General features: G+C 64.7%; 50 protein-coding genes and 1 pseudogene (1 of these 51 running past the window's edge). 28 read left to right on the forward strand and 23 right to left on the reverse strand.

The annotated features are described in order from the left end of the window. The first annotated feature begins 419 nt into the window (after positions 1-419). Entirely contained in the window at positions 420-563 is a 144-nt protein-coding gene (locus ACLJRL_RS29485) for a hypothetical protein (protein ID WP_410659575.1), read from the forward strand. 468 nt (positions 564-1,031) lie between these two features. On the opposite strand, the gene ACLJRL_RS29490 is transcribed toward ACLJRL_RS29485, so the two are convergent. Then, positions 1,032-2,267 carry an LGFP repeat-containing protein gene (locus ACLJRL_RS29490; protein WP_410659576.1) on the reverse strand — a complete coding sequence of 412 codons (1,236 nt, stop codon included), beginning with the start codon at positions 2,265-2,267 and terminating at the stop codon, positions 1,032-1,034. Positions 2,268-2,816: 549 nt separating this feature from the next. On the opposite strand from ACLJRL_RS29490, the gene ACLJRL_RS29495 reads away from it, so the two are divergent. The 4 genes from ACLJRL_RS29495 (at position 2,817) to ACLJRL_RS29510 (ending at position 8,279) form a co-directional block, all read left to right on the forward strand. Next, entirely contained in the window at positions 2,817-6,287 is a 3,471-nt protein-coding gene (locus ACLJRL_RS29495) for a colicin E3/pyocin S6 family cytotoxin (RefSeq protein ID WP_410659633.1), read from the forward strand. Continuing rightward, positions 6,284-6,562, forward strand: coding sequence for a hypothetical protein (locus tag ACLJRL_RS29500; protein ID WP_410659577.1), 279 nt, complete (start codon positions 6,284-6,286; stop codon positions 6,560-6,562). Before ACLJRL_RS29495 ends, ACLJRL_RS29500 begins: the two co-directional genes overlap by 4 nt. A 380-nt stretch (positions 6,563-6,942) precedes the next feature. Next, positions 6,943-8,022 carry an integrase core domain-containing protein gene (locus tag ACLJRL_RS29505; RefSeq protein WP_410659578.1) on the forward strand — a complete coding sequence of 360 codons (1,080 nt, stop codon included), beginning with the start codon at positions 6,943-6,945 and terminating at the stop codon, positions 8,020-8,022. Positions 8,023-8,051: 29 nt separating this feature from the next. Beyond that, a complete protein-coding gene (locus tag ACLJRL_RS29510) occupies positions 8,052-8,279 on the forward strand; it encodes a hypothetical protein (protein ID WP_410659579.1) in 228 nt (75 codons plus the stop codon). Between the two features lie 325 nt (positions 8,280-8,604). Here ACLJRL_RS29510 and ACLJRL_RS29515 read toward each other — a convergent pair whose 3' ends face one another. Continuing rightward, the gene (locus ACLJRL_RS29515; RefSeq protein WP_410659580.1) at positions 8,605-8,757 is read right to left on the reverse strand and encodes a hypothetical protein; all 153 of its coding nucleotides are present in this window, start codon (positions 8,755-8,757) and stop codon (positions 8,605-8,607) included. A 137-nt stretch (positions 8,758-8,894) separates the two neighbouring features. Further along, the gene (locus ACLJRL_RS29520; RefSeq protein WP_410659581.1) at positions 8,895-9,662 is read right to left on the reverse strand and encodes an alpha/beta fold hydrolase; all 768 of its coding nucleotides are present in this window, start codon (positions 9,660-9,662) and stop codon (positions 8,895-8,897) included. A 419-nt stretch (positions 9,663-10,081) separates the two neighbouring features. Between ACLJRL_RS29520 and ACLJRL_RS29525 the strand changes: the two genes are divergently transcribed. After that, on the forward strand, positions 10,082-10,300 hold the full coding sequence (locus ACLJRL_RS29525) for a hypothetical protein (protein WP_410659582.1): 219 nt from the start codon (positions 10,082-10,084) through the stop codon (positions 10,298-10,300). Positions 10,301-10,525: 225 nt separating this feature from the next. Here the strand turns inward: ACLJRL_RS29525 and ACLJRL_RS29530 are convergent, their stop codons facing one another. The 4 genes from ACLJRL_RS29530 to ACLJRL_RS29545 all read right to left on the reverse strand — a co-directional run bounded on the left by ACLJRL_RS29530 (position 10,526) and on the right by ACLJRL_RS29545 (position 13,559). Next, on the reverse strand, positions 10,526-10,999 hold the full coding sequence (locus ACLJRL_RS29530) for a hypothetical protein (RefSeq protein ID WP_410659583.1): 474 nt from the start codon (positions 10,997-10,999) through the stop codon (positions 10,526-10,528). A gap of 437 nt (positions 11,000-11,436) precedes the next feature. Beyond that, the gene (locus ACLJRL_RS29535) at positions 11,437-12,102 is read right to left on the reverse strand and encodes an RNA polymerase sigma factor (RefSeq protein ID WP_410659584.1); all 666 of its coding nucleotides are present in this window, start codon (positions 12,100-12,102) and stop codon (positions 11,437-11,439) included. A gap of 118 nt (positions 12,103-12,220) precedes the next feature. Further along, a complete protein-coding gene (locus ACLJRL_RS29540) occupies positions 12,221-12,430 on the reverse strand; it encodes a hypothetical protein (protein WP_410659585.1) in 210 nt (69 codons plus the stop codon). Positions 12,431-12,548: 118 nt separating this feature from the next. Next, positions 12,549-13,559 (reverse strand): ArsR/SmtB family transcription factor, encoded by a 1,011-nt coding sequence (locus ACLJRL_RS29545; protein ID WP_410659586.1) that lies wholly within the window; start codon positions 13,557-13,559, stop codon positions 12,549-12,551. 350 nt (positions 13,560-13,909) lie between these two features. On the opposite strand from ACLJRL_RS29545, the gene ACLJRL_RS29550 reads away from it, so the two are divergent. Both ACLJRL_RS29550 and ACLJRL_RS29555 read left to right on the forward strand, forming a co-directional pair. After that, entirely contained in the window at positions 13,910-14,884 is a 975-nt protein-coding gene (locus ACLJRL_RS29550; RefSeq protein ID WP_410659587.1) for a hypothetical protein, read from the forward strand. Continuing rightward, the gene (locus ACLJRL_RS29555) at positions 14,881-16,104 is read left to right on the forward strand and encodes a hypothetical protein (protein WP_410659588.1); all 1,224 of its coding nucleotides are present in this window, start codon (positions 14,881-14,883) and stop codon (positions 16,102-16,104) included. The genes ACLJRL_RS29550 and ACLJRL_RS29555 overlap by 4 nt, the downstream gene beginning before the upstream one ends. Before the next feature lie 192 nt (positions 16,105-16,296). Here the strand turns inward: ACLJRL_RS29555 and ACLJRL_RS29560 are convergent, their stop codons facing one another. The 4 genes from ACLJRL_RS29560 to ACLJRL_RS29575 all read right to left on the reverse strand — a co-directional run bounded on the left by ACLJRL_RS29560 (position 16,297) and on the right by ACLJRL_RS29575 (position 19,765). Next, a complete protein-coding gene (locus ACLJRL_RS29560; protein WP_410659589.1) occupies positions 16,297-17,118 on the reverse strand; it encodes an RNA polymerase sigma factor in 822 nt (273 codons plus the stop codon). After that, positions 17,115-17,327: a hypothetical protein gene (locus ACLJRL_RS29565; protein WP_410659590.1), complete on the reverse strand. Its 213-nt coding sequence runs from the start codon at positions 17,325-17,327 to the stop codon at positions 17,115-17,117. The genes ACLJRL_RS29560 and ACLJRL_RS29565 overlap by 4 nt, the downstream gene beginning before the upstream one ends. Before the next feature lie 345 nt (positions 17,328-17,672). After that, on the reverse strand, positions 17,673-19,202 hold the full coding sequence (locus tag ACLJRL_RS29570; RefSeq protein ID WP_410659591.1) for an EAL domain-containing protein: 1,530 nt from the start codon (positions 19,200-19,202) through the stop codon (positions 17,673-17,675). Beyond that, positions 19,202-19,765, reverse strand: coding sequence for an RNA polymerase sigma factor (locus ACLJRL_RS29575; RefSeq protein WP_410659592.1), 564 nt, complete (start codon positions 19,763-19,765; stop codon positions 19,202-19,204). Before ACLJRL_RS29575 ends, ACLJRL_RS29570 begins: the two co-directional genes overlap by 1 nt. A gap of 476 nt (positions 19,766-20,241) precedes the next feature. Between ACLJRL_RS29575 and ACLJRL_RS29580 the strand changes: the two genes are divergently transcribed. The 3 genes from ACLJRL_RS29580 to ACLJRL_RS29590 all read left to right on the forward strand — a co-directional run bounded on the left by ACLJRL_RS29580 (position 20,242) and on the right by ACLJRL_RS29590 (position 21,669). Beyond that, positions 20,242-20,436, forward strand: coding sequence for a hypothetical protein (locus tag ACLJRL_RS29580; RefSeq protein ID WP_410659593.1), 195 nt, complete (start codon positions 20,242-20,244; stop codon positions 20,434-20,436). Positions 20,437-20,511: 75 nt separating this feature from the next. After that, positions 20,512-21,144, forward strand: coding sequence for a hypothetical protein (locus tag ACLJRL_RS29585; protein WP_410659594.1), 633 nt, complete (start codon positions 20,512-20,514; stop codon positions 21,142-21,144). 168 nt (positions 21,145-21,312) lie between these two features. Continuing rightward, the gene (locus ACLJRL_RS29590) at positions 21,313-21,669 is read left to right on the forward strand and encodes an SDR family oxidoreductase (RefSeq protein ID WP_410659595.1); all 357 of its coding nucleotides are present in this window, start codon (positions 21,313-21,315) and stop codon (positions 21,667-21,669) included. Positions 21,670-22,039: 370 nt separating this feature from the next. On the opposite strand, the gene ACLJRL_RS29595 is transcribed toward ACLJRL_RS29590, so the two are convergent. Together ACLJRL_RS29595 and ACLJRL_RS29600 are read right to left on the reverse strand one after the other, a co-directional pair. Further along, on the reverse strand, positions 22,040-22,300 hold the full coding sequence (locus ACLJRL_RS29595; RefSeq protein ID WP_410659596.1) for a CsbD family protein: 261 nt from the start codon (positions 22,298-22,300) through the stop codon (positions 22,040-22,042). Between the two features lie 705 nt (positions 22,301-23,005). Beyond that, on the reverse strand, positions 23,006-23,299 hold the full coding sequence (locus ACLJRL_RS29600; protein WP_410659597.1) for a hypothetical protein: 294 nt from the start codon (positions 23,297-23,299) through the stop codon (positions 23,006-23,008). A 94-nt stretch (positions 23,300-23,393) separates the two neighbouring features. On the opposite strand from ACLJRL_RS29600, the pseudogene ACLJRL_RS29605 reads away from it, so the two are divergent. Next, a pseudogene (locus ACLJRL_RS29605) lies at positions 23,394-23,750 on the forward strand (TNT domain-containing protein); the annotation flags it as partial. Positions 23,751-23,774: 24 nt separating this feature from the next. Here ACLJRL_RS29605 and ACLJRL_RS29610 read toward each other — a convergent pair. Beyond that, positions 23,775-24,335 (reverse strand): hypothetical protein, encoded by a 561-nt coding sequence (locus tag ACLJRL_RS29610; RefSeq protein WP_410659598.1) that lies wholly within the window; start codon positions 24,333-24,335, stop codon positions 23,775-23,777. 90 nt (positions 24,336-24,425) lie between these two features. Then, positions 24,426-26,225 carry a hypothetical protein gene (locus tag ACLJRL_RS29615; RefSeq protein ID WP_410659599.1) on the reverse strand — a complete coding sequence of 600 codons (1,800 nt, stop codon included), beginning with the start codon at positions 26,223-26,225 and terminating at the stop codon, positions 24,426-24,428. A gap of 234 nt (positions 26,226-26,459) precedes the next feature. Between ACLJRL_RS29615 and ACLJRL_RS29620 the strand changes: the two genes are divergently transcribed. The 5 genes from ACLJRL_RS29620 to ACLJRL_RS29640 all read left to right on the forward strand — a co-directional run bounded on the left by ACLJRL_RS29620 (position 26,460) and on the right by ACLJRL_RS29640 (position 30,847). Then, a complete protein-coding gene (locus ACLJRL_RS29620; protein WP_410659600.1) occupies positions 26,460-27,500 on the forward strand; it encodes a tyrosine-type recombinase/integrase in 1,041 nt (346 codons plus the stop codon). Positions 27,501-27,541: 41 nt separating this feature from the next. After that, positions 27,542-28,102 (forward strand): hypothetical protein, encoded by a 561-nt coding sequence (locus ACLJRL_RS29625; protein WP_410659601.1) that lies wholly within the window; start codon positions 27,542-27,544, stop codon positions 28,100-28,102. A gap of 637 nt (positions 28,103-28,739) precedes the next feature. Continuing rightward, positions 28,740-29,000, forward strand: a complete 261-nt coding sequence (locus tag ACLJRL_RS29630) for a hypothetical protein (RefSeq protein ID WP_410659602.1) — start codon at positions 28,740-28,742, stop codon at positions 28,998-29,000. Continuing rightward, a complete protein-coding gene (locus ACLJRL_RS29635; RefSeq protein ID WP_410659603.1) occupies positions 28,993-29,961 on the forward strand; it encodes a hypothetical protein in 969 nt (322 codons plus the stop codon). Before ACLJRL_RS29630 ends, ACLJRL_RS29635 begins: the two co-directional genes overlap by 8 nt. A 250-nt stretch (positions 29,962-30,211) precedes the next feature. Then, a complete protein-coding gene (locus ACLJRL_RS29640) occupies positions 30,212-30,847 on the forward strand; it encodes a hypothetical protein (protein WP_410659604.1) in 636 nt (211 codons plus the stop codon). 239 nt (positions 30,848-31,086) lie between these two features. Here the strand turns inward: ACLJRL_RS29640 and ACLJRL_RS29645 are convergent, their stop codons facing one another. After that, on the reverse strand, positions 31,087-31,578 hold the full coding sequence (locus tag ACLJRL_RS29645) for a hypothetical protein (RefSeq protein ID WP_410659605.1): 492 nt from the start codon (positions 31,576-31,578) through the stop codon (positions 31,087-31,089). A gap of 333 nt (positions 31,579-31,911) precedes the next feature. On the opposite strand from ACLJRL_RS29645, the gene ACLJRL_RS29650 reads away from it, so the two are divergent. Next, on the forward strand, positions 31,912-32,442 hold the full coding sequence (locus tag ACLJRL_RS29650; RefSeq protein WP_410659634.1) for an RICIN domain-containing protein: 531 nt from the start codon (positions 31,912-31,914) through the stop codon (positions 32,440-32,442). Between the two features lie 415 nt (positions 32,443-32,857). Next, positions 32,858-33,100 carry a hypothetical protein gene (locus tag ACLJRL_RS29655; protein WP_410659606.1) on the forward strand — a complete coding sequence of 81 codons (243 nt, stop codon included), beginning with the start codon at positions 32,858-32,860 and terminating at the stop codon, positions 33,098-33,100. Positions 33,101-33,181: 81 nt separating this feature from the next. On the opposite strand, the gene ACLJRL_RS29660 is transcribed toward ACLJRL_RS29655, so the two are convergent. After that, a complete protein-coding gene (locus tag ACLJRL_RS29660; protein ID WP_410659607.1) occupies positions 33,182-34,672 on the reverse strand; it encodes a recombinase family protein in 1,491 nt (496 codons plus the stop codon). 1,137 nt (positions 34,673-35,809) lie between these two features. On the opposite strand from ACLJRL_RS29660, the gene ACLJRL_RS29665 reads away from it, so the two are divergent. Both ACLJRL_RS29665 and ACLJRL_RS29670 read left to right on the forward strand, forming a co-directional pair. Next, positions 35,810-37,570, forward strand: coding sequence for a DNA/RNA helicase domain-containing protein (locus tag ACLJRL_RS29665; RefSeq protein ID WP_410659608.1), 1,761 nt, complete (start codon positions 35,810-35,812; stop codon positions 37,568-37,570). After that, positions 37,552-38,781 carry a protein NO VEIN domain-containing protein gene (locus tag ACLJRL_RS29670; protein WP_410659609.1) on the forward strand — a complete coding sequence of 410 codons (1,230 nt, stop codon included), beginning with the start codon at positions 37,552-37,554 and terminating at the stop codon, positions 38,779-38,781. Before ACLJRL_RS29665 ends, ACLJRL_RS29670 begins: the two co-directional genes overlap by 19 nt. Before the next feature lie 352 nt (positions 38,782-39,133). On the opposite strand, the gene ACLJRL_RS29675 is transcribed toward ACLJRL_RS29670, so the two are convergent. Then, entirely contained in the window at positions 39,134-40,543 is a 1,410-nt protein-coding gene (locus tag ACLJRL_RS29675) for a hypothetical protein (RefSeq protein ID WP_410659610.1), read from the reverse strand. 2,053 nt (positions 40,544-42,596) lie between these two features. Between ACLJRL_RS29675 and sepF the strand changes: the two genes are divergently transcribed. The 3 genes from sepF (at position 42,597) to ACLJRL_RS29690 (ending at position 44,480) form a co-directional block, all read left to right on the forward strand. Further along, the gene (gene sepF / locus ACLJRL_RS29680; protein ID WP_410659611.1) at positions 42,597-43,052 is read left to right on the forward strand and encodes a cell division protein SepF; all 456 of its coding nucleotides are present in this window, start codon (positions 42,597-42,599) and stop codon (positions 43,050-43,052) included. Positions 43,053-43,110: 58 nt separating this feature from the next. Continuing rightward, positions 43,111-44,043, forward strand: a complete 933-nt coding sequence (locus ACLJRL_RS29685; RefSeq protein WP_410659612.1) for a DUF4231 domain-containing protein — start codon at positions 43,111-43,113, stop codon at positions 44,041-44,043. Positions 44,044-44,207: 164 nt separating this feature from the next. Further along, positions 44,208-44,480: a DUF2399 domain-containing protein gene (locus ACLJRL_RS29690; protein WP_410659613.1), complete on the forward strand. Its 273-nt coding sequence runs from the start codon at positions 44,208-44,210 to the stop codon at positions 44,478-44,480. Positions 44,481-44,649: 169 nt separating this feature from the next. Here the strand turns inward: ACLJRL_RS29690 and ACLJRL_RS29695 are convergent, their stop codons facing one another. From ACLJRL_RS29695 to ACLJRL_RS29705, 3 genes are all read right to left on the reverse strand, one after another. Further along, complete coding sequence (locus tag ACLJRL_RS29695) at positions 44,650-45,063, reverse strand: thioesterase II family protein (RefSeq protein ID WP_410659635.1); 414 nt, start codon at positions 45,061-45,063, stop codon at positions 44,650-44,652. Continuing rightward, positions 45,060-45,203, reverse strand: a complete 144-nt coding sequence (locus tag ACLJRL_RS29700; RefSeq protein WP_410659639.1) for a hypothetical protein — start codon at positions 45,201-45,203, stop codon at positions 45,060-45,062. Before ACLJRL_RS29700 ends, ACLJRL_RS29695 begins: the two co-directional genes overlap by 4 nt. Before the next feature lie 398 nt (positions 45,204-45,601). Beyond that, on the reverse strand, positions 45,602-46,843 hold the full coding sequence (locus ACLJRL_RS29705; RefSeq protein ID WP_410659614.1) for a recombinase family protein: 1,242 nt from the start codon (positions 46,841-46,843) through the stop codon (positions 45,602-45,604). Positions 46,844-47,326: 483 nt separating this feature from the next. Between ACLJRL_RS29705 and ACLJRL_RS29710 the strand changes: the two genes are divergently transcribed. Then, on the forward strand, positions 47,327-47,950 hold the full coding sequence (locus ACLJRL_RS29710; protein WP_410659615.1) for a hypothetical protein: 624 nt from the start codon (positions 47,327-47,329) through the stop codon (positions 47,948-47,950). Positions 47,951-48,051: 101 nt separating this feature from the next. Here ACLJRL_RS29710 and ACLJRL_RS29715 read toward each other — a convergent pair whose 3' ends face one another. Beyond that, positions 48,052-48,717, reverse strand: coding sequence for a hypothetical protein (locus ACLJRL_RS29715; RefSeq protein ID WP_410659616.1), 666 nt, complete (start codon positions 48,715-48,717; stop codon positions 48,052-48,054). 517 nt (positions 48,718-49,234) lie between these two features. Between ACLJRL_RS29715 and ACLJRL_RS29720 the strand changes: the two genes are divergently transcribed. After that, positions 49,235-54,244, forward strand: a complete 5,010-nt coding sequence (locus ACLJRL_RS29720) for a hypothetical protein (RefSeq protein ID WP_410659617.1) — start codon at positions 49,235-49,237, stop codon at positions 54,242-54,244. Between the two features lie 131 nt (positions 54,245-54,375). Here ACLJRL_RS29720 and ACLJRL_RS29725 read toward each other — a convergent pair whose 3' ends face one another. Further along, on the reverse strand, positions 54,376-56,382 hold the full coding sequence (locus tag ACLJRL_RS29725) for a hypothetical protein (RefSeq protein ID WP_410659618.1): 2,007 nt from the start codon (positions 56,380-56,382) through the stop codon (positions 54,376-54,378). Between the two features lie 312 nt (positions 56,383-56,694). Here ACLJRL_RS29725 and ACLJRL_RS29730 point away from each other — a divergent pair, with 312 nt between their 5' ends. Both ACLJRL_RS29730 and ACLJRL_RS29735 read left to right on the forward strand, forming a co-directional pair. Further along, the gene (locus tag ACLJRL_RS29730) at positions 56,695-57,399 is read left to right on the forward strand and encodes a DUF6218 family protein (protein ID WP_410659619.1); all 705 of its coding nucleotides are present in this window, start codon (positions 56,695-56,697) and stop codon (positions 57,397-57,399) included. Then, positions 57,396-57,671: the 5' portion of an exonuclease domain-containing protein gene (locus ACLJRL_RS29735; RefSeq protein ID WP_410659620.1), read on the forward strand. Its footprint extends 972 nt past the window's final position; 276 of the gene's 1,248 nt are visible here — the first part of the coding sequence; the start codon lies at positions 57,396-57,398; the stop codon falls past the right edge of the window. Before ACLJRL_RS29730 ends, ACLJRL_RS29735 begins: the two co-directional genes overlap by 4 nt.

A 57,671-nucleotide genomic window follows, 5' to 3' on the forward strand; every position in this document is an offset into this window, starting at 1 on the left:
GGGGCATGCCTAAGAATGCGTCACCGTGCACCATCCACAGTGGAGACGCTAGGTGGCAGTGAAATACTGGGCCGCGACCCGGACTGCCCCGAATGGGCTATCTGTAGTTGAAATGTTTACTGCCGTGCAATCGGACAAACATTTCCCGATACGCAGTCCGCGTCGAGCTCGTGACCAGTGGTTTCGTGCGTGCCCGTATGGGCATCGTTGCGGAGGCGCAAGCGTCCGTGACGCCTCAAGGAGTGTAAGAGCGGCAGATTCCGCCGGTCGCGGCGGTCGCTAGGGTTGCCCGGCTCTCCGTGCTGACCGGTGGTGGCCACTGCCCTGGTGAAGTCAGGGCTCGGTGGGCCTGCGATGTCGCCGTCGGAGGCAATCACGCAGACCTAGTGGGCAAAGTGGGGATGCTCCCGCGTAGCCAAGTGGCAGTAGCCGCACGACGTCGTGGCCTCACCCTGTCCGTGCTCCCCGGCGCGGAACAGGCCAAGAACACGGCGGCGCTCGCGCAGCTCCGGGGCGGTGTTCGTTGCCTGTTCCGCCATGCCGAGCGGGTGCGCTCGGCATGAACCGAATTGACGTCGGTCCCGATGCGATGAGCCTGATCGCGTTCGTCGGCCCGCACCCACCACCACCACCACTGGTGGGCTCCGAACCGGCGTTGTGGAGAGGGCACGACCTGGCCACACGGAATCGAGCGCACGACCGCGTCGAGCGCGAGCGGCCGGTCGACATCGGCCAGATGCCGCGATCGACTGGTGCCCTGGTGCACCGAGTGGTCACGAGCGCCCTTTCGGCCGGCGCCACGTGGTGCCGTGGTCGCCGACCGCGATCCAACCGCACTCGATGCCGTCGCGGCGGTAGCGCCGGGTGCGGTCGGCGGTCTTATCCAGGGTTTGCGGCTGAGCTGGATTCCAGTGGGGTTCGTGTAGCGCTGCGCCCTGGTGTGCAGAACTGGCGGATCTTTCGGATGGCCAGTTCTTTCCCAAGCCGGACAGTGGCTCTCGTACTCGAGGGTGCCGACCCGGCGTCCGGGTCTATGAGGTGGTGAGGATGGGGGCGGTGGCTCCGCGGTTCCAGGTGATGGTGCCGTGTTGGAACGCCTGGGTCCATCCGGTGGGGGTGGGTTGTTCGTCGGTGGTGGGGAAGCCGAAGCGTCCTTGTTCCCAGCCGTTCTGGCGCCAGGTTTGCCGGATGGAGCCTTGCACGGCGTGGGCCTCCTTGGTCTGGTCGCTGTAGTAGATGGAGGTGTTGGCCGGGCCGTTGGGGTCGAGGTGGTTGGCTTCGGTGGGCGGGCCGAAGTGTACGTAGGCGCCGGCGCCGTTGGGGCCCGTGGCGTTGGGGGTGGGGCTGAGGTCGGTGAGGGGTTGGCTCTGCCAGGTGGTACGGCCGAGCGCGACCCATTTTTCCCGGATGGGCCCGTAAAGCGCGTTTGCGCGGAAGTAGGAGAAGCCGAACGGGTAGCTTTCGGGGTTCCAGTAGATGGATCCGCCGTTGCCGCCGCCGGCGGCGGGGTTGCCGGTGAAGTCGGCGTACCAGCCGCCGCCGGGGGCGGTCGCCTGGCTGGTGGTGGGGTAGCCCAGCGGCCCAGAGGCGCCGCCGGTTTTGAAGTAGCGCTCGAGAACGCCGCCGTAGATCGCGCGGGCGCCGGTGGCGGCGGTGTAGTAGATCGCGCCGTATTGGTAGTACTGCTCCCATCCAACGTTCTCGGAGGCTTCAGCAGCGGACGGGTTGGCGCGGTGTATGCGTCCGGTGGGCTCGCCGAGGAAGAAGTCGGCTGCCTCGTCGGCGGCAAGCCGTTGCCGTTCGGCGGTGACCGCGGCGTAGCCCCGTGCGGTGGCGGCGCTGATCAGCCGAAGAGCGGACGCGGCCGTCTGTTCTTTGCCAGCCCCGACCGCGGTCCAGCCGCCGAGGTCGATGTCGACGGCACCGGCGGCACCGGAGCCGTCAACGAGGGTGACGGTGATGGGGTGGGCGTTGTCCCCGGCGAGGAGGTAGGCGCCGGGGACGTCGATCTCGTATTCGCCGAAGTCGTCTGGGATCTTGAAACACACCGGCCGGCCATCCCCTGTCGAGGACTTCACCCGCACCACGTCGGTGCGCCCGGCGCAGCTCACCGGCTCCAGCGGTGTCGGGTCCGCGACGGCCACGGCCGGCATGCTCAGCCCCATCAGGACACACACGGCGATCACACCTATCCGAGACGCGCGCAACACCATTTCCCCCTCAAGTAATGCAGTTAACCGGGCCAGCGTCACGGAAATCGCGTACAACAGCCCACGAAAACCTGGCCATACCCGCGCGCCATCTTACGGCGCCATCGATCCATCGAAAGCAGGTGGATATCTGTTACATCCGTCCCTCGAGAGGCGGCGTTACTGTCCTTCGGGAGCTAATGGAGGTCGACAACAGGTCGGCTACTGCATCTTCCTGCCTGAGCGACTAACCCTTGGCGGGCAGCTGTTTGGGCGCCTGAGCGTGAGGTTGATTACAGACCTGGACCGTTGATCATCGCGACGCGTACGCTCCGTCCGCCGGGACTGGGTAACCGGAAATTCTTTCGACAATGGTGTGCTCTTAAATCTGCGCGCGGTGTGCATTCTTCCGCGTGCTGAAAACTGTGTGTCTGTTTCTGAGGGGTTGATGGGGAAATGCGGACATTATGGACGGCTTGCGCCGGACGCGGCCGCGCGGCCGGGCGTGTGCTGGCGGGCGCGCTGGCACTGGCGGTCACGGCGGGCTTGTTGGGCGCCGCGCCGGCGTCCGCGGATCCTGCTCCTCCGGCCGGGTCCGGCGCATCGGATCGGGAGCGTGTGCTCGCGGTGTGGAAGGACGGTGGGCCTGCGGTACAGATCGCTGCGGGTGCTGCGTTGACCGGCACCGACGCGCAGTTGAAGGCGTTCCTGGACACCGGTCAGGCCGCCGCTGAGCAAGAGGACGTGCGGGGTCAGGTGGGGCAGTTGGCCGCCGGTGGCGGCCCCGTGGTCCGTGAGCGCGCGACGACGGCGTTGGCGGGGACGCCCCAGGATGTCCAGACGTATCTGGTGTCCGGCTGGCTCGATGCGCATCTGCAGGATCTGCGCAGGCAGGTGGAACAGGTCCGTGCGGCGGCCGCGGCGGGGTCAGAGGTCCGGGCGCGCGCCCAGCGGGCCCTCGACGCGGGCACCGTGGAGGCGCTGCGGAAGTTCGTGGACAGCGGGCGGGCCGGCGCCGAGATCGTGGACATGGAGATCAAGATCGCTCGGCTGCTGGATGTCGCGCCGAAGGGATCCGCTGTCTACCAGGCCATCCAGGTCGCATTGGACGGCACTCCGGAGGAGGAGCGGGAGTTCCTGGACTTCGGGTACTCGCTGGCCGTCGCACGCGACAACGAGCTGCTCTCGGTACAGACCTTGGCTGAGCAGGCTGAGCAAGCCCGGCAGCGGGCCGCCGAGGAAACGCAGACCGCCAAGGACGCCTCGGCCCGCGCGATCAGTCTTGCCGACTCCGCCGCGTGGCACGCGGATCAGGCCGGAGACTCCGCCGGGGCGACAGAAGAGATGGCCGGGTTGGCCGGCGGCCGGGCCGCCCGCGCCGCTGATTTGGCAGGCCGGGCCGCGCAGGCCAGCCAGCAGGCCGTGGCGTCCTCCCGCGCCGCCGCAGCAGCGGCGCGCACCGCGATGTCGGCGGCCTCGAAGGCCGCGGCGGCGGCAGCGGTCGCTTCCCGCGCGGCAGGCAAGGCCGCCCGCGCCGCGTCGGCGGCCTCGGGGGACGCACGCAAGGCAGCAGACGCCAGGATCGCGGCCCAGGCCGCCCGCGACGCCGCATCCGGCGCCCGTGTCGCCGCGGACGCCGGTCGGGCCGCGGGGGCAGCGGCGGTACAGGCAGGCCTCGCCGCGTCCGCCGCGGCCGGAGCCGGTGAGAAAGCCGCCGCGGCCGCGGGATTGGCGGCGAAGGCGGCGCGCGCGGCCGGCACCGCCAGCGCGCACTACCGTCAGGCAGCACGCGCCGCCGCGCGGGCGCAAGCTGAGGCGGCCCACTCCCGGTCCGCGGCGAACACCGCGACAACCTTCGCCGCGCAGGCCAACCACGTCGCCCAAGAGGCCGCGAACAGCGCTGTCTACGCCGCCAACAACGCCGAGGTAGCCGCGAGCTTGGCGGAGACCGCAGCCGACATGGCAGGACGCTCCGCAACCGCGGCCCAGGACACCGTCACAGCTGCGAAGGCCGCTACCACCACAGCCGATGCCGCACGCGCCGCGGCGGACAAGGCCCAGGCAATCACCGACAACGCCCGGCAGGCCGAGACCGAGCTGCTGGCCGCCGAGCACGAGCACAAACTCGCCCTTGCCCGGGCTGCAGCAGACCTGCCGGACCCTGATCACCCCGACGAGCCCGCGAACGATCAGCCCATCACAGGACCTGAAACCAGCCGTTGGGACTCGATCACCCAGGAGCGGCTCGCGGCAGCGCGCGATCCGCGCACCACGCCGGTGGCGCGGGCCGGGCTGGCACGCCAGGTGGCGCTGCGGCTGGCCGGAAACCCCACCACCGGGCCGTGGACCCAAGCGGTCGCCGAAGCGGCGCTGGGCGGTGACGGCGCCGAAGCCGAAGGATTCGTGCGCGCTGGGCTCGAGGCAGCGGCTGAGGCGGACGACCGGGACCGGGTCGCCGTCCTGGCTGCCCCGGCCACTGCCGTGCCCGACTCAGGGGATCCCGCGAAGCTCCGGGCAGCGGCCACGACCGTGACAGCTGGCACGATCGAGCAGGTCCGTGGTTTCCTCGCCGACCCCACCTATCCCGGCCGTGACGCCGACGACCAAGCCGCGGCGCGGGCGGTCCTGGACATCGCCCGTACCTCCGGACAACAGACCCTTGCCGACGCCGCGAGCACAGCGCTGGCCGGGACCCCGGCCGACGTGCGGGCACTGCTGGCCCGCACCCAGGCCTACCGTCAGCAGCGCGACGACGTCCTGGCAGTCGCCCGCGTCCAGACCGAGGCCCGCACGAACAAACAGCAGAACCTGGCCAACGCCGCGGAGGAAGCCCTTGCCGGGTCCGCCGCCGGGATCCGGGACTTCCTCGACCGCGGCCAGTACCTCGCCCTCGCCAAAGACCAGGTCACCGCCGCCCACGTCGCGAGCGTCGAGCACTCCCTCACCCTCGCCCGCGAAGCCGCCGCGCTCGCCGCCCGCGAAGCCGCCGACGCCTGGAACGCCGTCGCCCCAGCGCTGGCCGCCGCGAACAAGGCCGCGGAACAGGCCGCACGGGCCCGGGGCTACGCCGACCAAGCCGCCGGCTACACCGCCCAGGCCCGCGCGGCGGCCCAGCGCGCAGCCGACTCCGCCACCCAGGCCGCGGCCTCATCACGGAAAGCCCGCGCCGCCGCCGATCAAGCCAGCCATTCACGAAGCGTCGCCACGTCCGCGGCCTGGCGCGCCTACCGGTGGGCGGTCACCGCACGCACATCAGCGCAGCGGGCCGCGAGCTCAGCATCCCGCGCGGCCGCCGCTGCCCGCGACGCCGCCAGCGACGCGGCGGCTGCCCGCGACGCCGCCGATACCGCCTACCGCACTTATCTCGCCAAGCTCGCCGCCGAAACCCGTCTCAACCGGGCCAATCCTGAAGAACACAACAGCACTGACAGCGGCGCCAGTACCGCCGACGATCTCAACCAGCCTGCCCTTGGCCGCGACCTGTCCGACGAACGCTACGAAGCGCTCCGCGGACTGGGCTACACCGGGTCTCGGCACTTCACCTGGCAAGAAGCGCTCGAGTTCGCCGCTCGCGGCGCTTGGCCCCAAGCCGAGGTCTGCTTCGCCCTCGGCGGCACCGCTGACCAATGCCGCCCCGGCGGCCCCCTCGGAGGCTTCGCCGGCTTCATCTACGATGTCTTCCTCTCCGACATCAAGGCCTGCGCGCTCCTCGAAGCCAAAGCCTGCACCGCCATGGCCGCCGGAGCCGCCGGACGCGGCGCCAAAATCCTCCGCGAAGCAGCCAAAGTCGCTGAAGATGCAGGAAAAGCGGGGAAAGTGCCAGGCCGCATGGTGCCTGGCTACACACCGGCTCCCAAGGACCCACCGCCCGGACTGACAGGGGCATCGTTGGCAAAGCGGAAGACGCAGGTTCAAGGGGGTGGCGGACTCCGTAAGAGGTGGACGGACGACAAGGGAAACATCTACGAGTGGGACTCGCGACACGGCGAGTGGGAGATGTACAACAAGCGTGGTAAGCATCAAGGTGTTCTCGACCCCAACACGGGGCAGCCGATCCCTGGGAAAGGCCCCGATCCCACTCGGAGCGTTGAACCATGAATGATCCTGTTGTCGGATGGCAGATCGAGGCTTTTCGCGAGTCGGACGAGCGCTGGGCCTGGTCCGCAGATCTACCTTTCGGGACCAGCCATCACACCCTGGAGACCTTGCTCGGCATGGACGACTTGTCCATGCCTGAGGGGTACCCCGTTACCCTGGAACAAGTTCGTGCCGTTCTGGACAACTTCGATGTGCCGGCAGATACCGTCGGCCCGCTCGACGACGTCAGATACACGTACTTTCTCAGTGCTTTCGCCGATACGCGCACTGGTTAGCCCGCCTCAACACCAGTAGCCGCGTTCTGGTGATTCGAAACCCATGACGAACGCTGCATCGTGCGCGATGTGGGATTCTCGGCCACGAGGCCGGGCATGCGCCTGCGGCTTGTCGCGACGGCCAGCCGCGAGGAGTGCCAGTGATGATCGTCTCGACCGGAGGCGGCCCGTCGGCGTTGTCCAGATGTAGCAGCACATTCCGCTTCCGCGCGATCCGGCTGTACAATGACGTGCGTATCGCGGTGGGTCTCGGGATGTATCGCCAGCCGATGGCCATTGCGAAAAGTGCGGCCCCGACATCCCTGGTTCTGACCTGTGGGGTTCCAGAAGTCGGTTCATGCATCAGACCTGCGGCGACAGGCGCGTTCGACGGGTAGGGCATGATCGCCGGCCATGTCGTTGCGTTTGCTCTATCTGATCTTCTTTCGGCTGGCGGGTTTGGTGGTGTTGCTCGGCCGCTCGTCGGGTCCAAGAATGTCGAGTTGCTGGTACTGCGCCATGAGGTCGCCGTGCTGCGCAGAGGCAACCCGAAACCTCGCCTCGACTGGGCTGACCGGGCTGTGTTCGCCGCGCTGGTTCGACTGCTGCCCAAGGGGCTTTGGCTGCACCGGTTGGTCACCCCGGGCACGATCCTACGCTGGCACCGGCGCCTGGTAGCCGCGAAGTGGACCTATCCACACCGGCTCGGCCGGCCACCGGTCGACGACGCGATCGCCAGGCTGATCGAACGGATGGCCACAGAGAACCACCGTTGGGGCTACAAGAGGATTCAGGGTGAGCTGCTCAAGCTCGGATACCGGATCGGTGCCTCGACGATCCGGCGGATCCTGAGGCGGGCACGCGTTCCTCCAGCGTCGGTCCGGGGCACCGACACGACCTGGCGGCAGTTCCTGCGCACGCAGGCCTCGACGATGCTGGCGTGCGACTTCCTCGACATCGACTGCGCGCTCACCCTCAGAAGAATCTACGTGCTCTTCGTGCTGGAGGTCGGCAGCCGCTACGTCCATATCCTGGGCACGACCACGAATCCGGACGGCCGGTGGACTACTCAGCAGATCCGCAATCTCATGCTGGATCTTGGTGATCGAGGCGACGACTTCAGGTTTCTCATCCGTGACCGGGCTGGCCAGTTCACGGCGTCGTTCGATGCCGTTCTGGCCGACGTAGGTATCGAGGCGGTAAGGATTCCTCCGCGTTGCCCGCGGGCGAACTGCTACGCGGAACGGTTTGTGCTCACGGCCAGAACCGAGCTCACCGACCGTATGTTGATTCTGGGCGAGCGGCATCTGCGTGCCGTGCTCGCCGAGTACGTTCGGCATTACAACGGTCGACGGCCGCACCGTTCCCGCGAGCTTCGCCCACCACGGCCGACCCACCCCGTGGCAGACCTCAACTCTCAGCGGATCAAGCGACAGCGGCTTCTCGGAGGCCTGATCAACGAGTACGAACGGACGGCGTAAAGCCACTGGTCAGCACCGGTGACCAACTTATGGAACCCCACACCTTTGTCACGACGGACACCGTGGTCATCGGCGTGGACGGAACCATCGAGGCGCGGACACTGATCGACGCAGGTACGAGCCCCCTGCGAGCCACCGTCGTCCAGGACTCCCATCGCCTTGCCGAGAGTGTCGTCGATGTACTGGAGAAGATGCACAAGCGCCGCAGGACGACGAAACGCACCATCCTGGACCCGGAGGTCTACGAAACGAAATAGCCGCCGCGTTTAGGTGAGTCCTCCCTATCGGGCAGGAATCAGGCTGCCGAGCCCATGAGTGGATCCCGTCCGGTTGCTGGGAACGATGTCAATCTTCGCTGTGCAGGTCGAAGCTGCGGGCTTCTTTGGATTGACAGTGCTGCGAAGCAGGGTTGCCATGCATGACTCAATCGAATCAAGTCGCTCTCGGGGCCGTCGCGGAGAATCGTCCCGATTGACGTGGCCGGATCCACCAAGTCCCACGGAGTGTCATCCACCAACCAGTGGACAGCGTTGGTGAATCGCCCCGGGGTTTGACGGAGCCTCCATCAAACCCCGGGGCGATTCAGTGAATGCGGTGGCGGTGGCTGAGGTTGACGGTCGGCCGGTCGCAGTCGCCGCCAGCCACGACGAGACGGTGCGGGTGTGGCACTTGGATGACGGTTCGGAACGCGCCGTCCTCACCGGCCACCGACTCGGTGGATGCGGTGGCGGTCACAGCGACTACCTTGTCTTGTCCACTGTAGACAGCACTGGGGCTGCGACCTGCGCAAATAGTGCCGCGAGGCCCCTGTCAGGCGTATTCGGTCCTTACCCCTACCTGACGCCGCCCGCCGGCCGTGCGGAACGGGGACCTCACGCCCGCCGGATCGGCTGCCTGGTCTGGATCGGATCGGTGGACAGAAAGGTACTGATGAGCGGATACACGAAATCGGGCTTTTCCATGACGAGCAGATGGGATGTCCCGGGAACGATCGCCAACTCGGAGTGGGGCACCTTGCGGTACAGCGCAATGGTGTGTTCCAGCGTCATGGCGTCGTCATCGCCGACGACCACGAGGGTCCGGCAGCTGATGCGAGCGAGTTCTCCCTCGGTCAACGTTGGACCCTCGGCCGCCAGCCGCAGCAGCTTGTTCACCACGAGCGGGAAATGCGCCTCGCCGTCCGGGGAGACCTGACCGTATCGAGACCCCAGACCGCGAAGAGCGTCCTCGTGGGCATAGCCGTCCAGCAGGCCGGGAACGAGACCGTCATGATGGAAGTTTCCGCTGATGAGCACCAGTTTGCTCACCAGGTCGGGGCGTAGGATCGCAATCAGCATCGCGACGTTCGCGCCGTCGCTATGACCGACCAGGGCAGTCGGCTTGCCGACAACCTTCTCCAGGAAGGCGATCATATCGGCGGCCATCAACTCGTAGGAGAGCGGCCCGTCAACATCCGGCGTCCGTCCGTGCCCGCGCCGATCCACCGTGAACACGTGAAAGTGGCTGTCCAGATGCGGGAAAGCTGGATCGAACATCCGGGAATCCACGAACCCGCCATGCAACAACACGATCGGCTCGAGGTCACCATCACCGGTTTCGTCGTACCAAGTCAGGACATCAGCAAGCTGAACATGTGCCATGGGGGAATGGTATGAGGGTGGCCCTGCTCGCCGACGCGTGCCGCCAAGCCGTTCTCTAAGCAGGTCGAAGGCCATCTCGGCGCGGTGACCCGCTGCCGGGGGAGTGGTCGGGCAGGAGGTGGCCGGGAACGCCTCGGACATCAGCCCGGGCCTCGATCCCTGAAGCGGGAACGGCGCCCGGTCACCCCCTGCTCGACCGCTCCAGCTTCTGGGGACCGTGAACGGTCGACGTGCCTATGGTGTTGAGCTCGCTGCGGAGTGGAGAAGGCCTCGTGCGCGCGAGTCACGTGTTGCCCGGTCGAGTCACGCGGCGCCGTCAGTTGCTGGGTTCTTCGGCCAGCTGAGCCGGTACTCCCGAGTGAACCAGGCGCGGAGTCGCGCAAGCGGACGATCGACGCCGTCTCGTATCGGGCGACGCGTTGGAACTCCTGCATTGTGTTGCTGAGCTCCTCGTCGAGGCGCTGGGTTTCTACCCACGCCGCCAGCTCGTCGGCGACATCCGAGTAGAGCTTTCCCGCCTAGGGGCTTCCGTGCATCTCGATGTCACCAAGCACGGACAGCGCCTGCTGGAAGACTTCTGCTCTTTTCGCGTCGGAATCGGCGAAGACGGCTCCGACCATCGCTGTGATCCCGGCTGAATAGGCGTCCCGCTTGAGGTCGACCCTCCACTGGTCATGGACCCACCGTAACCGCCAGCGAGCAGTCGAAGCGGTTCGAGCGCCTGCTCACGTCAGGGAGTTGCGGTTCTGTTCGGATGCCGGGTTTCTCGCGCTCGCGCGAAGGCGGCAGCAGGGATGCCGTTGGGCGTGAGTCCGGTAAGGCGGTAGGCGGTGCACACGCAGGCCTTGAAGTTCGGGACCCGGTCAGGCGCGCGGTTCCAGCTTGATCAGGCGGATGGGCTCGCCGTCGAGGAGGAGGCTGTTGATCAGGTCTTCGGTGACCTCGTCGTGCTCGCCCTTCGGTAGGTCGAGGGTGATCAAGAAGTCACGAAGAACGTCCCGGATCCGCTGCGGCAGTGTCGCGTAGCTGGGGGTTTCGGCCGGATTTGCGCTGAGGAACAGCCTCGCCTCCCGGGGAGCATCGATGCCGGTCACCGAGGTATCCACGACAGGCGCGAGTCCGGCCTCCTCGAGCGCTTTGCGAGCGGAGTTGTGCAGGGCGATCGCGTTCAGGAACTGCTTCACCTGATCGCGTCCGAAGGCGCCGCTGGCGGCCAAGGCGATGTTCGTTGCGGGCACGCCCGCCTCGAAGTCGCGCACCATTGCCTCGACCAAGGCACGTTTGGCGCCCAGGAAGTTGTCCAGCTCCGCGGCGGTGTTGACGGCCCTCTTGGTCATGGACAACACACTACCGAAGTTGCCTGAATTCAGGCAAGACTGAATTCAGGCAACTTGTGAATGCTTTCAGCAGGCGTGGGATCAGGGTGGCTCCATGCGCTGCGGCCATGACTCTGCGAGACCGGGCCGGCCAGCAATACAGCGCCAGCGCTGGGAATAACCGCGCCGCTCCCCGGCCTGCTACATCCTCGCGGGCACGGAGGTCTTCACAGACGGTCGCGACCGTCTGTGAAGACCGAGCAGGAGTCGCAGCGGACCCATCACCGTGTCGTGAAATTGGTCCGGCGCGACGCTGCCTGGTTGCCGGGACGACTCACCGCAGCGGACGAGGCGCGGAGCCACGGCCGAGTATCGGCTGACGGGGTCAGGGCTTCGTGACCGACGCCGGCTCGGCGGACCTGACGGCCCTGCAGCGCGGACGGCAGGGTAGAGAAAGATCAGTCGTCTTCTCCGGCCGCCTGCTCACCAGGGATGACGTGACGTTCGGCCCGGCGGAGTCGGACCGCAGGCAGGACGCCGAAGATGACGATGGAGATGACGAAACTCAAAAATATCGTCGCCATGAGGATGATGCCTAACAGGGTAGGGTGGCCTGCCGAGTCAGGCCACGGGGTGTGGTCACCCGAACCTGGTTCCCAGGGCTTCATCATCATCAGGTTCGATACGAGGAAGAAACCGACTACCGCCATTGCAATGCGGAGGCGCTGCTTGCCGCGGTGGATATGCACGTTGGCGGTCGTCGGCGCGCATTTCAGGTAGTCACCGATTTCGGCGGCGCTCCAGCCGTGTACGTGACGCAGGTACGCCGAGGTCTTCTGGTGGTCGGGCAACTCGGCGAGGCGTGCCAGCACCTCTCGTGCTTCGGCGACGTCATCGGTGCTGGCCCGGGCGGTCAGCGATGTCCACTGGGCCGCGCCGGTGTGCAGGAGTTCCTGGGGTTCGCCCTCGGCCCTGTTCTTGTGCTGGGCCGCGATCTTGCCGACCACACGACGTGCCACGGTGAACAACCACGCTGGCGGATCCTCGATGGTGCTGCGGGTCTCGAGCATCGCGGCGAAGGCCTCGTGTACTACGCCTTCGCTATCGACCAGGGATTCCGACAAGCCCGGCTGGCCGCCACCCGGCGCACCTACCGGCGCAGCGGCTCCGCGTAGGCGCGGTACAGGCCGTCGACAGTGTCTTGCTCGGCCTCGTCGCCCGGGTCGGGCTCCTGATCCTCCGTCACGAACTCTCTCCCGGCTGCTGCTGCTGCGGTGATCGGAACCGCCAGCCGCCACCATGGCGGTCCTGTTCGACGACCTCCGTGCCCGGCGGGGCGGTGGCCGCGATCCGCGCCAGCTCTATCCTGGCCCGCAGCGCGATCCACACCGCCATCGCCTCGGCAAGCCGCAACACGCCTCGTGCGCACACGGCCACCATCACAATCAGCACGGGGTTTGACACCCTCGCCTCCCTGCTCACCAGGACCGCCATCCGAAGGACGGCCCTTCGCTCCTTACGTGGCGGGACCGGCCCGAAACCTTTACAACCGGATCGCGATTCGCACGTGTCACGAGTGCGGCGGCGCACTGGGGCCGAAGGTGAGGCGGTCTTCGAGGAGAACCACCGCCTGGGGCGTCCGTTGGTACAGCACATAGCGTTTGTCCCTGACTTTGCTGACGAGGCCCGCGCGATGTAGCGCGCTGAGGTGATAGGAGACGGTGCCCGCGCTGTATCCGGTCCGGCCGGCGAGTTCCGCGGTCGATCGCGCGGTTTCGAGGTCCTCCAGCAAGGCCGCGCGGGCGGAACCGACCACCTGCGCGATCGCTCCCGGCTTGTGGCCCCGGCCCGTTCCGATCCGGTGGGCGGGATAGTAGACGACGACCTCCCCGGGAACATCGACCTGGACGATGACGTCAGGCCAGGTGAGCACGCCGGGCACGAGGACCAGTTCCCGGCCGGCGATATCGAGTTCGCCGTCCCACGGCTTGGCGAGGGTGACAGCATCACCTACCCACCCGATATCCGGATGAAGTTCTCCCAGCGCCCGGCCGACACCATGGCCGATAACGGACTTCGCACGATGTGAGATGTCCTGGTCGACGATCGAGCCGAGTTCGGACCAGCTGTCGGACAACGCGACTCGCCAGAACTGAGCCAGGCCGTTGGCCAGGCGTCGCTGCAGCCGTCCGGACTCCGCGAGCCGACGGGTACCGGTCGACAACGGCCTGCTCCAGTGGACCTGAGTCCAGGTGAACACCTGACTTTCCAGGTCCTCTTGCGTGGTCGCCTCGATCCGTGCGATCTGTTCCTCGATCAAGTCATTGCGCCGGGTACCCGCTCCAGGTTGCGGAGTGAGCAGGTCAGGCAGGTAAGTGTCGCCATTTTGAGGCAACAGGTCCACGAGCAGCGCGACGTCCCGATGGGCGAGTGACGCGCGAGCAAGCGCACCGGGATCCCCGAAGACCGGATGCCTCCCCGAGGCGGCGGCGAGTTTCAGCCACGCCATGGACTCCGACGCCGGCGATGGCGACCAACGCGTCCTGGACACCGTCTCGGGGTCGACCCGCAGCGTGAACACCGGCTGACGTTAACAGTTGCCGCACTGGATTCGAACTGGCTCAAATCCTTTCCGGTCACGGTTTATCGCCTGATTGAATAGTCGCGGGCATTACTAGGTCATGTGGGTGACCTGGCGTGGCCGGGGCGGTAGTTCGGGCCTAATTGTTGGGCAGGTCACGAATTTGAGCTATTCGAGTGAACTGGCTCGAATAGCTCAACCTTGTGGGCATGGCCGGCGTGTTTATCGCGGAACTGGCTATAGCTGGACTTAGTCTTTCTGGAGGGAACTCAAGTGAATTCTGCTCAAATCGTGGCGTGCGGTGCCGCGGTCGATGTAAACCGGAGCAAACATGTTTGCTGGACGTGCTCATGAGGGCGCGCTGGATAGTCGCGTCCGCGATCGTGTTGGGGGCCGGTCTGCTGACAGTGCCGACGTCTTCGGCCGCACCGGCCGCCGATATGGGTGCGGCGGCCATCGGGGATCAGAGGGCGGGCACCCATTCCCACGATCTGACCGGTGATGGAATCCCCGATCTGCTGTCCCGGCAGCCAGGCGTGAACGGTGGCTCGCTGTGGGTGTATCCGGGCTCGGGGAAGCTGCAGGGTATGGCCACGTTCCCGGCAAGGACCGAGGTCAGGAGAGACTTCAACGGCTACAACTGGGTCGGTGTCGCCGAGATGACCGGTGAGACCGAGGAGTACGAGACGGTCTCGGAGCAACCGGCTGACCTGGTGGCCCGTCGAACCACGGATGGTGCGCTGTTCGTGTTCCCGCACAGCGGGCAGCTCAACGGCTTGAGCACGTTCGGCAACCCGGTGCAGATCGGTCGGGGCTGGAACAGTCAAGGGTGGATCACGCTGGCGGACGTGACCGCCGACGGCTTCGACGATGTGGTCACCATCGACGGCCAAGACGTCAGGTGGGTCTACCCGCACAAGGGCACGCTCGACGGCCAGAGCACCCTCAAGGCCCGGGTCAAGCTCGGTGTGGGCCGGTCGTTGTGGGAGCTGAGGCCGAACTGGAGCCGCGAGAACCCAGATCAAGCCGCCGCCTCTATCGCCACAGGTGACCTGTACGCCTGTCCGCACACGAACACCTTCGACGGTGAGGCCACCTACGACGGGAACTGCAAGACAGTGGCCCCTGTCCCCACCTTTGCCAAGCCGACGACCTCGTGGATCTCGCTGATCGACGCGGACGCTGACGGCAACGAAGACGTGCTGAAACGCGAGCCGGACGGGGATCTGTTCATCTACCGGTTCAACGGCTGGAACAGCAATCCCATGCTGGCGGCCCCGATCCAGGTCGGCCGCGGTTGGAACAGCATGGATCTGATCACGTGAGGGCGACGATGAAAGCCTTGAAACTGTCCGGAGTGCTCACCCTGGTCGCCGCGCTACTCGTCACACCGCAGGCCGTGACGGCCGCCGAACCCCCGGCCCAACCGGCCCAGATGGCCGAGACGACCGCCACTGTGGAATCCCGCATCGACGACTCAGCGAAACCGGTCGACGACGTCACGTTCGACGAGTGCACCGCGAACCACGACGAAACCGAGACTTTCTGGTTCAAAAACAGGTTCAACATCTGCCGAACTCAGCTGCTTGAACTCAAATACCAGAAGCTTGTGAACGGGGTGGTAGTGCATGTAGGCAGCAGCTTCTTCCGTGAGACGGTCATCGGCGTCGCCCAGGACAAGAAGGGCGAGATCAAGTTCGGGTACAGCCTGAAGTACATCCGCGGGGAGCGCGAAGAGCTCTTCGACAACCCGTTCTCGGTCGTACTCGAGTGCGGCAACAACGACCAGAAGCGCACAAGCACGTGCGACTATTTCTCGGTACCAGTGGACCGGTCGGTCGGCGCATGGCGTGCGGCCGGCGGTGAGCCGATCTGGTGGACCGCCACCATGGCAACCACTCAGGTGCCGACCGAGACGGACGACGACAAGAAGTGGCAGAACGAGCTCCGGGGCTATTTTTGGTTCGACTTCTACAGGTCGCTCAGCAGTCCGATCCCGCCGCCGGGTGCATCCCGTACTCCCAAGGGGATGTTCCGGTGCGACTCTGCGACCTACGCGACCCGAGGCAGCCACTGCGTCTTCACCGGCGTGGTACCGACGATGGTGTTCGACCTCCACAGCCCGACCTACGGCGAGTCGTCGGAGTTCATCAAGGACGCGCAGGAGGACATCACGAAGACCGCACCCGGAAACGACCCTGAGTTGAAAGTTCCCGGGAAGTTCAAGGAATCGACGGTGTCCTACCTCTACTCCGGGTATGACATCGAGAGGAAGAAGGACGGATCGAGACGCAAGGTTCGACGGGCCTGCGTGGACGAGTGGGGGGCGAAGTACACCGTCAAGGACGGCGTGAAGATGCAGTGTGACGAGTACCCGTTCGCGAGCACGTACCAGAATGCCGCGCTGGCGAAGGAGAAGCCGTTCACCTTTGGGGTGCGACGGATCAAGGCCAGCCACAACATAGCGGGCGGCAACTTGATCGGTGACTGGTACGGCCGCGAGCACATGCTCGACGGCGACCAGTTCTACGTCGTCGTCCGGTAGCGAACTTTCTGGTGCGGGGTGGCCTTTCACCCCGCACCAGATTCACGCCATGTAGACGGGCATGTCGGTGTGGTCGAACGTAAGCGGCTCGTCGGTCATGTCGTACTCCATCGAGTTCTGATGCCAGCGGATGGGTGCCCGAGATGGCCTGTCGGAAGCTGTCCTGGGCCAGGACCACACGTCTCGGGTTTGTCACAGCAACAGCCAGCACAGGAACCGGTCGATCAGGCCGCGTCGCCACAGGACGAAGCCGGAGATCGCACAAGCCGTGAGGAGAACAGCCAGCCCTGGAATCCAGGACACCGCGACGAGCAGGACGACCCCGGATGCAAAAAGCAGCACCAGTGCGACGACGAGCAGAGTCCGTCGCAGCCGCGAGGGTTCCTGCTCTATTAGCTGTGCGCGCGGGAAATCCGGCCCGGTCACGGGTGCCCATTCGAGCGACGCACTCAGGGCAATCGCGGGCAGAGCTGCCTCCGGGATGATCTCGCGCAGATTTCCGCGTGCATGGAACAGATGCGCTCGTGCAGTCGCGTCGGAGATGCTGAGTTCCCTGGCGATGTCTAAGTGGCTCCAGCCGAGCACATCGTGCAGGTAGAAGACCGTGCGTCGCTGGGTGGGCAGAGAGGCGAGCTCGCGAGTGGCTTGGTTGACGGCGAACTGGACGTCCGCCGACGGGACCCTCGCCATCGACGACCAAGTGATGTCAGAACCTCTGGCCCCGCTGGGGCCCATCTCGCGGTAGTACCGGGATGCGAGAGCGAGGACTAGGTTCCGGGTGACGGCATAGAGCCACGCTCGGGGATACCTGATTGTGCTCCACTCGGTCCGGAGAGCCGCTTCGAAAGCCTGCTGGACCACGTCTTCGGCGCTGTCGGCGGAGGAAGGCAGCCCGCGACTCGTGCCCAGGGACATGGCGTACCGGGCCAGCGGAGCACGCCAGAGCCGGAAGGCCTCGTCGATGTCGGGATTTCCCGGCGGGTTGGCGGAGGTGTCATCGAGTGGCGCGTTCACGCGGCCTCCGAACCCGGGTTGCGGGCGACCGAGACTCGCCATGTGTTGCCGCCGGCGTGTTCAGAAACCTCGGCGCCTGCCGGGAGTGTGGCGACCGCGGCCAGCAGCGACGTCCGCGCCCGGATCCGCCACCGGTAGGTGGCGGCCTGGACCAAGTCGAGTACGCAGCGGCCCGCGATCCCCACCATTATCACGATCTCCAGCATCATCGTTGTCGTCCTCCAGCATCCCCGGCCGCGCGCCATCCGCGCAGCCTTGTCACTGGTTGAGTGAGGCCAGCCCACCAGAACGTTTAAGCCTGCTCAGTCGAATCACCCGATCGGGTAGCCATGTGACGGAGAGCCGAAGGTGCAGGTCGGGTTCTCGGGTGTTCAGGATGTCCAACTCGTGGGCGAGCAACGAGCAGAGGCTGCGCAGCGGATCGGGTTCGCCTGGGGGCGCGAATTCGGCCACTGCCCGTTCGGCACTCATGGTGTCGCACTGCAGAGCACCGTGAAGCCCCTTCCCGGTGCGGCCCGCGCGCTGCCCGCGTCTGCTTCAAGAAGTGCGTCCGATCACCAGCCTGGCTTGGTACGTGTGGTTCCGGAGATGTCTCGAGGTTGAGGGAGGTGGGCAACGGTCGAGACTGGAGCCAGAGTCTCGGTGACGGTGAGGAGTTTCGCCGGCGGGGTCGACGTCCAGGTCGGATCATCGGCGATGTGATGCGCTGACATGGGTGGGATCCTGCTGTTGGGGGTGAACATCGCGGTGCCCAGGTGCAGGCGTGCTTCGCCGAGATCGGTTTCCTCGGCCATGACGGGAATGTCGAGCTTGCGTGCGGTGTGGAGCAGCAGGATGAGGGCAATGTGTGAGGGGCTGTCGGGGTCGCGGTGGCGGAGGAGTTCGAAGGTGGCTCTGGGCAGGCTTGTGATGGCCCAGTCTGCGCGGGTGAGGGCGTCGGCGGGGGTGCCGTGGACGCCGCAGTGGGTGAGTGCCAGGCGGGCACCGCTACTGGTGAGCTGGTTGAGTCGTTTATCGATGTCGGGGGTGTGGGTGAGAGCGGGGGCGGGGATGCCGAGCAGGAGCAGGCTGGCGATGCCGCTGTTGTCGATGAGGTCATGCAGTTGGCTGCAGAAACGTTGACTGCGCAGAAGCGGTGCGGGTAGGTCGATGCGGGCAAAGGGTGTGGTGGGGCGCAGCTGAGCGGTCCAGCTGGCGAGTGCGGTGCAGGTGTCGGCGACGGTGTGCTCGATCATGGTGTAGGCCAGCCTGGTGATGCTGGCGAGGTCGCCCAGTTCAGCGAGTGTGTGGTGTGTCCCGTGGGTGTCGATCCAGCCTGGGATGGCTTGCGTTCCGACGATGCCGGGGGAGTTGGTTTGGGAGACGACTTGGTAGGCGACGGTGAGCCGGCCATGGTCGATCGCGTCCCAGGCGTGCTGGACCAGAGCCAGCGGTGACAGGGCGGTGTCTTCGTAGCCGGGATCATCGGCGGGGGCTGGTTGGCGGCGGAGGTGGACTCGGTCGGGCAGGCCGCGGCGGGCTTGCGCGATGAGCTCTGCTGGCGTGGCAGAGGGGTCGAGCGGGGTCACGCCGATTCCGGCTTCGATCTCGAGGAGCCAGCCGGGTACGGGAACTGGTGCGGCGAGGTGTTCGCTGAGGAGACTGAGTGTCGCGGCTAGGCCTGGGTTCGGGTGGCGGGGAAGCAGGACAACGAGCAGATCGGGGCCATCGGAGGTGAGCGTGACGTCCCATCGGTCGCTGAGCGCGGTGATCACACGTCGCGTGCTGGTCGCAACAAGGGTGAGTCCGGGTTCTTCGGCTGCGTCGAGCAGGTCTCCGCGGTCGTGGAGCCGGATGGCGACGAGAGCCCCATCGGCTTCGTGTGAGGCGTTGAGTGAGGCCCCCACCGTCAGGCTGGCGAGGAACCGTGGGGTGAGGCCGCTGTCGATCTGGGGTGGTGTCGTGTGGTGCGCGCGGTATTCGAGTTCCCTGTTGGCGGCCTGGATGACTCGTGTCTCACGTGGGTTCGCTGGTGCGGTGAGTGCGTGAGTGAGCAGGGGAAGCGGGTCGGTGCCGTCGCGGTCGGGGTGGGCAGTGGATGACATCAAGCCTCACTTCCATGGCCGGTAGACCGGTGTACGGGTGGTGCGGGGTGCGGCTGGCCTAGCCATTCCCGCATCTTTCGTTGCGCGCGGGCGCGGTACTTGCGGACCGTTTCTGTCTTGACACCGAGCTGGGCGGCGATCATGGCGGCATTCTGTCCCGCTAGGGACAGCACCAGCGCGATCTGTTCCTGCTTGGACAGCCGCGGAAGCAGCCGCAGAGCTTCCTGAAGCATGAGCCGCTGCTCGGCCGAGACCGGTGTGGTGCTCCAGAGCGGAATATCGGTCTCTCCCGAGGTCGCGGCGTGCTCCCGTCGCCGGCGCCGCAGGGTGAGTGCGCTGTTCTTGGCCACTGCGGTCACCCATGCGACGCGGTCGCCGGTGACGGCCGGCCAATGCCGGAAGAGGGTGACGAGGGCGTCGCTGGCGACGGCTTCGTAGTCCCCGTCCGGAATGATCGACCGGACGACCGCGACGAGCCGGACGCGGTGCTCGCGCACGATCGCGGCGTAGGCGACGACATCGCTGGGGGAGTAGGGGTGTCTTACCGGGCCATCGCTGATCACGCTGGCGGAACTCCACCCGTCCGCCGGCAGACCCGTACCTCGATATCCGCCGCTCGGATATGGCACTCCACGTCGGGCCCGTCGCACGCCAGCAGGGCTCGTACGGCCAGCCGCAGGCACACCACGTGCGAGACGGATCTCAAAAACGCACAGCCGACGCCAGCCAGAACACCGCGGCCTCGGCTAGCTGACAGCGTCGACGCTGTCAGGGCCGCGGCAAACGCGGTTACCAGGTAGGACACCCGATCGACTCCCGATCTTTGTCAGGCGCGCACCCGATGTGCCCGCTCTACCTCCCTCACTCCACTACCCATCAAACCGGGACACGCCATCACCCGATCGAGAAACGCAGATGTCGCCTAGCACGCGGACCTGCTGCTGGATCGTGACACAAGACTGCGAGCAATTCGCAACGGAAGGGTGGCGCGCGGCGACATAACAAGCCAGATCGAAGTACAGCATGAAGGGTTCACATCATGGTCGATGCCGTGCCACCCAGCTCCGAACCGTCCGCACTGCACCGCGCGGCTGAAGATGCCGATCGGGCTCAAAAACTGGTCGAGGAGGCGGAGAAGCGGCGTCGGCGCGAGAGAGAGGACCGTGAGAAGGCCCTCGTCGCCGAGTCACGGCAGCGCGCCCACGGCACGAACCAACGTCATAGCCCGGAATAGCGGAAGCTGACCATGGGATGGCTGAATCGGCTCTTCGCCAAGCGCGCGTCCGTGACGCCCGCCAGGAAACAGGTCGTGAGCGTGCTCGAACCACTGGTGTGGCGAGACGATGGGAGCTCTCGGCAAGAGGACTGGCAGCGCAGGCTCGACGCGTTCGGGCGGAGGGCCGCCCGGGAGTTGAGCGCGTCGGGCACTCCTACCTGGAACACAGGCGCGGGCTGGTCAGTGCGCCACACAGGCCAGTTTTGGCTCGTCGACCTGGACGTCTATGAGGCCGCCCAGTGGTATGAGTTGGCCACGGTGCGGCGACGGGCCTTGGTTCCAGGCTTCACCCCAGGGATGACCGGATACATCGATGGCAAAGCACTGTTGCTCAGCATCGACGGGGACATCATCACGGCCTCTTGTCACGGTAATCGAGTGCTGTCGAACCGTTTACTGAGCTTCGAGAACGCGACTACTCACGAGCGCGGGTTACGGACGGCCGCGTGGTCCTGGGGCAACAGCGGCCGCTGGCGAGACAGACCGGGCAAAGACTCCTGGGACAGCCTTCACGGCCACCGCGAACCTCAAGACACCCTGAACGCCGAGTTCGCAGGGAAGTGGCGGCCGGACCGAGATCAGTCCAAGCCGCCGGGCCTTGGGACATCCATGGCGATCAAGAAGTTCCTGGAGAAGCGCGAGACTGCCCTGCCCCGTTTCTTCTAACGCAAAGCCGGCCCAGCTGTCATGCGCGAGGAGGTGGTGACTGCGTCGGCCGACTCGCGGGTGATGTCGCCGGGAAGGCGAGGAACCCGGGATGACACCCCGGTCGCGACCTCCGACCACTTCACACTGGCGACTTGAAGCTCCTGACCGGCGTGTTCGGGAGCGGCCGTGGCTGCCTTCTCCTTGGAGAGCGCTGTCCGCACCCCTCGGCGATCTCCTCAACCAGTACCACGGCTCTCCCCAAGAGCATCATTCGATGGGGAGCTACCGGGCAGATCGGCCCAGAGGAGTATTCCCGCAGTTCAGCGCGAGCAGCCGGTCAGATCACCCGGCGTTCGGCGGCGCGCTGCGGGAGTCATCAGGCGGACTTTGGAGCAGCATTTGCGCGTACAAGCGCAGTCGATCCCTCGAGGGCGTATCGGCACTCCCCACGACATTGCCCGCGCCGTAACGTTCTTCACCGCTGACGACGCCGACTTCGTCACCGGTCAGGTCCTCTATGTCAGCGGCGGACCGCATGGCTGACCTTCGACGGCCGAGCCGCTATCGGCCATTCGAGAAGCGCGAGAATACGATTTGGCGGGCTGGTCTGTGCGGAACGTTTCTGAGTTCACTAGCCACCGCACCCGCGCCGTCTCGGATTGGGCGCGTTGCCGAAGTAGGGCCCGATACGACATGACACTCGGGTGGGGCCTGGGACCTCCGTTAACCTGCGCAGATGGTCGAAATGTGACACTTCGCGGCCCTAGTCGACAAACGCAGCGGAGGGGACTTGTAAACAGAAGGTCGGGGGTTCGAGTCCCCTTGACGACTCCCTGCAAGACCTGCGTGCCAAGCTTGCGCCCTAGCATCGGGGGAGAGGCGCACGTAGATCGAGTGGCCGCCGGGTGGCCATTCATCGCGCCTCTGCGGCGGCTACCCGCCGCAGGTGGGAAGTGGCGGCTACTTGTTCCTTACGGTCGCGTGCCTCGGCCAGATCCGCCTCGGCCTGCTTCTCGGCAATATTCTCCTGCGCCGCCTCTTCCTGCTGCCCCTTACCTTCGCGTTCCAACGAGTCGTTCCCCGTGAAGGTACCGGCGGTCTCCTTGACCGTGCCCTTGATGTCCTCGACGGCGCCCTTGACGCCTTCGGCGGACGAGTCGCTGCGATCGGTCATCTGCGCCTCCCTGATCGGGTGTGTCAGCGGTTCGATCAGAAGGAAAATCCTTTGCGGAAACTCAGAACAACCCCGATCGCTCTTGGCGCCCTGACCGCGGTCGTCGGGGGCCGGCCTCGTCGGCACACCCGCCGCCCAGGCCGCGGCCACCTGGCAAGCTCACGACAACGTTTGCCAGACCGTCACGGACGTCAACGGTCAGAGCCTCGGTTCGGCCTGCGCGGAGGTACAGAAGCGCGTCACCGACGCCGGGTCGGTCAACGGTTACCGCGCGAGAGTCACCGTCACTCCCACCGTGGGTCACTGGATGAAGCCGACCACCTATAGCTGGAGTTGGGTAATTTGACCCCGGTCTGCGCGGGCGGCCGCACCGAGCAGACCTCCGTGTGGGCCTCGGCGTAGTCGTCGGCAAGTACCACCGCCGGGACGTACAGGGTTCTGAGCGAGATCTCCGGCGGCGCCGCCTTCTCCGTCGTGGCCTCCTGGAGTGATTGGGCACGGATTGTTGAGAAGTGCGCCACCCACGCCGCCGGCAAGTTCTGTGTCTACCGGCATGAACGCGGCTACCGGGGGGCACCATGCAGGAGCGTGACAAACTGACGGTCACCCCGGCCGCCGGCAAGTCGATCGAGCCGAAATCGGGGAGATGCGGAGTATCAGCAGCATCGACAGGTACGGAATGGAGCCTGAGGGGATCGAGCAGTACTACATCGAGGAGACCCAGCAGAGCCGCACCAAACAGGCCGGTCCATTAGGCCTGACCGCCGACTCGATAATTCCCCGCCAGCGGCGAACCGGCTCTTCAGCAAGCTCCGCCAGCATCAGGTGGTCCTGCTGCTTCTGATCTTCGCCCTGTTGCTCCTGATCCTGGACGTGCTGTCCTCGATCCTGCTGTTGTTCGTAGCCGGCGCCATGCTGCTGAATCTCCCGCGGGAGCATCGCAAAGAACTGGCTCGCACAATCAAACCCGAGCCAGGGACTGCGTCGAGCCCGGTTCATGCCGGAAATATTGGTGTAGCGCCGCGAGATGCGACGTATTCGTCGAACGTCGCCGCCCGCCCGGGGCATTCTGCAACCTGAGCCTGAGCAAACGGAATACTGGCCCATTCAGCCGCTGGTTGGCGATTCGCCGCTGACGCTGTTCCGCGGCAAGGAACTGCGTGAGCTGCCCGCGGGCAGCGAGCTGGACCGCTTCGGTGGCCCGAACGGCAACCTGACCTACGCGGCCGGGACGCCGTTCGAGGAGCGCTCGCTCGTTCCGGAGTGGGTGAACCGGCCGTATCACGTCTACCGCGTGCAGCGTCCGCTCGAAGCGCTCGCCGGGGTCGCGATCCCGTGGTTCAACCAGCCCGGTGGCGGGTCGGCGTACCTGCTGCCGGCGTCCATCGAGGAACTGCTCGCCGAGGGCGACCTCATCGAGCTGGACCCGGGCGAACCGCCGATCGGCTAGCCGCAACGCCGAATGAAGAAGTCGTTACAGCCGGCGAGGTTTACCACCTCGACTTAGATTCGCTCGGTTGATTTGCCGCTGGATTCTGGCGCGTACCTTCGCAGCTCCCGCATTGCCCAACTTGTCATCGACTACGACGTTGTAGAGGTACTCGAAGTACTCTAACCATCGTTCGTGGTCAGCACGTCCAGCTGCTGCGCGGTTGAGGCGATCAGCCTCGATAAGAGGCATCAGCTTCTCCCAGACGTCGATAACCGAGCCACCCAGGTAGCCAGCCACCATCGGAACATCGATGAGTTTGTGCACGACGAAGACGCCGAGGTTGTCGTAGAACCACAGCAGGTCACGCACCTGCAGGCGCCGGTCTTGAGGGAGGCCGTTCAGGCCAGATCGAAGATCGTCACCGGACAGCTCGTGAACGACGAGATGGCGCGCGCGAGCGAGATAGTCGCTGCGGTGCTCACGGAAAAGGTCAACTAGAACCGGCATCGAGTTCGAGTGTCGCGACAGCCGGATCTGCCTTCGTACTGCGGTGGCAGAAACCAGCAAAGCCATGATGGAAATCAACAGCGCTGCTAGCTGCATCCTGATCTCTCCTGCACTCATGTGGCACGACCACGGGACATCAACGAGGCAGGTGCGCTGTCCGGACCAACCTCGTTGATGTGCCGAAGATCAGGTAGTGGAGCGTTTGGCGTCCGCGCGTGCCCAGAGCTGGACCTGTGGCCAGGACAGTCGTAGTGGGCCGATGGTGGTGGAGATCGCCTTCCAGAGCTGGCTGACGGGTTCGCCGTCCTCGTCGAGGAAGCCGCTCTTCGCCGCCGTGCTGATCTGGTTGAGGTCGGGACCGAGGGCGCAGCGCAGCAGGGCGCTGTAGGTGTAGGACGGGCCGCCTCCGCCGTAGCCGTATCCGAACGCTTCGCGGCTGACCGATGGCAGGGGGACTGGGTCGGTGCGCAGCCGCCCGTCCTCGGTGGGGGTGAGGGCGAGCAGCGTGGTGGTGGAGGTGGTCGCGTCACCGGCGAGGATGGTGTCGTCGGTCCAGGTGTCGACGATGTCGAGTGCCACGGGCCATTCGGCTTGGAACCAGATGTCGCCGTTGTCGAGCTTGACGACGATGACGTAGCGGCCGTCGTCGTCGCGGAAGGCCTCGAGGGCGTTGTCCTCGTAGCCGCCTTGGAAAAGGCGCTGGACCCGGCGCAGCTGCAGCGCCTCTTTCAGGCTGGTCGGGGTGAGGTTCTCCCGCCAGCTGTTGATGACCGGCCCGTCGTCCCATGCTGAGCTGTAGACGGCGAAGTCGGCTTCGGCGAGCGCGCGGTAGCGGCGGCCGGGGTCGTTCTTAGTGGCACGAAGCTGGTGGGCCAGCAGCTGGGCCGCGTTCTCGAAGGCGTCGCCGCGCGGGTCGCCGATGTCCAGGTCGCGTTCCAGCTCGCGCAGCTCGACGAGTTCCTTCGCCACCAGGTCGAGGTCGGTGACCGGCGTGGTCTTGGTGATCAGCTGTTCGAGCCGGACCGGCGGTGCGGGCGCGGCCGGTCGCGCGACCAGGGTCCAGCCGGGTCCTGTGTTGGGCGCGTTTTCGTGGGCGGTGCGCAGGGTCGTCAGCCCGTCGTGGGCGTCGGCGGCCAGCGCGGCGAACCCGGCGGGGAAGTGGCCCGGCATCTCGGCGGCGATGGCGGCATCAAGGCGTTTCTCGATGGCCGGCCACTCGGTGATCGTGTCGGGGACGATCAGCGTGCCGGGGTAGGACAAGCTCTTCCTGGCCGTCTCGACGGTGGTGGTGTCGGTGAGCCAGCACGGGATCGTGTGCCCGATGACCGCGGAGATGTCGGCGAGTTTAAGGTCGGTCTGCCACTTGGCGCGCGGCGCGGACCTGCGGGGCTGGGCATTGGCCGTCCGGCGTAGCCAGCGACCGATTTTCCCGGGACTGTCCTCGGCTTCTCCGTCGTCCTTGGCGATGATCTTGTAGATGTAGGCGATCGGGCCGAGCTTCATCGTGTAGGTGAGGTTGTCCTCGATCGGCATGATGACGACCGCGGTCGACCACCAGCGCGGCTCGATGAGTTCCGTGGCGGCGACCGCCATCCAGTCCTTGTGGTCGCCGCCGGTGCTGCCCAGCGGCTGCAGATAGACGACGTGGCCGTGGGCGGTGTCCCACACGATCGCGAACATGGTGCGCTCGGCGCCGCGCGGGTGCACGGTCACCACGCGGCGCATCAGCTCGACCGCCGGTTCGGTGGCCGGCGGCGCCCGGAAGATCCAGAGTGCGTCGTCGGCGACGGCGCGGCCGGTGCGGGCGCACCAGGTGTCGATGGTCGCCGCGAACCACAGCGGCTTGCCGCCGGCGTCGGTCCGGTCGGCCTGGGGGAGGCCGGATGGCTTCTGCGCGTACAAGCCGCGGGCACGGCTCTCGGAGATCCCGGCGCGGCGGGCGAACTGCGCAAGGGTGTGCGGCTCGGTTTCGATCGGGCTTCCCACAGTCGATTCCCTCCCTTGGGCAAGCGGTTCCGCTCGCCCAAGCCAACGGTAAAGCAATACCCGCCGATCAGGCAAGCGGTTCCGCTTGACTAGTTGAGCGGAATAGGTTGGCGCTAGAGCTCTACTTGTCAGATAATGACGTATTATCTGACAAAGACGGCTCCTGGGTAAACCTGTTCGCGGGCCGTACCCCCTTTCGCGCGTGTTATCTGACAAACAGGGAACGAGGGCTCGATGGGCACCGACCGGCACCTCACCGCCGTCCCCGACGACGGTGGCGCCGCGGCGGGGGAGGCGACGTCCGGTGTGCCGACGGCCGAGGCGCTCGCGTCGTTCTTGCGGCACCTCGCCGGGCGCCGCGGCCGGTCCGGCCGGATCACCTCACCGGAAACCGTCCGCTCCTACACCTCCGCGTTGCCGACCGCGTTCGCCGGGATCGTGCACCTCGGTGAGCTCGCCGGCGGCGGCCGCGAGCGGCTGCACACCAATATCCGCACCGCGTGGGGGAGCAAGGCGCCGGCGACGTTCAACGCCAAACGCGCCGCCGTCGGCAGCGCCCTGGCCTACTTCGGCGCCCAGGGCTGGCTCGACGACCCGGCCGCGGTGCTCGCGGGCCTGACGCGCGAGCACCAGCCCAAACCCGACGACACCCGGGTCCGCGACCGGGCACGGATCGACCGGCTCATCGCCGACAAACGCCGCCCGCTCGACGACCGCACCCTGTGGTCGATGCTCTATGCCACGGCCGCGCGCGCCGAAGAAGTACTGCGCCTCAACATCGAGGACCTGGACCGGGCGAACCGCCGCGCCCGCACCATCCGCAAAGGCGGCAAGGCCGACGAGCTGCTCTACGACGTCCGCACCGCCCGCATGCTCGGCCAGCTTCTCGGCCGCCGCACCACCGGCCCGATCTTCCTGTCCGCCCGCGTCGCCGCCGACGACGGCACCGTGCTCGCGCGCGACGTCGACCCTGCCAGCCGGCGGCGGCGGATGACCTACCGCACCGCCGAGCGCCACCTCGACACCGCGACCGGCGGCTGGGACCCGCACGACCTGCGCCACTCCCGCCTCACCCACGCCGGAGAAGACGGCGCTACCGAAGCCGACCTGATGAACCTCTCCGGACACGAGGACCGCCGCACGCTGCAGCGGTATCTGAAGCCCAGCAAGGAAGGCACCCACCGCCGCCTCGACGACCTCGACAACCAACGCAGGAACTGGACACCCACCGCCGACGAACTCGACGCCCGCATGACCGGACGCGGCAACGACTGAAGTTCAGGCCTGCTCCGAAAAACGCGCCTCAGCGCTCACTCGTGCATCAGCGCGAGAGGCTGGCGATCGGCGGGTGCACCTGGTTGCGCGAACGACCACGCCCGCCGCCGGTGAGCCGCTACGGTTCGCTCATCGTGTCGTCGACCCGGGCCGGTGGGGCCGGGGATGAGGGGGAGCTCGTGAACGTCAACCGGATCGCCGCGGCACTGGCCGGGCTGGTCGTGTCGTCCGCCGTCATCGTCGTCGCCGCTCCGGCCGCGCAGGCGTCCGGGCCGTGTGGGGACAACTATCACACGGTGGGCTTCGGCCCCCGGGAGCTGAGCGTGGGATCGACCTTGCTCGGCGTGATGGACGTCCAGTTCGCCCCCGGCCTCGGCGCGCACGGCCGGTGGTGCTTCCTCGTCACGCGCACCCGTTCCGACATCGGCACCGCCCTCCAGGGCGCCTACGCCGCTACCTCCTCGGGCTGGAACGTCCACGACCGCAACCCCGATGGGTTCTCCAAGAAGTACCTCGACTCGACCGGCGGCAAGTGCGTGAACATGTCCGGCGAAGCTGGCCAGGCCTCGGCCATCATCCAGCGCTGCAGGGCAGGAGCCTGACCTGCTCCGTCGACGGGGCGTTGTGGGTGGCGGGCCGGGGGACGCGGTAGCCGGGCCGATTCCTGGCCCAGGCTTCGGCCGCGTCGATCTCGACGTGAAAGACCCCGCAGGCCGACAACGACCTGCGGGGTCTTCACGTCGAAACGCCGTGCCACCGGCGTGTCGTCGAGGTCCTGTGCTCCGACGTGACAATCAGTGTGCCCAGGAGGGCGAGGTTCGATCGGTGTCGCTCCTCGCCCAGCTCACACTAGGCCACAGCAACACCCAAGGGTGCGGTTTGGACAGTCGCTACCAGCGGAAATGTGATCCGACACTGCCTTCGATCAGGGGTTTTGCTGGCTGACCAGGAGATCGATAAACCCGGACAAGCTGTCCAGCCCGCAGTCCTTGGACAGAGTTCTGGACGACGTGGACGGAAGGTTGAACGATATTCGGGGCGGTAGCGCCTCGGATCGTGCTTCGTGTCGGCGCCCGATGGAAGGATGACGCGGGTCCCCACCAGCTCGGCGTTCGGCGGCGGGGAGCGCCCGGTGTCGAGTGCCACCTCGCCTCGGGTGAGAGACCAGACGTCTCCGACGTGACATCTCCTTGTGGCCCGGGACGCCGGCCGGGCCACCCTTTTCCCTGAGGACCCATCATGTCCAGGAAGGACCAGTCGCCGGCGTGCTCACGCGTCGCCGGTGACATCACGACGCCGAGCTGGGTCGGCTCGGCAGTGCTGATCGTGCTCGTCTTCATCTTCGAGGCGTACCTGCTCAGCGCCGGATACGACGTCGTCACCACCTTGATGCTCGCGACCGCGGGCGTCGTCATTGCCGGGGCCATCGGCCGACCCTCCGCTCTCAGGCAGCTCGCCACGCACCTGCCGATCTCGTCGGCGGTGATTCCTCATGGGTGAGCGCCCGACAGACAACGGGGTGCGGCGGATAGATCTCCAAGGGCAGAAGGTCCGTGGGGCCGCTGTTTTCGGTGGCCCCGCGGATCTTTCCCCTCGCAAATGGCTGTCCCTTGTCCAGCTGGTCGGCGGGAACCACGAGACCATGGCCCAGCTGACGAAGGACGCCGGTTTCTCCTCCACCGAGAAGGTCGTACTGGAGCCAGAGGCGTTCAAGGCCACGACACCACAGGAGTTCGTCGGGCTTCTGCGGCTGGTGCTGGAGCGTTCCGGGATGAACGCTGGCCAGATCGCGGCGAAGACCTCGATCAGCAGAAGCTCGGCGTACAACCTGGTCGCCGCGAACCGAACCGGGCTGCCCCGGCTGCCCCATCAGGTTCTGGAGTTCCTCTGCGGCTGCGGGCTGCAATTGCAGCAGGTGGGACAGATCATGCGGTTGTGGACGAGGCTGGAAGCGCATCGGCATCGAGGTGCCCCCGCTCTGGCCGTGCCGACGGCCAAGCCGATCACTCAGCTGAGCCCGAAGGAGATCGCGCAGGAGATCACGGGTCGCGATGGCCCACGATTGCGGGACGTCCCAGTGCGTGACCTCGCTCGCGAGTTCCTCCGCCTCCGGACACTCCTGCCGGTCCTGGCGGGCGTGGTACTTCTGCTCGGGTGGCGGTTCGCAGCCTCCGACCAACCGGTGTCAGGCTTCGGTGTTCTGGCGGTATGGCCGTGCCTGATCGGGGCTGAGCTGCTGATCACCGCCGCGACGTTGCGCTGGTGGGTACGCCGTGGGCCCACATCCGGAGAACCACATGGCTCACGGCCCGAGGCCACGATCGCTGATGTAGCTGAAAGCGATGAGCCAGAACAAGAAGATGAGCGGATGCGGCCACTGCAGATCGACGCCGAACGCCGTCAGAACAACACCGACGCCCGCGACCTTGCTAAACGACTCAACGCGTTCTACGCCGCCTGAGCCGAGCTTGTCGGTGTACCTCGGCGCGATGCGCGAACCTGCGAAAGGGCAGCCCATACCTGCCGACGAGCCTCAACAACGCAGCCCGAGTGGACGTCGAGGGTTCGAAGGTCGATGATCGCTTGAAACCTCAAGCGAAGTGCGTGGTGGGACCGCTGTCGCGGTCCCACCACGGGGAGGAGGGTCCTGGAGTCGCCAACGCGGCGATCCACTGCCTGGAACTGTCGTACCTGGGCGTTAGCGTTCGCGGATGGTGTCTGACTTCGCGGCCGCATGGGTCCCGTATCGGCAAGATCGGACTATCGATGATGCTGCCGTTATCGCGATCGCGTGGGCTGAAAGGCAAGCTGCAGCACGTGGTCTCCAGCCGGTTCTGGTGACGGATGAGAAGCGTGGACCACGCGGGGCGGCGCATTTCGCGCCATTCGAGGATGGTCGGCACGCAACGCCTCGCGGTTCCCGTGTGAAAGACCGCCCGGGAGCTGTCGTTGCTCATGTTCCCGGCCCGCGGGCACTCGAGCTCGCGATGAGTCTGGCCCGCGGTACCGCTCTTGTAGTGGTCGATCACCCCTCGCCTTGGCTGAAGGCCGGCTGGGCTGCCGTACTACAGGCGCAGAATCTCGACACCGGCCAGACAGAGACTCCGCTGCTCCCGGACCTGCTCGACCGGCTCCATCACCTGGCGTTCTACGGCAATAACGGCTATGCCCGTGGCTTCGGCCGCGATCGCGCACGACAGGTCCTGCAGCACATGCACGCCGAAGGTCTGCTCGAACGAGACGTCGTTCTCAGCGCACTCAGCACCTTCGACCCCAGCACCAAGGCCCTCGCCGTAATCGACGACCTGATAAGCGCCCTTGTTCCGCAGCCCGCGAGACCCGTATGACCGGACGCGCCAACGACTGAAGTTCAGGCCTGCCCCGAAAACACGACCTCAGCGCTCGCTCGAGCATCGGCGCGCAAGACGGAAATGGGTGGGGTGCGCGCCCGGCCCGTCGACGGCGTGTTTATCGCGGTGGCACGTCCGTGGCACTGCCGTTGGCTGCTCACCCGCTACGTCGACGCACCGCGCTCGCAACCGCTCTTTCTTGCCGTGGTGTGGCGCGGTGACTCACCGGAATGGTGTCACTGCCGCAAATGAGAGGTGATTTCCGTGAGTTCGTCGAGGTCGAATGGGGGCTCGGGACGTGTCTGACCGCTGCTCCGGCTGTCCTGGTTCGCACTCTGGATATCCACGAAGACCTGATCGGGAAGCACCACGACGACCCTGTACGTGATGACACCGACCTCCGAATCGGGTGAGGTCCAGGTACTTGAGGTACGGGATGTCCCGTCCGGTTCGACGACTTCAGCGCAGGACGCGCCGGTCGCTCGCAACTGCTCGGCGGTGATCGGCTCCGTACCGGAGCTTCTGCCCAGGAGAATGTGGACGTAGCCCGAGCCGTGCTCGTCACTTAAGTCGGCTGATGCCCGGTAGAGGCCCTCGTCGTCCCGGCCGAGTGACTGGAACTCCAGTGCAGGGAAACGCCCGACGTCACGCGGGTGCATGTTGGCCCGGTTGGCAGCCTTGAGGACGGCGGACTTCAGTGTGTCGGCGACGTGCGCCAGTTCGTTCACACCTCCAGCCTGGCACGCCAGATCACCGACATCAACACCTGCTGTGAAATTCAGAGAAATACGTGACAATAAATCATTATTTCGCAGGCAAAGATGGGTTTCAGCCTAGTTCGTGGGCCATTCGAGTGGTCAATGATCCCAGGGCTAACGTTGAGTCTTGATAGGCGATACTTTGTTCGGGAACGCCTGGCTTCACGGCCTTATTCACCTGGGGTTTTGTCACGTAAAGCGTTCGTCGGGGCCGATCGCGATACTCTTTGACGATTTGCAGTAGAGGGGTTTATTGTGCTGAAAAAGTTCATGTTATCGATGGCTGTAATGCTCATGTTCACTATGGCGTTACCGGCAAATTCTCTGGCCAGTGATCGGGGCTGGCAGCCCCCGCCGGGAGCGGTTCGCCTGAACATCTACGAATTTGACGAAATCTACAACTCGCTCAGCAATAGATGCATCGACGCTGACACAGGATCCATCCACAACAACGGTACGAAGATCCAGATGTGGGCCTGCAACGGGTACCTGCAGCAACGCTGGTACCTGAACTGGGGCCAGACCACCGACTACAAGAACGTGTTCAGCGGCCGATGCCTGGACGCCGACATCAACCACATCAACGAGAACGGCGCCCGCGTGCAGCTGTGGGACTGCAACGGCAGGAACCAGCAGGGCTGGTGGTTCGTCTCCGCCGACCGCTCCATCCACAGCGCGGTGAACGGAAAGTGCCTGGATATCGACCTGAACAACATCCATTCGAACGGCGCCAAGGTACAGCTGTGGGACTGCAACGGGCGCGCCCAGCAGCAGTGGATCTATCACCTGTACCCGCGTCCGGACTCCGGACGTCAGGACCTCATCACCCGGTAGCTCGTTAGTGCCCAGGTGAACTCACGGGGGTTGCCACCTTGAAGTTCAAGGTGGCAACCTTTGCCCCGGATCGGGGCCCGGACGGCCTGGAGCTGACTGCTCGCCTGCTACGTCGCTCGCACCGTGGTCCCAGCGTAATCTACTGCGTTGTGCGCAGGTGCTCCATCGGATAGCAGCGCAGCTGCTGTTGTGGCGGCCACCGCGAAATTCCGCATCACCTCGCGCAGTTCGTCGTGCCGGGCAACCGGTAGTGCCGCGGCCGCAAGCACGTAGAAGCCCTCGACGGCATCCTCGTGGAAGGTTCGTCGGCGAAGGCCCTGCTCCGAAGCGATGACCTCGGCGCTCGCTCGAGCATCAGGACGAGAGGCGGTAGCGGGCGGGTGCGCCCTGCGCGTCGACGGCGTGATTCAACGCGGTGGCCACGGCCGCGGTGCTGGCACCGGTGGCGCCGGCGATCAGGCCCTGTAGTTGCGTGGGGGCTGGTGATCGCCGGGAACCGGACAAGACTGGACCAACCGGCCTGGATCCGCACACCCTCAACACCGTCCTGAATGTGCTCAACGACGAGGAGACAGCCACCATCCTTGCCGGCGACATCAACTTCCAAGGACTCGCCCGGGCCCGCCGCGTCGTCCGCAAGCTCCTGGAAGATCAGTGATCAAAGCTCGAAGGCAGCGCAGAGAGCAGGAGCCAGGTCCACGCATGGCAGAGGAGCGGCCCCTCACCGTGTAACCAACGTTCATGTTCGCGGCGTATGGCTATGCAGTTGCTCAGCAGTCCCATACGGCCGGAGGGATATCTCCAACGTGTCCGTGCGGTGGTCGAATGCGATTGCAAGCTGTAGATCGTGGTAGGTCCTGGCTAGATCGTCGGCGATGTCAAGGGTTGGCACGGTCACGAGATGCCAGGACTTTCTCCTGCTCAGTGCCACCGCTGTGGCGGTGTCGAGTTCTTCCAGCCACATGCTCACGGCTCTCTGTATGCGCTCTTCCCTGACTGAGATCGAGTGGGGATGAGCGAACGGCCTTGACGAGTCGCGTGGTACGCAGCGGTAGTAGTGGTGCTGGCCGGTTGTCGAGCATTGCATCTTGCGGTCGCAGGCTAGGCATCTGACGAGTCCCTGGAATAGGTAGACGTAGCGGGTGCGGCGCCCGTTGCGTTCGGCCCTGCTGCGCCCCGCGAGTGTCTTCGCGCGCCGGAGCAACTGGACTTGGGTGAACTGCTGAACGGTCACAATCCGGGGATGCGCCGGCGTCCGGGATCGAACCACTCGGTCGGGTGATGCTCGCCGGAAGCGAACGATGTAGCCGGCGGAGACGTCGTCGGGGTCGAGAAGGACTTCGGTCCTGGCCCACCGGCCGAAGACGGCATAGCCCGTATAGCGCGGGTTCTGGAGAACCGACCGGACGGTGCTCCCCAGCCAGCCGTCACTCCGGCGGTGAGGGTTCTGCTCAGGGCGGCGCGCAGAGGGACAGAGGATGCGGTCGCGGTTAAGCCCAGCAGCGATGGCTTGGTCGCCGAGGCCGTGCAGGTACTCGGCGAAGATGCGTCGCACGACCGCGGCTGCTTCGGCGTCGACCTGGAGGACGCGTAGCTGAAGACCCTCGGCGGCTTTGCGGGGGTGAGGGTGTGGCCCGCCATCGACGACGGTGTACCCATAAGGTGCGCGTCCGCCTTCGTGGCGTCCTTCGTTGATGACCTGGGCGTCCATGGAGGCGCGGACGCGGGCCTGGACGTGTTGTCGTTCGGATTCGCTGATGCCGCCGAGGAGGCTCATCAGCATGGTGTGTGAAGGGTTGCGGGGCTGATAGCTGCCGCCGAGCTCGGGGACCCAGAGCTCGACGTTGTAGGCGGCCATACGGGGCGCGGTGAGGGAGAACTGGTTACCGAACCAGCACCGGGTGCCTTCGCCGACAACTACCGCCGTCCACGTACGGACACCGGACTTCAGCGTCTCTAGAAGTCGGTTGGCCTCGGGACGGCGGTGCCAGGGAACAGACCGGGACTGGCCGATATCGAAGTACTCCTCGACTACCTCGCCACCGAGGGGCTCTACGAATCGGCATGCGTTCCGCAGCTGCCAGCTACGGGACGTTACTGGATCCTGCTGGTCCTCGGTCGAACACCTGCCGTAGAAGGCGAACCGCTGAACGCTGGCGTCCACGGTTGAGGTGCGCGTGCTTCCCAGCAGAGCGTCTAGCTCTGCCCAGGGATCAGCTGCCGTACCCACGTCGTTAGATCCAGTCCTCAGCAGCCATGATTTTCTTGACCATAGGGATCAGAGTCTGTCGCTGGAGGCCATCTGGCCAGAGGTTTACCTCTTTCGGGGTGGTAGGCGGCTCTTGGTTCGGAATCCGCTGTCGAGCGCCATCGCCACGGACAGAATCGCCAGCGTCGAGGTAATGTCGAAGACCGTACTGCCCTTCTTCGCGGGCTGTGAACCGTTGCTCAGATAGACGGACTCCAGCACCCGGAGGTCGCGTTGTAGGTCAAGTAGTAGAAGAATTGACGCGAGGAATTCGACGGACCGAAACCGGATGGCTGCCGACCTGCGTCACGCTGCTCAGCCTGAACGGTGCGGCGCAGAAAAGTTCGGCCGCCTCGCCAAAGATCTGGCAAAGGCAGTCCGTCAAGATGGTCAGCACCACTCCATGACGACGCTGTTGGGCGAAGCACCGGCCGGTATATGTTGCTCGTCTGGGCCTGCATCGGACACCATGAACAACCGGCCGAAGCAGCCGAGTACCTGACGCGTTACCTGAAAGCCAAGAAGATTCAGACAGGCGCGTACCGCAGCCTGTCTGAATCTTCGACAGTCGTGGCGAGACCCTGCAACAGTTTCTGTATGACAACACGCTGGTGGAACAAGAGACAGTACCCGAACTAAATGCCGGTTTGTTCCCACTTGGACGGAAGGGCCGACGCGTTCCCCGGCCTGGATGAGCACACGGACACAGACCGAGAAGGTGATATGAGACCGATCCCTACGCGCGTGCCACACCCGATGGCCCACGCAGCACGCCGACTGAGGACAGGGTGCCTCCAGCGCACACCATCGACACATTGTAGTGCCTGGGCTTCCTGCCTTCCGAGCCAAGACTCATCAAGTCTCCGGAGCTAGCCGTCCGGTGCTAAAGCACGCGTGCCTCTGCGGGCTAGGACTTGCCCCTCACTGACCGAGGCTGTCGGGTGGCTCTGCTAGAACGGTGTCCGTGTACATCCATGGGGGACGGTCCGGGATGCTGCGGGCCTGATCGAAGGGGCGCCGGGCGAGTTCTTCGCTGGATGCGCGCGACGGTTTCGGGAGTTGCATGGGATACCCGCGGGTGATGCAGAGCAGAGGAGCTGGGCGGCGAGCTGGCCGCTGTTGCTGGACGCGTTGATGGGCGCGGGGCTGGGTGAGCTCTGGATCGGGCTCGAGTACTCGCTCCAGGGCAACGGCAAGCGTGTTGACGCTCTGGTGATCGGGGTCGGGCAGGACGGGTCGTTGCGGGCGATCGTGGTGGAGCTCAAGCAGTGGAGCGAGTGCCGCCTCATCGAGTCCGAGTCGGACAGGGTCTTGGCCCATGGCGCTGTGACCACTCATCCGTGCGTGCAGGCCGCCGGGTACGTCCGGTACCTGCGGACGTGGCTTCAGCGGGCGGACCTCAACCTGGTCGTCGGCGCTGTCACCGTACTGCACAACGCCGCCCCGTCCGTGGTACGCGCTTTACGCAGGTCAGACGCGTGGGCCAGCGAAATCCCGGTTCTCGGCCGCGACGACCTGGAGAATACCGCCGCGGTGCTGGACGCCTTCGGCGGCGCCGGGCTCACTGCCCCGAGTGATGCACAGGTCAAGGACTTCCTGGCCACCAGGCACAGTCCCCCGATGTCGGTGTTCGACGACTTCGAGCGCACCCTCAACGGAGATCCGTCGATGACCCTGCTCGATGAGCAGCAGGATGCCCTGCTGGAACTGCAGTCGCGGCTGCGGAAAGCCCTGAAGCAGGCGGACCCGCATGTCCTCATCGTGACCGGAGGCCCTGGAACCGGTAAGACGGTCATCGCGACGCGGCTGGTCGCGACGATCCCCCGGCTCGCCAAGCGCCACGGGACAACTTGCACGACCCGTTACCTGACTCCCTCGGGAACACTGCGCTGGCAGCTGAACCGGGCCGCAGGCCCCGGCGCCGATGGTCTGGTCCGCAACACCCGCGACTATCTCAAGGCGATTCCCCGGGAACGGCACGTCCCGATCATCGACGAAGCACAGCGAGTCGCGGATTTCGCCGACGTCGTGCCCAAGCTGCTGAAGGCGACGCGCCTGTGTGTCATTTTCCTGGACGAGAAACAGATCATCCATCCCAAGGAGGGCATCACCGCCGAAGCGCTCGAGAAGCTGATCCGCGACCACGGTGCTGACACCACGCGGATTGACCTGGTTCATCAGTTCCGCTGCGGTGGATCGCAACGCTACCTGCGCTGGATCGACGAGCTTCTCGCCCCAGGCCCCTCTCCGCAGCCGTGGACGGCGGACGACTACGACTTCGCCACTTCGGCGAACCCTGACGACATGAAAGCCTGGGTGAACGCCCGCGACGATCTCGGTACGACGGCCCGTATCTCCGCCGGCTTCTGCTGGCCCTGGGCCGACCGCACAGCCAAGTCCGCGTTGAAACACGAGGTCAAGATCAAGTGGGACGACCCACTGACCGGCGAGACGCGCCGCTGGTCCCTGCCGTGGAACTCCAAGTTCGTGATGCGTGACGAGGAGGAAAACATCATCGTTCCGCACAGCCAGGCGTGGGCCACCGATCCCGGCGGGCACGGACAGGTCGGCTGCATCTACACCACGCAAGGCCTCGAGTACTCCTACAGCGCGGTCATCATGGGACCGGACCTCGTGCGCCGCAACGATCAGTGGGAAGCCCATCCCGAGTGCAGCAAGGACCCCGTGATGAGCGACGTCGGCCCCGGCCGGTACCTGCGGCTGGCGTTCAACATCTACCGCGTTCTGCTCACCCGTGGCAGCCGGGGCTGCCGGATCTACTCCACCGATCCGGACACTCAGGCCTACCTCGAGCAGCTGATCCCGGCGAAAGTGTCGGCACCTCATCCTAAGCTTCGATCATGGCCTACACCGATGTGACGGCAGAAGCCGTCCTGAAGACGCTCGCCGAGTACGACACCGACCCCGGCGCGTTCTTCGCGACCTACGGCTTCGACGCGGCCAGGCAGTACGAGCTCGTCCACGACGGCAAGCGATACCCGTCGAAAGCCATCGTCGGAGTAGCGCACAAACACATCGACGGCCACGCCATGCGATGGAACGACTTCACTGGAGGACGAGCCACCATCGTGCGCCACCTCGAGCGTCTCGGTTTCACCGTCGAAACGACACGCCCCGTCCTCATGGTCTACGTCGGGCAAGACAGCCTCGAGAACCTCCAGCACGGCCTCGACACCTGCACCTGGGGTTTCCGCGAACTTCCCGACGACCTCACCGGAGCCGCCTTCGACTTCGTCGTCTTCGCCGAAGGCGCCTCACCACGGGTCACCGACGAGCAATGGTTCAGCCGGTCGGCGAACCTGCACCTCTGCCAGGCCACCAGTGGCTTCTACCCCACCGAAGCCAAGCACTGGCCCGACGAACTCGATCAAGACCAGCTGATCTACCCGTATCACTTCGGCATCGTCCCCCTCGGCACAGCCACCGACGTCCCGCTCGGCCCCGACGGACCACTCCCGGCCGAAGCCAGCAGGCAACTCAAGATCTCCGGCACTCATCGCGGATTTGGGAAGATCGCCCACTTCGATCCAACACGCCTCCTCAGCGCGGCGCATCTCGCGGACGCAGTCACCCTGCCCGACGATCCGAAGCAGCGCCCCACCATCAAACTGGCCCGGACTTCCGGCGTCCGCACCCCACAGCCTGGAACCAAGAGCCGGCGCACAACAACGAGTTCGGGCCCCGGCCGACTTCAGGACCCCAAGAAACGCAAGGCCGTCGAGCAGCACGCCGTCGCGACCGCGACCGCACACTACGAGAAACTCGGCTGGCACGTCACCGAAATCGGCAAGCCATACGACCTCGAATGCCGAAAAAATGATGAAGAACGACACGTCGAGGTTAAAGGCACCACCGGCGCCGCGGCCGCCGTCGAACTCACCATCAACGAAGTCAACCACGCCCGCGGCGCTGACATCACAGACCTCTTCGTCGTCAGCGAAATCATCGTCAACGAGAACTACGAAACCAGCGGCGGACAGACTCACATCTTCGAAAACTGGGCGCCCAACGACGATGCTCTCCAACCCACCCGATTCCGCTACGAATTGCCCAGACCCGTCAGCGACTGAGCTCGGGGGATCAGAGCGGCAGGACCGGACCTGTTTGCGAAGTGCCAGCCTGGATCGCACCTCTGGTGGCGCCTGCAGTGGATCTGTTGGTGGTCGGGCTGCTGGCCGCGATCCGGTATCTGTCGTTGCGCGGCGCTCCTGCTGAGGTGATCCGGCCGGCTCAGCGGCTGTTGTTGGCCTCGAGTGTGGTGACGTTGGCGTTGAACGTGGCTGAGCCGTTGGTACGGCGACCACTTCGAGCCGCCTGCTTCGCTGGTGGAGAAGGCCGCCAAGGGCGAGATCTACGAATAAGCAGTGACGCTGGTCAAGGCCACCTTGCGGGTATCCACTCCCGCGAGGTGGCCTTTGCGCTTCATGCGGGTCCTTCCTGCGGTTCGGGGATCGCTTCGAGCGGTCGCCCTTCGCTCTTCAATACGCGGAGCGCCATGACCGCTCCATCGCCATCCATGGCTATGATTCCCGTCCAGTCCCGCTGTACCGCCGCCCAGCGCCTCCTGCACTCGGCGACCACCTCCGGCATCTTCTCCGCGTAGGCCCGGGCGCCGTCACCCGTTTTGAGGATCTCGTGCAGTTCTTTCGGCATCGCCGAGAAGACCTCGACTCGCTCGCGTGCGAACCGGAAGACGTGGTCGGTTCCGACGAATGCGATCCCGCCGAGTTCGACGCGGACGTCACATTCCGCGTTGACCGCCTGCGGGGAGTGATCGGCGCCCAGTCGCCGTTGCTGCCGCACGGTCAGGTACTTGTACGCGTTGTCGCGATCACCGACGAAAGTCAGGAGCGCTGCAGCGCTTGCGCGGACCAACACCCGGGAGAACCACTCGAACCTGTCCGATGTGATGTGGAAACCGGGACGGCTCGAGGTCTGGCCCTGTGCGTCGACGGTCTGGATGTCTGGGAAGAAGTTCTCTTCCTGCACCGGGCCGTACGGGTCGGGAGGGGGCTTGCCTGGTTCGGCGAGTACACCGCCGCCCACGGGATCGAGCAGGCGTATCTCGATCCCGCCTTCCGCGACGAAAGCCGTCGACATCAACAGGCTCGGCAGCGGATCGGCACTGCCGCGCCCATCGCCGAGTGCGATCACTTGGACCCGCTCGGCCGAGGCCATCAGCTGACTGTGCTGCGCGCTGGGCTGACCGTGTGACCCGCGTCCGTCGACCAGCGCGATGCGCAAGGGCTCACCGGCTTTCCTGCCAACGAGAAAATGCCCAGGTCTGCTCCGTCGTGTGCCCTTCGCCTCCGCACCTTGACCCCGCAGTGCCCAGCCTGCGTCGAGTGCGAGGTCCACGTCGACGGGCTCGAAACGGTACCCATAGTGTCTTCGCTGCAAGATCTCCCGCGCCGCAGTCAGCGCGAACGCTGCACCGAGTTCCTGCGCTTGCACGCCCTTGCGGTGATACCTCGGGTCATGTCCGTCGGGTGAGAGTGCCATCCGGCCACGATGAGCTTCCAGCGTGGTGAGATAGCGCAAGCAGTTCCAATGCTGGGAGAGGCCGCGCGACGGGTTCTGCCCGGACAGCGTGCTCGCGCGGCCGAACGTCTGCAGCAACTCCCACGGCGTGATCGTGAAGCCGCTTCGGTGTTCGGCCGGAGGGACGGGCCCGATTTCAGGCTTGCGCAGCACCTCCGGTTTCTCGTCTTTGGAACGCTTCTCGTCTTGTTTCGCGATGTAGCGGGCTACGGCTCCGGACAGCTCTGCGGTGGAGTGAATCGCCACATGAGAGCTCTGCAAGAGCTTTCCCAACGCGTCTCTGAGCTCCATGGTTTTCCCGTCCCCTCGTGCGTCCGCCGTGATGCACCGTCTTCCAACTCACCGGATTTCCCGGAGTTTGTCTGCCGCCTGAAGGATGACGACCCGCGCAGGGCAGTTGACGCTGCGTATGCCTTGTCCGGTGAACAGCGGAAACCGTCCGCTCGGCTGTCTTCCACGCCACTCGTTCGGCCCAGCGGTGCTACCGACCCGAGTGAGTCCCTTGTAGAACGGCAAAAATGCGGGAACCTGCCCCTTGCGCCTGTGGGACCGATGGGTCATCGGCGCGCTCTACCAGCGGCCGCGAATGGGGATCTGCCTCGGTCGCTGCGCCAGGCGAACGTCGTGTGGGAACCCGGGTACCAGGATCAGCAGGAACGCGCCGAGCGTCGTGGGCTGCCGATGGTTGATGCTCAGCTCGGCCGGTAGGTCGGCAACCTGGATCGGTGCCAGGGTGGCGGGCAGTGTGGTGCTATCGCCGATGACGGTGAGGGGTGCCGGCTGAGGAACCCGATCTGGATGCCGCGGATATCGGGGTGCTGGGAGAGCGCGGGGTGTCAGTGGGCCGGGCCTGAGCGGGTCGCTGGCGCTGGCCACGCGGTGCTGCTAGTGAGACAGGAACAGTACCTAGAATCGTTGCTTCACAACGAGATTATGACGAAGTAGTCGTACCGGACGAGTATGAACGGCCCGTCGGCGCACTTAAGTCCTTGCTGGCTGTCCGAACGTTGTGCGCGCTGCGGACGCCAGGGGCAGGTTTGGGTATCCAGTAACCATCTGGATCTGCAGTCGGTAGCCGCGCCGCCCGCCGACGGCTTTGCTTTGCCCGACACACATTGATATAACCGGCCGAGCTGCACGGACAGGGCCCGCCTCACCTGGCTACAGCATCAGACGCAGTGCCGTTGTCCAGCCAACCTGTCGCACCACCCGAACTCGCGGTTGCAGTGGATACAACATCGTTGCATCCACATCGGACAGTCCAGGTCAACTACACACCACGACCGCCGTGACGGGTTGTCGAGCGAGCACGCGATCTCCGGTGCCGTCAATGGGCTGACCGACCCACACGCCCGGGGGATGTGACGGACATCAACGCCTAGAGCCTCGGTTCGGCCTGCGCGGAGGCGCAGAAGCGCGTCACCGACGCCGGCTCGGTCAACGGTTACCGTGCGAGAGTCACCGTCACTCCCACCGCGGGTCACTGGATGAAGCCGACCACCTATAACTGGAGTTGGGGGAATTTGACGCAGGTCTGCTCGGGCGGCTGCGCCGAGTAGACCTCCGAGTGGACTCCCACGTGGTCTCCGGCACATACCACCGCCGGGACGTACCGCACAGTCCGGGAGGGAATTCTTCACGACTCTGTCGATCCTTGTTTGAGAATCCCCAGGTCAACGCCCTGGAGATTCAACTCTCAGTGGGATACACGTACTAACCACACGCCGTTGTAGCGATCACGTCTACCAGTCATTTGCCTGTCTCCCTGCCAGGATCGATCCTGATCGCGTCTGGAGCCAGCAAGCGGCGGAGACTCCTATCTCAGGCACTTCGCGGTCAGCGGACAAGACTGCGGTCCCGGGCACGGCGAGCGCTTTGTCGATGTGCGCGGTCAGGCACGTCAAGTCCGATCGGCGGCCTCCTCGTTGGGATCGGAGCGTAGACACTGCACGTTCAAGTTCTCACCGTTGCACTGTCGGCACGAAGATCGCACGGCAGACGACGGTTCCTTACCTACTCTGGAGGGCCAAGGCGGGGAGGGCTGGTTCCCTACTAGGGACTGCTCGACCTGGCCAAACCGAACGAACACGACTTCGTCCTCATCACATCCCTTCATCGCAATCGAGGTGACAGGGTCGCGGGCGGTGACTGCTGTGCCGATCCAGGGCGAGACACCCACCCGGCGGTTGAATCAGACCCTGGCGTGCAGTCAGTGACGAAACAACCTCTCCTAACTGTCGTCGAAATCCATTCGGAGCAACGCGAGATCATCTCATCGTTGGAATTTCAGGAGTCGAATCTTTAAATGTATGCCTCTAGGATATTCCCTCTAGGGAGGGGATTTGTGACGCTCGAATTCATCAAGACCTTGATCTGGCCGACGTTCGCGGCGGTAGCGCTGCTACTGGTCCTGACTTTCTTCAGCCACCGGTTCCCAGTACGGAAACCGGTTAGCCAAGGTCCGTCGTCCAGGCTTCCAGTCCCCGATGATCCGGAGAGGTTTTCTCAGTCGCTCCAGGACGCGGAGTGGCTTGCATCGCTCGAATCGGAGCCTCCGCCGGATCCGGTGGTTCACCTTGCGCAAGCCGTCCGGGTGAACCCGTCGACTTTCCGTGAGTCGGCGCAACAGGTACGCGAGAGCTTCCGCGTCGGCCGAGTGGTGATTCTCGACCTCGCCGGGACCGAAGAGTCCACCGCCGTCAGACTGGTGGACTTCTGTAGCGCCATGACCCTCACTTCACGGGGCACACTCCATCGCCTATCCAGCACGGTCCTCCTGTTGACACCACGAATCGCCTGACAAGGCAAGCCCGTACCTCACCCGTCGCGGCGGCGGCGAACCCAGACCGGAGTCATCCGTGCCCACTCGTGACAATCACGTGAACGAAGACGACGAAGACGATGACCCGACCTCCACGCTCACCCCCAAGCAGCTCGAAGAAGTACGAGCGAAGGCTCTTGCTGCCAATGCTGAGCTTCTGAAGATCAACGCTGACATTCGGCAGTTTGAGCTCTACGCCTCTCGCGCACGTGCACGTAGGCGAATGTCGCTCGCTTCCTACATTTTCGGGCCGACGCTTCTCCTGCTGCTGTACACCATCTTCTGGCTACCGTGGCTGAACAAATCCACCCTCGTAGCGGTCTGCATCCCAGGCTTCATCATCGCCATCTGGTGCTGCGGAGCGGCAGTAAAGCTGACCAAGGATCCTGGTGGCGGTCCCCGGTTGAAATTCGCTGACGGCGTCATCCGCCGACACAGCGAGGGTGAACTCGAACTGGAGATCGCGAAGCAAAAGGACACGAAGAAGCTGAAGATCGCGGACGGCGCCTTCGACCAGAAGACCCGGCGACTGATCTACAAGGAGGAGGCGTACGCGGACATCGAAAAGCTCCGCACTGACAGCAAGCGTTATCGCAACGTGAATAACCTATTGCAAGGCATCCTGATCATCGGGTCCATCGCAGCGACCGGCGCCTCCGGGGTTGCATCAAGCCTCGGACCGCTGCGGTGGGTGGTCCTGGGGTTGTCGCTCACTGTCGGTATTGCCAGCGGTTTCATGGGGTACTACAAGTACAAGGAGAGAAGCTTCTATCTCCAGCAAACCGCCGACGCCATCGAACATGAGTGGGAGGCTTTCGAGGTAGGCGTTGGCCGGTACAAGTACATAAAGAAGGAAAATCTTGCCCTCAAGGAATTCGTCGAAGAGGTCCACCGCCTCAAATCCGAGCAGCGCAAGCGGCAGCAAAACCTCGAACAACCACCCGAGACCCGCAACGCCGGCGAGCTATGATTTGCAGAACGGTTGCTAGCCCCGCCACTTAGGGGGCCATGCGATCCACCCTGGCAAGCCGCGTACGGCAAACGAGCCTCCCGGTGCAGCGAAACGCAAGCCAGATAATTAGAGGTTAGACCTTGTGAATCGACGTGCGAACGATACGGATTTATAGATCTCGCGTGCGTTTACATAAACAGTGCCCTCTCCTCGTCGTCGCGCGCACGCTGCTGGCGGCGTGCCCTCGTGCGCGTCCATGGAGGATGAGCGCGCTTGACTGCATCCGGTCAACTAAAGCTGTCGAAGTCGAAACACCTTTGAGGGTGATGCAGGCAGACACGCCCTGGGACATATCGCTGGCAGGCGCGATGACTACGGCAGGTGCGCCGGCATACGAGGAAGCGCTGCTGCCCGATCTGCTGACCGACCTGACTCGAGGACGACCACCGACGTAAGGTGCCTGTCTTTGGTTTGGTCGGGTCTGCAGGAGTCGGATCCGCCGCGTGTCGTCCGGCTGGACACGGTGAGCGGTGCGGACCTCGGCAGGTGTGAGGACCTCGGCGATGGCTTGGATGACCGTGGCGGCCTGGGTGTTGAGGTAGAAGTGACCGCCGGGGTAGGTGCTCAGGGTGAACAGGCCGCTGATGCGTTCCCGCCAGTCCCGGACCTCGTCGACAGTCGCTTTGCGATCGCTATCGCCGGCGTGGCGTGGATCGGGGTTTCCAGCAGTGGTTCCGGTTCGTAGCGGTAGGTTTCGGCGGCGGTGCAGTCGGTGCGGATCGAGGGCAGGACCATCTCCAGTGCCGCTTCGTCGGCGAAGACCTGGGAGTCGGTGCCCCCGAGTGCCTTGACCGCGGCGATCAGGCTGGCGTCGTCGCGCAGGTGCACGGTTTCGTCGCGGGCGCGGGTGGGTGCCACGCGGCCGGAGACGAACAGCGCGTGCGGCCTGGTACCGGTGGATTCGAGCCTGCGGGCGACTTCGAAGCCGAGGGTGGCGCCATGCTGTGACCGAAAAGGACGGTCGGCCGGTCCAGTCAGGGCCGGAGCGCTTCGGCGACGCCGTCGATGCCTTTTGGTCCGGCGGTCCTGCCGCCCGGGTGCTGGATCGCGAGGACGTCGGCGATTCGGCTCAGTGTTTTCGATACCGCGAAGAAGTAGCCATGCTGACCGTGGAGCAAACCCTGGACTGTTTCCTCGACGAGATGCTGTTGATCTCGGCAGCCTCCGCACCTTTGCGGCAAAGTCGTGGCCTTTTCCCCGGTCTGCGCGAGCGCGGCCCGGCTCGCTGCACGGGGTCACCCCCGACGCGATGTAGGCGGGATCCGGTGACGTCAGGAGGATCTCGCCCGAGACGTACGTGCCCTTCTGCAGCTGGGAAAGGGCTGACCTGTTGCGCCGCGACTGATTCGTGAACGTCGCGATCACCGAGAAATATGGCCACCGGCAGGCCGGGCTAGAATCAAGGTATGGCAGAACTTCTGCTACGGTTTACAGATGATCTCCCGTATCACGGGCGATTTCCCGCTCGAAGGGGTTCGCCTCTCGGACACATCATTACCCCACGGCTCGCTCAAGATCACTTGGGCGGGCCGTTTGCATTGGTGCTCGCGGTGTAGAGCGTGCCTTCTTCTCGTGCCGTGAGAGTCCATCCTTCGTCACAGCAGACGACAATTGATCCCCTTGCGCGGAGTTCCGTGGCTACCGCGCTGGTTCGCGAATGGCCATGGAGGCCGTTGTCGATGTCGAGTCGAGCGGTGAGGCTGTTGATGAGGTGGTCTTCCCTGAGGTAGATCGTTTTCGGTCGTTCAGCGGCGGGTTGGTGTGCGCTGGTGTGGCCGTGGCGGCATCGGTAGCCGGGCCGGTTGTGGACCCAGTGGGAGTCCATGCGGCGGGTGCAGAGGCCGCATTGGACGAACCCGGCAAGGGCGTAGACGCGATTGCTGCCGTCCTTCGTGATGCGGGTGGAACGAATCTGTTGTGCGGCTAGGAAGTCGGTTTCGCTGACCAGCGGGGGATGGGCGATTCTGGTTGATATTGCTGGAAGACGGTCCGGATCTTTAGTGGTGGGTCGGCGTCCCCAGACTTGTCGGCCGGTGTAGCGGGGGTTGGTCAGGATGACGGCGACGGTGCGGAGGTTCCAGGTGTTGCGGACGCGGTGCCGGTTGCGGTCGTGGTCGACGTGGGAGGGGCAGGGGATTCCGCGGGTGTTGAGGTCTCGGGCGATGCCGGCGCGGCTGCGACCGGTGAGGCGTTGGGTGAACATCCAGGCGACGTGTGGGGCGGTCGCGGGGTCGGGGGTGAGTTGCTGGAGGCGTCGTCCCCAGCTGGCTTGAGCGGTGTTGGGGTGTGGTCCGGCGTCGGTAAGGCGGTAGCCGTAGGGCGGTCGCCCGCCGAGGTAGCGTCCTTGTTGGGTGGCCTGGTTGTGCATGGCGGCCAGCACGCGGTGGAACTGGGTGCCGCAGAACGCGCGCTCGTACTCGCCTACGACGACGGCGTCGATGCTCCCGGCAGCAGCGAGTGTCAGGAGCCGCGCAGCCTGTGGCCGGGCGATCCAAGGGCGGCGTCGTGAGCAGCCTGCATCGAAGAACGAGCTGACGATCGTGCCGTGTCCGGCGATGAGGAGCTCGGAGGCTTCGCGTTGCCAGCCTTGCGATGTCGCGCGGTCTTGGTGCCGGGTGGTGGATGTCCTTCCGTAGAAGGCGAACCGCAACCCTGGCGGTGTTGACGGTGTTTCAGTGCTGGCGGCAGCAGATGGACGCTTACTCTCGATCCACCGCGCGAGAAGGTCCTGGCCGTTCACCGAGCCTGCCACCGCCATCACGACTCCGTTCGTGTCCGCCTGGAAGCTGGACGTGAGCGGCGTCTGGGTATGACAGTCCCGTGGCGCGGATTCGCCCGATGAGCCCAACTCACAGGCGGTCGGGCACTCCGTCGATGTACCTACCTAGGTGTATAACACCATGCACGCAGCGGCTTTGCCATTCTTACCGCGGGCGCTGTCGATAATCCGCTGGTTAAGAGTCGGCACCTTGGCGTGTCGGATGGTGTCGAGTGATGCCGGACAAGACCTTTTCGTCTGGTCACCGCGTATTGGCTGTGTCGAGGTGTGTCGAGGTGTGTCGAGGTGTGTCGCCTGGTGTCGGACTGTTTCGGACCTCTCGGGCTCGTCTCGGGCTCGCGGATGCCGGGTTCTGTCGCTTGGTCCGGCCACTTTGGGGGGCCGTGTTGGGTGGCAGGAGTGATGAGGGTGGGGGACCGGCGTGATCCAGTTGTGTCGGCTGTAAGCAAGATGGTGGGGACCGTGGTCGAGCTGACGTTCCTTTTCGGGTTCGGCAACGTGTTAGCGCTTGCTCTCCGGCTCGGTGTCCCGGTGTGGGTCGCGCCTGCGGTGGACCTGACGATCGTGGCCTTGCTCGTGGCGATCCGCCGACTTTCGGCGCATGGAGCGGCTCCTGAGGTTCTGCGCTCGGCGCGGCGGCTTCTCGTTCTCGCGAGCGTGGTGACGTTGGCGTTGAACGTAGCTGAGCCTCTGATCGCTGGAGAGATCGGCAAGGCGATGTCCGACGCAGTGGGGCCGCTGTTGCTGATCGGCTGGTCCGAAGTCGGGCCGGGCTTGCTACAGGCGCTGGCAGACCTCCGGGAAAGCGTGCAGAAGCCTCCTGCCCATGTATCGACGATCGCGGTACGAGAGATTACGCCGGAGGAGCAGAGCGGGCCCCTGGCGGGACTTGACGACGACTTAGTTGAGCGTGCGAAGCAGATTGATGCTCGTCATCGGGAGTTGCACCAACGGCCTGTCTCGGCCGAAGGGCTTCGCAAAGCCTTGGGCGTGGGGGCAGAGCGCTCCCGCATCTTGACGCGTGTGGTCCGCTCGGAATGGCGCGGATCGTCGCATCCGGCAGCCAAACCTGCTTCTCAAAGCTAATTCTGGTTGATTTCGGTGCGGACGGCAGCTGTTTCGCCCCTGAGGAGGCTCTCTGGTGCTGTTGCCTCGGCAAGTCTTCCCCGGCCGCCAGATCACGGGTCTTACCCCTCTGCGGCCTGGAAGTAGAGACCGTAGCGAACCTCGAACTCTGCGAGGTTCATGCAGGGGTGAAGCCGCAAGTGCCCGCGATCGTGCTCGCGACGCAAAGTGGCGACAACGTTCTCGACGAGATCGCCGATCTTCTGGAGGTTGATCACTGTGTCGCGTCCTCGGATTGCATTGTAGTCACCGGGCCATGGCTGCGTCGGTAATGTGACGAGCGGGGTGTGATCGTCATGGGCCAGCTTGAAGAGGTGGTGCGCTCGGCTGGGGCGTTTGGATGGGCTTGCCAACGAGTAGTCATGCGCCAGTGAGCATCGCAACGCGTAGAGAGCGTCTATGCGCGCTGGGTCGAGGTTGGTGAAGCAGGCAAGCGCCTGGTAGATCGGCGGTCTCGAGCGATCGTTTATCGCGTTTGCGAGAGTGAAGGTCTTGCCGATCTGGTCGAGTAGGACGAGGTAGGCGGTTGCCCCCAGCCACAACGTTTCACTTAGCCTGACTAGTTTTCCCGTGGTGTTCCTTCCAGCCGCATGCCGAGCGTCTCCCAGGATAGCGTTGAAGCTAGACCGGTACTGGCGGCCGTTAACTGGTGGCATGTCGGTCAAGTGCCTGGTGATCGCTGCACGCGTACTTTCATCAAATGGTTGTGCCGTGCTGTCCGTCGTCATGGGAGGTCCTTCACGCTGATTCTCTCTGTTCGGAGCCGAACAGAGTAGGTTACTTGAACGCTGCAAGTGGTTTTAGGCCTGACATGCTGAGTGGCAGGCACTCGGAACGCACCTCGCGCTACCGGAAAGAACGCCGTCACCTTCCGGCGCGCGTCGTGCTATACGAGACTTCCTCCTTTACCTCGGAAGACATCAACGGCGTCCGTACCGCAGCCGACGGGATCGAGCCCGTCGGATCGGCCGGCGGTGATCAGGTACCTGTTCGCGACCTGGCTCCGGGTATCAACCGTCGAATCGTCGCCGGGCGAAGGCAGTAGAACGGCTTCCAGTTGGCGGTGAGAGTCTCCTGAAGGATTTCAGTCTCGGTATGGCTGATACACAACCACGCGGCGCGCTCGTGTCTGAGCGGGCGTGATCTATCGGCGTGGCTTGTAGTCGCCGCATGGCTGCGGTAGCGGCGGGTTCCGGAACGGCGTGGGCTTGCGGTTGTGTCGGTGGTCGGTCATATGGTGATGGGATGGTGAGCGGAGACAGCACCGGGCAGTCAGCTAGTCCATACTCGACGGGCGGTGGCGGTACCGTGCTGGAGCATCGGTTTGGCGCTGTCTTGCTGGCTGATCTGCTTTTGGGTGATCCCGTGACGGCGTTGGGTGACGATGTGACACCGGCGGAGGTGTCTTTTCAGGACAGCAGTACTAGTCCTGTTGATGATGTGGTCGTGGCAGGTGAGACCGCTGGCGGTGTACGGCGGCGGTTGTCAATCGGGGTCCGACGAGACCCCAAGATCACCGCCAGTGATGACTCCACGGCCGAGCTCCTTGTTTCCTACTTGCGGGTAGTCACCGACCACTGGCAGGAGGTATCTACGGGCAATTGGCGGTTGGCGCTCGCGGTTGCGAGCCCGAATACCGCCGTACAGCAGGTGCGTGAGCTTGCCGTGATCGCTCAGGGGCAACCTGACGAGGGATCGTTCCGAGCTGCTGTGCGGCGACCGAAACGTACGAACGAGGCGGTGCGCAAACGCTTGGTGCATTTCGACGCGTTGATCGCCAAGGCTGCTGCTGACGAGAAGGTGAGCACCACCGCCGCCAGTTCCGAATTGACGTGGCGGGTTCTCCACGTATTGCGGCTGATTGAGTTACGACTGGATTCAGGCGATGAGTCTGACCGCACCACCGTCGTGAGTCGCCTCCGGAGCGTCGTTCCAGACAAAACCTTGACAAGTGCAGAGGCTCTGTTCAAAGCGCTGGAGAGACTGTCTCAGGGCTTTGCCCCCACGGGCGCCCGTGTCACGGAAAGCTCGTTGCGCCGAGACTTGTCCGGGACGGCGATCGACCGTTCGCATTCCTACGCGATGGCGTGGCAGGTTCTGGACCGGCTGGCAGAAACCGCCGAAGCCTTCGTGCAATTCGGACTGGCCGGAGCCAAAAACCGCCTGGAACTGACGCGTGCCGGGGCCGCCGAGACGTTGGCCAAAGAGATGGCTAAGGCTGCGGTTGAGGTATCTGCGCTGGTCGTTACTGGCGAGCCCGATGCTGGCAAGTCGGCACTGGTTCTGAGGACTGCTCAGCGGTTGCGAGCCAATGGCGCCGCGGTCATGGTGCTCAACCTGCGCGAAATGCCCGCGACACTGGCGGATTTCGAGGCGCGGCTCGGCGCTAGCCTCACCACAGTTCTGAGTGCGTCTGCAATGGGAACTGTGGGACGCCTGCTGATCATCGACGGTGCAGAATCAGTGCTTGAAGGCCGTTCGCAGTTGCTGTCAGCCCTCGCCCGTGCCGCCATGGCCGCCGGCCTCGGTGTGGTGACTGTGACCCGCTCGGATGGTTCCGCAGCGGTTCGCGGACTGCTAGAGCAGGCTGCGCAGAGTCTCGAGGGTAACCGTGCCGCAACTGACAGTGTGGTCCGCGAGCACGAGGTTCCTCGGCTGACTTCGGCCGAGATCGAACATCTGGTCAAGGTATTCCCACAGCTGGGCCGATGGGCCGACGACCAGCGAGCAGTGTGGCTTCTGGGCAGACTTGGTCTCGTCGACATGGTGTTGCGGTCTGGACCGGACGTGTCGGCGCCCGAAGGGCAAGTGTCGGAAGCAGGTCTCTTCGCAGTGGTGTGGCATCACCTAGTACGCCGCGGCGAGATCCTGCAGCCAGGGGGGCCGTCTCCTGATGCACGTGATCAGGCTCTGAGGACATTGGCCCGACGCGAGCTACTTCCTCAGAACAACACCACGTTGCCAGATCCGGCAACGTTGCCTTCTCTGCGTTCAGACGGTTTGCTAGTGGTCCTCAGCGCGAAGAGCGCTTGGAGCGCGGCTGATCGATTCGCCAGCGATCTCGTCCGCGACATGGCGATCGTGCGCATGCTCGTCACCGACGGCTTCGATCTCCTAGCCGCCGCCGAGGCGCCGCGCTGGGCTCTCCGCGCCGCCCGCGTGGCATGCCAAGCCCAACTCCTCGACTCGACCGACTTCAGGCGCTCGTTCAGCATGATGCGCACAACCTTCGAGCAGTTCGCAGCCAAGCACGGATCGCGGTGGTCGGACGTGCCGTGGGAGGCGGTGCTCACCCTCGGCGATGCCTCGGACGTTCTCCAGCAAGCATGGCCCGACCTGCAGCGCGACCAGCATGCCGGGTTGCGCACCGCGATCCGTATTGCCATGCAGCGCCAGGCCACAGGCGATGTCGGCGATCCAATTGTCCTCGGACCGCTGGTCGAATTGACGTTTTGCCGCGACGAAGCCGTACCCACGGACGACGACTTCGGGAAAGACAACCTCGATCGTTCAATCCGCGAACTGGTGCTTGCCTGGCTGCGTGGACTGGTGTCAGCAGACAACGTCCAACCTGTCCCGCTTCGGCAACGAGTGCGGGACCGCATCCTCGCTGCGAAGCCTAAGCACTGGGACGATTTCGCGGTGGAGGCACTCGCGATGCTCGGGCCTGATCTCGACGAGCACGTCGAGGCGTTCCTGAGAGGCATCGCCGACGATTGCGCCGGTCATCTCGAACCGGTGGTAGAGCGCTTCTGGCCTGCGGAGATGATGGCCCGGCGACAACCAGACCTCCTGCTGGCCTTGGCGGAGGCCTATTACATCAAGCGCTATGACGTCACGAAGGCCAAGTATGATTGGTCTGATTCTTACTCTTTCGATGGAGGCATTCGACGGCATCGCGGTAGATCTGGCTTTTCAGAGCGGATGGTTGCGTGGCAGCACGGACCGTTCTGGCAGCTGTTGCGCGTTCGAATGGTGCCTGCGATAGAGATGATTAACCGAATGCTGGATCACGCGGCGATTGTCCGCGTTACCGGCCGAGACAAGTCCATTCCAACATCCGCTGATGAGTTGCCCGGCGTGGACTTGGAGCTGCCAGGCATCGGCGTTCGGACCTGCATTGGGGATGGGCACGTATGGTCCTGGTATCGAGGATCGTCAGTTGGCCCGTACCCATGTATGAGTGCGTTGCTCGCTGTCGAGCGGCTCGCCGACCAGCTTGTGTCCATCGCCGAAGTGTCGTTGGACAAGGTAGTTCAGCTGCTGCTACGCGGCTGCAACAACCTTGCCATGCCTGGCCTGCTGGTCGGGTTCCTCACGCGACATCTGGAACAGGCAGGTCCTTTGCTCGACGATTGGATGCGCAACCCCGACGTGTGGCACTTGGAATTCAGTCGGGTTACCGGAGAAGGTATCCACCATGTCCAGGGCCTAGATGCCCCGGACGTTGTTGGTCGTTCTCGCCGGAGGATGACCCTCCGCGACGTTGCCGCCGAGTTTACTATTGGTGCCGTTCTCGCCGGTGATCAGACTAGACTGAATGAGCTTTCTAAGGTAGGTGAAGACCTCGTTCGGCGTGCTGACGAACTCATGGCAGACTCTGTTGGCGACGAACAGATCGACCGGTTTCTCACCTCTGTACAAGGGTGGGCCGCGACATTCAGGCCGGACAATTACCACCTGGAATCGGGCGAGGAGGGCAACCTTGTTGTGCAGTACAAGCATTCCGAACCACTGGCCACTCGTATGCAGCCCGAAGCTGAGAAGTTTGCCCGCAACAACGAAGCCTTACGACTGCAGAACACATACGCCAAGTCTGCCGAACGTGTCGCACCGGTGGATAACATTCTGGCCGATATCGCCCTTGCGCGTTCGTTCGGTGAAGATCTGCCCGACATTACGCTCGACCCCCTGGACCCGATAGCCGCCGTCGCCGCGGCCGCAGCTGTCGCACATGCCGACGACCGCGTGCAGGTACCAGGTGATGACCTCCGATGGGCGGCCGATGTCCTCATCCGGGCAATTACCGAACCCAGTTCCAGCGATTACGAACCCGGATCCTTCTACTCGCTCGGCGCAGATCGTTCCGCGGCGACCGGGTTGCCGGCGCTGCTCGCCGTGGCATCCGAGGACACCAACCTCGACCAACAAGCGATCATTAACGCTCTCGGACAATGCACCACAAGCCACTACAACGAAGTTCGAATCGCGGCAGCCACAGCTGTCGAACGGGTCTGGTTCGCGCCGTGCAAAATCGACCAGCTATCAGGAGAGTGCCGCCACGAAGCCGTCCTGGACATTGTGCGGACGGGCCTGCAAGACTGCCGCCTCGATGACTGGGACTCCGTCACCGGACGACGCGGCCGACTGCCCCTCGAAGGCCCGTACGAGCAGACCCTTCATCAGGTGGAGAGCGAACAGCTCTATCTGACGTCGCTCATTCCTCCCCTGATCGCCGCCGCATCGGCGTCACGCAATGACAGCTGCATCAAAGATCAGGCGCGGAAACTCACCGATGCCTTGCTCGATGCACACCTTCGCGCCACCGACCACTGGTCCAGGGAAGGATACGAGAACCGACACAGCAAACATGGGGTATGTGTGATCCTTGACCTGGCTATCAACGGAAGTACAGACCCGTTGAAGATGTACGTGCGAGAGCTCGCATCCAATGCCCACGCTTTGCATAGCCTTCTGCACGACCTTGCGATGCTGTTCACCTATGACGACGACGCACGTATTTCTCTTGAGCGAGTTTGGTCTATCGCGCTGGAGACAGCCTTGGACGCCATCGGCGATGGGACCGTGCTATACGCCAACGATCACTGGGTCGATTACGCGCTCGGAGCCCTGCTACCTGTCCCCACCATCGACATCAGCGACGTTGATATCGACGCAACCCTGGCTCATGCTCGCCAAGGCTGGATGCACCCAGACTTCCTCGCTGACCTCGTAGCTCGCTGGATGCGGATCGCACGCCGCGAGCCCAAAGCCCTCGACGCACTCGTAAATCTCGCGAAATGCGCTCCGCTGGAATGGCAGCGGGACACAGGACTGGCCTGGGTTGAAGAACTGATCCACGGCACGTACGACGCCATCGCCTACCGATGCTGGTACCTGATCGACTGGCTCGAGACCATCCACTCAGGCTACGACATGCAGCTGGAACAGCTCACACGATGGCGCCGCCTCGTGGACGGATTGGCAGCCGCGGGCGATGACCGAGCTGTCAGACTGCAACGAATCGAGGAATGACTCTTCACGTGGCCTCGTGGAGGTGGTGCCTGCGGTGCTTTCCGGTAGCCGATACGGCTGTCGAGATCTGGCGGACGTTCATGTTCCTCGATTCAGGGCTTCGGGCTGGTCTGACGCTCGGGAGGGAGCGGCTATGAGAGCCGGCGGATGAGACCGGTGTAGCCGGCGATCGCCAGGGTCGCCAGCGCCCAGACAGCGAGCTGGATCAGCCACAGTCCTGCGGTGAAGAGCTGCCCCGTTGAGGAATAGGTGTCCAGGTCGCATCGGCTGCGGATTCCGGTTGTCGCCAACGGGAGGCCCCGGTCGAGACCCAGTCCGACACGCTCGATGAGCGAGCAGGTGGTACCTGCTGGAGCGGTTGCGGAGACCGGTGCCGCGACGCGTCGTCCGTTGTCTCCGGTGACACTTCCGGCGATGATTCCGAGGAGTGAGGCGAGTATCAGGGCGCAACCCAGTGCGGCGGCGACTCTGCGGATGCGGTAGCCGTAGCCGGCGAATTTGCCCCAGAGCCAATGAATACCGCGGGTGAACCAGCCGCCGAGGTCTCCGCGGGCACGGAGGTCGTCCTGCTGGGCGCGGAGAACCGTGCGGGCTTCGTTGTCGTGTCCGTATGACTTGAGCAGGAGAGCGAGCTGCTGGTAGGGCTGCGGGCTGTATTCGGGGGTGTGGTGACGCAGAAGATGCCGCCAGCGATCGGAGTCCACGCCTGGGAAGAACGCGTAGGTCAAGCCGGCGACGTTGACTTCGGCGGCTGAGGTCGCGTGGTCCCTGTCGTCGGAGCAGATCTTGGCGGGGGACAGGGCGAACTCTCTCGTTTTGGTGGCGGTGAGGTCGAGGATTCGGCCGTTCTTGTCGAGGAGTTCGATACCGGTGAGGTCGAGTTCTCCCTCGATCACAGCGCCGGCGAGGACGACCGAACCGGTGAGCCGGACGTCTGTGCTGAAGTCGATGTCGTTGTGCACGTGGAGCCGGTCGGCGGCGAGAGCGGGGCCTGATGCGTTGGTGATCCGAGCCGCGTTGCCGACGAGCTGGGTGCCGATGTCCGCCCCGGTCAGGCGCACCGCTCCGTACGGACCTTCTCCTCGGGCTGTGAAGCCTTCGCACAGATAGATCGACTCACCGACCTGAAGGTCGCGAGCCGAGATGGCGGGCTCGGTGCTGTTGCTGATCTGTGCGCTGGAGGCGTCCAGTTCCCCGGCGATGCGAGCACCCGTCATACGGACTGCCCCACGTTCTCCGTAGCCCGAGACCTGGAGACCGTTCTTCATGGACAGATCTGCCGCTATCCGGATTCCGTCGGACGAGAAGGCCGGTCCGGAGTCATTGGTGAGCCGCGCGCCGTCGAGCACCAGTCCGTTGCCGAGGGTCGCCGAGCGTAGGCGAATAGTGCCATCCGACCCGTGACCGACCGCTTTGAACGGTTCGGACATGAAGACCGCGCCGTCGACGGTGAGCTGTTCGCCAATGAAGGCCGGCCCTGAATCGTTCACGAGTTCGGCTTGGGTGAGTATCAGCTGTCCGCCGATGCGGGCTTCGGCGAGACTCAAGGTTCCCTTCTGACCGGCTCCGCTTGCGTAGAACTGCTCCTTGAGACAGAGGGAACCGTCTACGCGGAGCCGGTCGGCGGCCAGCCCCGATCCAGACTTGCTGATGAGACGCGCTCCCGAAAGGTTCAGCTTGCCGTGGATATGAGCGGCGATCAGCTCGACCGCGTGGCCGTCGGCCGTGGCGACGGTGAATCCGGCATCGAGGTCGACCTTGCCGTCGACTTCGAGCCCGTTCGCGGCGAGCCTCGGCATAGAGGAGCCGGTCAAGGCCAGCCAAGGAAGATGCGCCTCCTCGATCGTCAGCTCGTGGTCGAACGCGCAGCCGACCAGGGCCAGCCCGATGTCAGGGTGGACGTGCCGAAGGTCCAGTCTTCCCGTGATGCGGGCACCCGCTACTCGGATACCTCGTGGATCGAGCCCTTGGTCACCGGAGAGCAAGGCGTCCCGAATCGCGTCCGCGGGGAGTTGATGTTCCGGCTTCTGGCTGACACGCAGCGACTCGGTGCCGAGCGTGCTCACACGGAACTCGGTCCCGCTGCGCGCGGCTTTGAGCAACGTGCCGGGCGCGTTGAATACGACGGGAATGGCCATATGGAGTAGTCGCTGCCTTCAGGAGTCCGCGTAACGCCTGAACCGAACAGTGATCGTTTCGAGACCGAAAGCATGCTAGTTAAGAGGTGGCAGTCGGAGGACATCCTTGACAGGGTCCTCGTCAGGGACACAAACGTACGCGACCGGAATTTCTAGAGCCGCGTTCCCGTGGGATCAGGCTAATCTGCGCGGTCCGGGTCTAGCCGGGTAGGCGTATCGGCTACGTCTCGGCTGAGCGGCAGCGTGTAACACGTCGTGGCCTGCGGCGACTTGACGAGTCGTTCGGAAGAATTTCGCGAGAGTGGGTACCGCGTGGACGATATCGATGAGTTGGAAGCAGTAGGCGCGGAGATCGGGATTGCTCTGGCGGCTCCGGCAAGTGCCGTGGTCGTGATCGGCCCTGGGGAACAGGGGACGGAGTCTCTCGCGGTTTGGCATGTGAGCCCGCAAGGGATGCCGGTGGGGGCGTGGATCTATCCGCTCGACCTGCTCTTCACGTCGCCGGAGGCGGCTCGTCGCCTTCTCGTTCTGCTGGAGCGTCGGGCGATTACCGCGTTGGTCCCAAACGAGTTGGACGATGTCCTCGAGCGCATCACGAAGGCCGCAGGGATCGAAGCGGAGAAGTGGTGGACGATGCAGGTCTTCTCGCCGCTTGAGTGCTTCGCCGACATCGTGGGGTGCCGCGCCGCCTACGAAAAGACTGTCGCGGCGGCAAAAGGTGAGCTGAAGAACGTTGCCGACCTGGCTTGGAGCCGTGATCTCAACGCGAAGCGGCTCGATGGCTTCGCTGACTTGCGAGCGCTCTCGAAAGTCGTTGTCGTAGCAGGGAAGACGCCTGTCGGCTCGAGTGCGTTGACAGTGGTACAGGTGTTGCGCTGGCTTGTTCGGCACTGGTCGGAGACGGAGGGTGTCAAACGGCGACGGTATGTGCGAGAGGTCCATGGCGAGGCCGATCCGCTGCCGCCTTCGTGGCTCACAGCGGTGAAGTCCGGACTTACCACTCGGCTTCCGCTATGACGGCACCGCTCGGATATGCCGTCGTCGATACCGAGACGACGGGGATTCTGCCCGGCTTTCATCACCGCGTGGCCGAGATCGCGGTCGTCCACGTTGACCACGCTGGTTCGATCACCAACGAGTGGTCGACGCTGGTGAACCCGGATCGTGACCTCGGACCCCAGGCCATTCACGGGATCCGTGCCGCCGAGGTGCGACAGGCTCCGAGGTTCGAGCAGTTCGCGGGAGACATCCTCGAACTCTTCCGAGGTCGGATCGTCGTCGCGCATAAT

The organism is Amycolatopsis sp. lyj-112 (genome assembly GCF_046549055.1).
In the GTDB taxonomy this organism is placed as follows: domain Bacteria; phylum Actinomycetota; class Actinomycetes; order Mycobacteriales; family Pseudonocardiaceae; genus Amycolatopsis.

Coding starts and splice junctions, on each gene's coding strand:
- ACLJRL_RS29510 (WP_410659579.1), top strand. CDS start 8,052: ATGGAACCCCACACCTTTGTCACGACGGACACCGTGGTCATCGGCGTG.
- ACLJRL_RS29670 (WP_410659609.1), top strand. CDS start 37,552: ATGGCCTACACCGATGTGACGGCAGAAGCCGTCCTGAAGACGCTCGCC.
- ACLJRL_RS29715 (WP_410659616.1), bottom strand. CDS start 48,717: ATGACGACGGACAGCACGGCACAACCATTTGATGAAAGTACGCGTGCA.
- ACLJRL_RS29580 (WP_410659593.1), top strand. CDS start 20,242: ATGGTCGATGCCGTGCCACCCAGCTCCGAACCGTCCGCACTGCACCGC.
- ACLJRL_RS29650 (WP_410659634.1), top strand. CDS start 31,912: ATGGCGTTACCGGCAAATTCTCTGGCCAGTGATCGGGGCTGGCAGCCC.
- ACLJRL_RS29520 (WP_410659581.1), bottom strand. CDS start 9,662: ATGGCACATGTTCAGCTTGCTGATGTCCTGACTTGGTACGACGAAACC.
- ACLJRL_RS29530 (WP_410659583.1), bottom strand. CDS start 10,999: ATGACCAAGAGGGCCGTCAACACCGCCGCGGAGCTGGACAACTTCCTG.
- ACLJRL_RS29610 (WP_410659598.1), bottom strand. CDS start 24,335: ATGCAGCTAGCAGCGCTGTTGATTTCCATCATGGCTTTGCTGGTTTCT.
- ACLJRL_RS29635 (WP_410659603.1), top strand. CDS start 28,993: ATGGGTGAGCGCCCGACAGACAACGGGGTGCGGCGGATAGATCTCCAA.
- ACLJRL_RS29550 (WP_410659587.1), top strand. CDS start 13,910: ATGAGGGCGCGCTGGATAGTCGCGTCCGCGATCGTGTTGGGGGCCGGT.
- ACLJRL_RS29725 (WP_410659618.1), bottom strand. CDS start 56,382: ATGGCCATTCCCGTCGTATTCAACGCGCCCGGCACGTTGCTCAAAGCC.
- ACLJRL_RS29570 (WP_410659591.1), bottom strand. CDS start 19,202: ATGTCATCCACTGCCCACCCCGACCGCGACGGCACCGACCCGCTTCCC.
- ACLJRL_RS29500 (WP_410659577.1), top strand. CDS start 6,284: ATGAATGATCCTGTTGTCGGATGGCAGATCGAGGCTTTTCGCGAGTCG.
- ACLJRL_RS29675 (WP_410659610.1), bottom strand. CDS start 40,543: ATGGAGCTCAGAGACGCGTTGGGAAAGCTCTTGCAGAGCTCTCATGTG.
- ACLJRL_RS29600 (WP_410659597.1), bottom strand. CDS start 23,299: ATGAACCGGGCTCGACGCAGTCCCTGGCTCGGGTTTGATTGTGCGAGC.
- ACLJRL_RS29640 (WP_410659604.1), top strand. CDS start 30,212: ATGGTGTCTGACTTCGCGGCCGCATGGGTCCCGTATCGGCAAGATCGG.
- ACLJRL_RS29630 (WP_410659602.1), top strand. CDS start 28,740: ATGTCCAGGAAGGACCAGTCGCCGGCGTGCTCACGCGTCGCCGGTGAC.
- ACLJRL_RS29720 (WP_410659617.1), top strand. CDS start 49,235: ATGGTGAGCGGAGACAGCACCGGGCAGTCAGCTAGTCCATACTCGACG.
- ACLJRL_RS29505 (WP_410659578.1), top strand. CDS start 6,943: ATGATCGCCGGCCATGTCGTTGCGTTTGCTCTATCTGATCTTCTTTCG.
- ACLJRL_RS29595 (WP_410659596.1), bottom strand. CDS start 22,300: ATGACCGATCGCAGCGACTCGTCCGCCGAAGGCGTCAAGGGCGCCGTC.
- ACLJRL_RS29705 (WP_410659614.1), bottom strand. CDS start 46,843: ATGGCGGTGGCAGGCTCGGTGAACGGCCAGGACCTTCTCGCGCGGTGG.
- ACLJRL_RS29620 (WP_410659600.1), top strand. CDS start 26,460: ATGGGCACCGACCGGCACCTCACCGCCGTCCCCGACGACGGTGGCGCC.
- ACLJRL_RS29565 (WP_410659590.1), bottom strand. CDS start 17,327: ATGATGCTGGAGATCGTGATAATGGTGGGGATCGCGGGCCGCTGCGTA.